Origin of the sequence: Caulobacter sp. BK020 (assembly GCF_004342605.1) — a bacterium.
GTDB lineage: Bacteria > Pseudomonadota > Alphaproteobacteria > Caulobacterales > Caulobacteraceae > Caulobacter.
Map to the genome: position 1 here is coordinate 1 of NZ_SLZL01000026.1, position 49,352 is coordinate 49,352.

The 49,352-nt window shown below is 68.4% G+C and carries 61 protein-coding genes and 1 pseudogene; 52 read left to right on the forward strand and 10 right to left on the reverse strand.

All coding sequences use genetic code 11. The annotated features are described in order from the left end of the window. Nucleotides 1-99: hypothetical protein (locus EV278_RS21720; RefSeq protein WP_132095986.1), on the forward strand; the 99-nt coding region annotated here is incomplete at its 5' end. 201 nt (nucleotides 100-300) lie between these two features. Here the strand turns inward: EV278_RS21720 and EV278_RS21725 are convergent. Beyond that, complete coding sequence (locus EV278_RS21725; protein WP_132095988.1) at nucleotides 301-1,662, reverse strand: serine hydrolase; 1,362 nt, start codon at nucleotides 1,660-1,662, stop codon at nucleotides 301-303. Nucleotides 1,663-1,756: 94 nt separating this feature from the next. Next, nucleotides 1,757-3,424: a cyclic nucleotide-binding domain-containing thioredoxin-disulfide reductase gene (locus tag EV278_RS21730; RefSeq protein ID WP_132095990.1), complete on the reverse strand. Its 1,668-nt coding sequence runs from the start codon at nucleotides 3,422-3,424 to the stop codon at nucleotides 1,757-1,759. Nucleotides 3,425-3,556: 132 nt separating this feature from the next. On the opposite strand from EV278_RS21730, the gene fdhD reads away from it, so the two are divergent. The 4 genes from fdhD to EV278_RS24125 all read left to right on the forward strand — a co-directional run bounded on the left by fdhD (nucleotide 3,557) and on the right by EV278_RS24125 (nucleotide 8,763). Beyond that, nucleotides 3,557-4,372 (forward strand): formate dehydrogenase accessory sulfurtransferase FdhD, encoded by an 816-nt coding sequence (gene fdhD / locus EV278_RS21735; protein ID WP_132095992.1) that lies wholly within the window; start codon nucleotides 3,557-3,559, stop codon nucleotides 4,370-4,372. Then, nucleotides 4,372-6,666 (forward strand): FdhF/YdeP family oxidoreductase, encoded by a 2,295-nt coding sequence (locus EV278_RS21740; RefSeq protein WP_132095994.1) that lies wholly within the window; start codon nucleotides 4,372-4,374, stop codon nucleotides 6,664-6,666. The genes fdhD and EV278_RS21740 overlap by 1 nt, the downstream gene beginning before the upstream one ends. A 130-nt stretch (nucleotides 6,667-6,796) precedes the next feature. Next, nucleotides 6,797-7,636, forward strand: a complete 840-nt coding sequence (locus EV278_RS21745) for a DUF2807 domain-containing protein (protein ID WP_132095996.1) — start codon at nucleotides 6,797-6,799, stop codon at nucleotides 7,634-7,636. Between the two features lie 125 nt (nucleotides 7,637-7,761). Continuing rightward, on the forward strand, nucleotides 7,762-8,763 hold the full coding sequence (locus EV278_RS24125) for a glycoside hydrolase family 43 (RefSeq protein ID WP_165916741.1): 1,002 nt from the start codon (nucleotides 7,762-7,764) through the stop codon (nucleotides 8,761-8,763). Nucleotides 8,764-8,879: 116 nt separating this feature from the next. On the opposite strand, the gene EV278_RS21755 is transcribed toward EV278_RS24125, so the two are convergent. Beyond that, nucleotides 8,880-9,644: a P22 phage major capsid protein family protein gene (locus EV278_RS21755; protein WP_132095998.1), complete on the reverse strand. Its 765-nt coding sequence runs from the start codon at nucleotides 9,642-9,644 to the stop codon at nucleotides 8,880-8,882. Between the two features lie 560 nt (nucleotides 9,645-10,204). On the opposite strand from EV278_RS21755, the pseudogene EV278_RS24550 reads away from it, so the two are divergent. From EV278_RS24550 to EV278_RS21895, 29 genes and pseudogenes are all read left to right on the forward strand, one after another. After that, nucleotides 10,205-10,297, forward strand: a pseudogene (locus EV278_RS24550) (hypothetical protein); the annotation flags it as partial. Nucleotides 10,298-10,310: 13 nt separating this feature from the next. Then, nucleotides 10,311-10,619, forward strand: coding sequence for a 30S ribosomal protein S10 (gene rpsJ / locus EV278_RS21760; RefSeq protein WP_004616952.1), 309 nt, complete (start codon nucleotides 10,311-10,313; stop codon nucleotides 10,617-10,619). 14 nt (nucleotides 10,620-10,633) lie between these two features. After that, entirely contained in the window at nucleotides 10,634-11,401 is a 768-nt protein-coding gene (gene rplC, locus EV278_RS21765) for a 50S ribosomal protein L3 (RefSeq protein ID WP_132096000.1), read from the forward strand. Continuing rightward, the gene (gene rplD, locus EV278_RS21770; RefSeq protein ID WP_089928421.1) at nucleotides 11,401-12,039 is read left to right on the forward strand and encodes a 50S ribosomal protein L4; all 639 of its coding nucleotides are present in this window, start codon (nucleotides 11,401-11,403) and stop codon (nucleotides 12,037-12,039) included. The genes rplC and rplD overlap by 1 nt, the downstream gene beginning before the upstream one ends. Next, nucleotides 12,039-12,335, forward strand: a complete 297-nt coding sequence (locus tag EV278_RS21775) for a 50S ribosomal protein L23 (protein WP_132096002.1) — start codon at nucleotides 12,039-12,041, stop codon at nucleotides 12,333-12,335. Before rplD ends, EV278_RS21775 begins: the two co-directional genes overlap by 1 nt. 3 nt (nucleotides 12,336-12,338) lie before the next feature. Further along, nucleotides 12,339-13,175, forward strand: coding sequence for a 50S ribosomal protein L2 (gene rplB, locus EV278_RS21780; protein WP_132096004.1), 837 nt, complete (start codon nucleotides 12,339-12,341; stop codon nucleotides 13,173-13,175). Nucleotides 13,176-13,178: 3 nt separating this feature from the next. Beyond that, entirely contained in the window at nucleotides 13,179-13,457 is a 279-nt protein-coding gene (rpsS, locus tag EV278_RS21785; protein ID WP_012285669.1) for a 30S ribosomal protein S19, read from the forward strand. Nucleotides 13,458-13,460: 3 nt separating this feature from the next. Further along, complete coding sequence (gene rplV, locus EV278_RS21790) at nucleotides 13,461-13,841, forward strand: 50S ribosomal protein L22 (RefSeq protein WP_012285670.1); 381 nt, start codon at nucleotides 13,461-13,463, stop codon at nucleotides 13,839-13,841. Continuing rightward, nucleotides 13,841-14,590 carry a 30S ribosomal protein S3 gene (gene rpsC / locus EV278_RS21795; RefSeq protein WP_028041108.1) on the forward strand — a complete coding sequence of 250 codons (750 nt, stop codon included), beginning with the start codon at nucleotides 13,841-13,843 and terminating at the stop codon, nucleotides 14,588-14,590. Before rplV ends, rpsC begins: the two co-directional genes overlap by 1 nt. Before the next feature lie 12 nt (nucleotides 14,591-14,602). Then, complete coding sequence (rplP, locus tag EV278_RS21800) at nucleotides 14,603-15,043, forward strand: 50S ribosomal protein L16 (protein ID WP_012285672.1); 441 nt, start codon at nucleotides 14,603-14,605, stop codon at nucleotides 15,041-15,043. Next, complete coding sequence (gene rpmC / locus EV278_RS21805; protein WP_029912302.1) at nucleotides 15,040-15,234, forward strand: 50S ribosomal protein L29; 195 nt, start codon at nucleotides 15,040-15,042, stop codon at nucleotides 15,232-15,234. Before rplP ends, rpmC begins: the two co-directional genes overlap by 4 nt. 10 nt (nucleotides 15,235-15,244) lie before the next feature. Then, on the forward strand, nucleotides 15,245-15,484 hold the full coding sequence (gene rpsQ, locus EV278_RS21810; protein WP_035080025.1) for a 30S ribosomal protein S17: 240 nt from the start codon (nucleotides 15,245-15,247) through the stop codon (nucleotides 15,482-15,484). A 17-nt stretch (nucleotides 15,485-15,501) separates the two neighbouring features. Then, nucleotides 15,502-15,870: a 50S ribosomal protein L14 gene (gene rplN, locus EV278_RS21815; protein ID WP_007662742.1), complete on the forward strand. Its 369-nt coding sequence runs from the start codon at nucleotides 15,502-15,504 to the stop codon at nucleotides 15,868-15,870. Continuing rightward, on the forward strand, nucleotides 15,870-16,184 hold the full coding sequence (gene rplX, locus EV278_RS21820) for a 50S ribosomal protein L24 (RefSeq protein WP_132096006.1): 315 nt from the start codon (nucleotides 15,870-15,872) through the stop codon (nucleotides 16,182-16,184). The genes rplN and rplX overlap by 1 nt, the downstream gene beginning before the upstream one ends. Beyond that, nucleotides 16,177-16,734, forward strand: a complete 558-nt coding sequence (gene rplE, locus EV278_RS21825; protein ID WP_132096008.1) for a 50S ribosomal protein L5 — start codon at nucleotides 16,177-16,179, stop codon at nucleotides 16,732-16,734. Before rplX ends, rplE begins: the two co-directional genes overlap by 8 nt. A 21-nt stretch (nucleotides 16,735-16,755) precedes the next feature. Continuing rightward, nucleotides 16,756-17,061 (forward strand): 30S ribosomal protein S14, encoded by a 306-nt coding sequence (rpsN, locus tag EV278_RS21830; protein ID WP_132096010.1) that lies wholly within the window; start codon nucleotides 16,756-16,758, stop codon nucleotides 17,059-17,061. A gap of 10 nt (nucleotides 17,062-17,071) precedes the next feature. Further along, nucleotides 17,072-17,470, forward strand: coding sequence for a 30S ribosomal protein S8 (gene rpsH / locus EV278_RS21835; protein WP_007662733.1), 399 nt, complete (start codon nucleotides 17,072-17,074; stop codon nucleotides 17,468-17,470). Between the two features lie 18 nt (nucleotides 17,471-17,488). Continuing rightward, complete coding sequence (gene rplF, locus EV278_RS21840; RefSeq protein WP_132096012.1) at nucleotides 17,489-18,022, forward strand: 50S ribosomal protein L6; 534 nt, start codon at nucleotides 17,489-17,491, stop codon at nucleotides 18,020-18,022. A 3-nt stretch (nucleotides 18,023-18,025) separates the two neighbouring features. Beyond that, a complete protein-coding gene (gene rplR, locus EV278_RS21845) occupies nucleotides 18,026-18,382 on the forward strand; it encodes a 50S ribosomal protein L18 (RefSeq protein WP_132096014.1) in 357 nt (118 codons plus the stop codon). Nucleotides 18,383-18,392: 10 nt separating this feature from the next. Further along, complete coding sequence (gene rpsE / locus EV278_RS21850) at nucleotides 18,393-18,998, forward strand: 30S ribosomal protein S5 (RefSeq protein ID WP_018113050.1); 606 nt, start codon at nucleotides 18,393-18,395, stop codon at nucleotides 18,996-18,998. Between the two features lie 3 nt (nucleotides 18,999-19,001). Next, nucleotides 19,002-19,196: a 50S ribosomal protein L30 gene (rpmD, locus tag EV278_RS21855; RefSeq protein ID WP_018061055.1), complete on the forward strand. Its 195-nt coding sequence runs from the start codon at nucleotides 19,002-19,004 to the stop codon at nucleotides 19,194-19,196. A 125-nt stretch (nucleotides 19,197-19,321) separates the two neighbouring features. Then, a complete protein-coding gene (gene rplO / locus EV278_RS21860) occupies nucleotides 19,322-19,807 on the forward strand; it encodes a 50S ribosomal protein L15 (RefSeq protein ID WP_132096016.1) in 486 nt (161 codons plus the stop codon). 272 nt (nucleotides 19,808-20,079) lie between these two features. After that, nucleotides 20,080-21,438 (forward strand): preprotein translocase subunit SecY, encoded by a 1,359-nt coding sequence (gene secY, locus EV278_RS21865; RefSeq protein WP_132096018.1) that lies wholly within the window; start codon nucleotides 20,080-20,082, stop codon nucleotides 21,436-21,438. Nucleotides 21,439-21,570: 132 nt separating this feature from the next. Further along, nucleotides 21,571-22,140 carry an adenylate kinase gene (locus EV278_RS21870; protein ID WP_132096020.1) on the forward strand — a complete coding sequence of 190 codons (570 nt, stop codon included), beginning with the start codon at nucleotides 21,571-21,573 and terminating at the stop codon, nucleotides 22,138-22,140. 173 nt (nucleotides 22,141-22,313) lie between these two features. Beyond that, nucleotides 22,314-22,682: a 30S ribosomal protein S13 gene (rpsM, locus tag EV278_RS21875; protein ID WP_012285684.1), complete on the forward strand. Its 369-nt coding sequence runs from the start codon at nucleotides 22,314-22,316 to the stop codon at nucleotides 22,680-22,682. Nucleotides 22,683-22,694: 12 nt separating this feature from the next. Continuing rightward, nucleotides 22,695-23,084, forward strand: a complete 390-nt coding sequence (rpsK, locus tag EV278_RS21880; protein ID WP_018112960.1) for a 30S ribosomal protein S11 — start codon at nucleotides 22,695-22,697, stop codon at nucleotides 23,082-23,084. Between the two features lie 75 nt (nucleotides 23,085-23,159). Continuing rightward, nucleotides 23,160-24,176 (forward strand): DNA-directed RNA polymerase subunit alpha, encoded by a 1,017-nt coding sequence (locus EV278_RS21885; protein ID WP_056759332.1) that lies wholly within the window; start codon nucleotides 23,160-23,162, stop codon nucleotides 24,174-24,176. Between the two features lie 206 nt (nucleotides 24,177-24,382). Then, complete coding sequence (gene rplQ / locus EV278_RS21890; protein WP_026176397.1) at nucleotides 24,383-24,796, forward strand: 50S ribosomal protein L17; 414 nt, start codon at nucleotides 24,383-24,385, stop codon at nucleotides 24,794-24,796. Nucleotides 24,797-24,966: 170 nt separating this feature from the next. Continuing rightward, complete coding sequence (locus tag EV278_RS21895) at nucleotides 24,967-26,769, forward strand: HAMP domain-containing methyl-accepting chemotaxis protein (RefSeq protein ID WP_132096022.1); 1,803 nt, start codon at nucleotides 24,967-24,969, stop codon at nucleotides 26,767-26,769. 10 nt (nucleotides 26,770-26,779) lie between these two features. Here EV278_RS21895 and EV278_RS21900 read toward each other — a convergent pair whose 3' ends face one another. Both EV278_RS21900 and EV278_RS21905 read right to left on the reverse strand, forming a co-directional pair. Next, the gene (locus tag EV278_RS21900) at nucleotides 26,780-27,595 is read right to left on the reverse strand and encodes an ABC transporter permease (protein ID WP_132096024.1); all 816 of its coding nucleotides are present in this window, start codon (nucleotides 27,593-27,595) and stop codon (nucleotides 26,780-26,782) included. Beyond that, nucleotides 27,585-28,490, reverse strand: a complete 906-nt coding sequence (locus EV278_RS21905) for an ABC transporter ATP-binding protein (protein ID WP_132096026.1) — start codon at nucleotides 28,488-28,490, stop codon at nucleotides 27,585-27,587. Before EV278_RS21905 ends, EV278_RS21900 begins: the two co-directional genes overlap by 11 nt. Nucleotides 28,491-28,649: 159 nt before the next feature. Between EV278_RS21905 and EV278_RS21910 the strand changes: the two genes are divergently transcribed. After that, complete coding sequence (locus EV278_RS21910) at nucleotides 28,650-29,900, forward strand: ectonucleotide pyrophosphatase/phosphodiesterase (RefSeq protein ID WP_132096028.1); 1,251 nt, start codon at nucleotides 28,650-28,652, stop codon at nucleotides 29,898-29,900. A gap of 2 nt (nucleotides 29,901-29,902) precedes the next feature. Here the strand turns inward: EV278_RS21910 and EV278_RS21915 are convergent, their stop codons facing one another. Next, on the reverse strand, nucleotides 29,903-30,325 hold the full coding sequence (locus EV278_RS21915) for a hypothetical protein (protein ID WP_132096030.1): 423 nt from the start codon (nucleotides 30,323-30,325) through the stop codon (nucleotides 29,903-29,905). A gap of 121 nt (nucleotides 30,326-30,446) precedes the next feature. Between EV278_RS21915 and EV278_RS21920 the strand changes: the two genes are divergently transcribed. From EV278_RS21920 to EV278_RS21950, 7 genes are all read left to right on the forward strand, one after another. Beyond that, nucleotides 30,447-30,899: a VOC family protein gene (locus tag EV278_RS21920; RefSeq protein WP_132096032.1), complete on the forward strand. Its 453-nt coding sequence runs from the start codon at nucleotides 30,447-30,449 to the stop codon at nucleotides 30,897-30,899. Then, complete coding sequence (locus tag EV278_RS21925; RefSeq protein WP_243692295.1) at nucleotides 30,896-31,267, forward strand: MmcQ/YjbR family DNA-binding protein; 372 nt, start codon at nucleotides 30,896-30,898, stop codon at nucleotides 31,265-31,267. Before EV278_RS21920 ends, EV278_RS21925 begins: the two co-directional genes overlap by 4 nt. Continuing rightward, on the forward strand, nucleotides 31,264-31,593 hold the full coding sequence (locus EV278_RS21930) for a metalloregulator ArsR/SmtB family transcription factor (RefSeq protein ID WP_132096034.1): 330 nt from the start codon (nucleotides 31,264-31,266) through the stop codon (nucleotides 31,591-31,593). Before EV278_RS21925 ends, EV278_RS21930 begins: the two co-directional genes overlap by 4 nt. After that, complete coding sequence (locus tag EV278_RS21935; RefSeq protein ID WP_132096036.1) at nucleotides 31,590-32,096, forward strand: SRPBCC domain-containing protein; 507 nt, start codon at nucleotides 31,590-31,592, stop codon at nucleotides 32,094-32,096. The genes EV278_RS21930 and EV278_RS21935 overlap by 4 nt, the downstream gene beginning before the upstream one ends. Continuing rightward, on the forward strand, nucleotides 32,093-33,340 hold the full coding sequence (locus EV278_RS21940; RefSeq protein ID WP_132096038.1) for a TCR/Tet family MFS transporter: 1,248 nt from the start codon (nucleotides 32,093-32,095) through the stop codon (nucleotides 33,338-33,340). The genes EV278_RS21935 and EV278_RS21940 overlap by 4 nt, the downstream gene beginning before the upstream one ends. Before the next feature lie 59 nt (nucleotides 33,341-33,399). Beyond that, complete coding sequence (locus EV278_RS21945; protein WP_207905545.1) at nucleotides 33,400-34,881, forward strand: DegQ family serine endoprotease; 1,482 nt, start codon at nucleotides 33,400-33,402, stop codon at nucleotides 34,879-34,881. Nucleotides 34,882-34,963: 82 nt separating this feature from the next. Further along, nucleotides 34,964-35,386, forward strand: coding sequence for a GFA family protein (locus EV278_RS21950; RefSeq protein ID WP_132096042.1), 423 nt, complete (start codon nucleotides 34,964-34,966; stop codon nucleotides 35,384-35,386). Nucleotides 35,387-35,418: 32 nt separating this feature from the next. Here the strand turns inward: EV278_RS21950 and EV278_RS21955 are convergent, their stop codons facing one another. Next, the gene (locus EV278_RS21955) at nucleotides 35,419-35,835 is read right to left on the reverse strand and encodes a VOC family protein (protein WP_132096044.1); all 417 of its coding nucleotides are present in this window, start codon (nucleotides 35,833-35,835) and stop codon (nucleotides 35,419-35,421) included. A 34-nt stretch (nucleotides 35,836-35,869) separates the two neighbouring features. Between EV278_RS21955 and EV278_RS21960 the strand changes: the two genes are divergently transcribed. The 4 genes from EV278_RS21960 to EV278_RS21975 are packed head-to-tail and all read left to right on the forward strand — an operon-like array spanning nucleotide 35,870 to nucleotide 39,304. Then, a complete protein-coding gene (locus EV278_RS21960) occupies nucleotides 35,870-37,171 on the forward strand; it encodes a replication-associated recombination protein A (protein ID WP_132096046.1) in 1,302 nt (433 codons plus the stop codon). Continuing rightward, nucleotides 37,168-37,941, forward strand: a complete 774-nt coding sequence (locus EV278_RS21965; protein WP_132096048.1) for a hypothetical protein — start codon at nucleotides 37,168-37,170, stop codon at nucleotides 37,939-37,941. The genes EV278_RS21960 and EV278_RS21965 overlap by 4 nt, the downstream gene beginning before the upstream one ends. Then, complete coding sequence (locus EV278_RS21970; protein WP_132096050.1) at nucleotides 37,938-38,771, forward strand: RluA family pseudouridine synthase; 834 nt, start codon at nucleotides 37,938-37,940, stop codon at nucleotides 38,769-38,771. Before EV278_RS21965 ends, EV278_RS21970 begins: the two co-directional genes overlap by 4 nt. A gap of 20 nt (nucleotides 38,772-38,791) precedes the next feature. After that, on the forward strand, nucleotides 38,792-39,304 hold the full coding sequence (locus EV278_RS21975; protein WP_132096052.1) for a hypothetical protein: 513 nt from the start codon (nucleotides 38,792-38,794) through the stop codon (nucleotides 39,302-39,304). Here the strand turns inward: EV278_RS21975 and EV278_RS21980 are convergent. Beyond that, nucleotides 39,301-40,542 (reverse strand): hypothetical protein, encoded by a 1,242-nt coding sequence (locus EV278_RS21980; protein WP_132096053.1) that lies wholly within the window; start codon nucleotides 40,540-40,542, stop codon nucleotides 39,301-39,303. The genes EV278_RS21975 and EV278_RS21980 overlap by 4 nt on opposite strands. Nucleotides 40,543-40,818: 276 nt before the next feature. On the opposite strand from EV278_RS21980, the gene crcB reads away from it, so the two are divergent. From crcB to EV278_RS22000, 4 genes are all read left to right on the forward strand, one after another. Further along, nucleotides 40,819-41,205, forward strand: a complete 387-nt coding sequence (crcB, locus tag EV278_RS21985) for a fluoride efflux transporter CrcB (RefSeq protein WP_132096055.1) — start codon at nucleotides 40,819-40,821, stop codon at nucleotides 41,203-41,205. After that, nucleotides 41,202-42,191, forward strand: a complete 990-nt coding sequence (locus EV278_RS21990; RefSeq protein ID WP_132096057.1) for an RluA family pseudouridine synthase — start codon at nucleotides 41,202-41,204, stop codon at nucleotides 42,189-42,191. The genes crcB and EV278_RS21990 overlap by 4 nt, the downstream gene beginning before the upstream one ends. Nucleotides 42,192-42,263: 72 nt before the next feature. After that, nucleotides 42,264-42,470, forward strand: coding sequence for a hypothetical protein (locus EV278_RS21995; RefSeq protein ID WP_132096059.1), 207 nt, complete (start codon nucleotides 42,264-42,266; stop codon nucleotides 42,468-42,470). 105 nt (nucleotides 42,471-42,575) lie between these two features. Beyond that, nucleotides 42,576-44,684 (forward strand): EAL domain-containing protein, encoded by a 2,109-nt coding sequence (locus tag EV278_RS22000; RefSeq protein WP_132096061.1) that lies wholly within the window; start codon nucleotides 42,576-42,578, stop codon nucleotides 44,682-44,684. On the opposite strand, the gene EV278_RS22005 is transcribed toward EV278_RS22000, so the two are convergent. Continuing rightward, a complete protein-coding gene (locus EV278_RS22005; RefSeq protein ID WP_132096063.1) occupies nucleotides 44,681-45,970 on the reverse strand; it encodes a DUF1501 domain-containing protein in 1,290 nt (429 codons plus the stop codon). The genes EV278_RS22000 and EV278_RS22005 overlap by 4 nt on opposite strands. Then, nucleotides 45,967-47,364, reverse strand: coding sequence for a DUF1800 family protein (locus EV278_RS22010; protein WP_165916742.1), 1,398 nt, complete (start codon nucleotides 47,362-47,364; stop codon nucleotides 45,967-45,969). The genes EV278_RS22005 and EV278_RS22010 overlap by 4 nt, the downstream gene beginning before the upstream one ends. Before the next feature lie 105 nt (nucleotides 47,365-47,469). Between EV278_RS22010 and EV278_RS22015 the strand changes: the two genes are divergently transcribed. Both EV278_RS22015 and EV278_RS22020 read left to right on the forward strand, forming a co-directional pair. Further along, entirely contained in the window at nucleotides 47,470-48,195 is a 726-nt protein-coding gene (locus EV278_RS22015) for an ATP12 family protein (RefSeq protein WP_132096067.1), read from the forward strand. 123 nt (nucleotides 48,196-48,318) lie between these two features. Continuing rightward, nucleotides 48,319-49,352 (forward strand): acyl-CoA carboxylase subunit beta (locus tag EV278_RS22020; RefSeq protein WP_132096069.1); only part of this gene is annotated, 1,034 nt, incomplete at its 3' end.

Below are 49,352 nucleotides of genomic sequence, written 5' to 3' on the forward strand. Positions count from 1 at the left end.
CTGATCACCCCGATCGCCATGGAAGAGAAGCTGCGCTTCGCCATCCGTGAAGGCGGCCGCACCGTCGGCGCCGGCGTCGTCGCGAAAATCGTCGAATAACCTCGACGGTCTAGCTTCGGCTGAGACAAGCGAAGGCCCCGGAGGAAACTCCGGGGCCTTTTGCTTTGGGGGTCACGCACTTGGCCCCACCTGCCCCCGTAGGGGGCGGAGCCGCACGGCGTCAACGACAAGGCTCTTCCCCCTCTGGGGGAAGACGGTCGCGAAGCGACCCGTAGGGGGCAAGCGGTCGTCGCCCGGGCGCTACTTGGCCGCCGCCCGCGGCGCCGTCCGGTCCTTGCCGCCCTGATGCAGCACCAGGGCCGAGGCTGGGGCGTCGCCGGCCTGGGTGAAGCTGATCCTGGCGTTGACGATCCGCGCGAAGAACTCGCCCGGGGCGCTGGGATAGATCGGGACCGGTCCCTGGTTCGTGCCCTGGCTGATCAACTGGTCGCCCTGGCGGCTGATGGTCAGGGTGAAGGTCGGCGACAGCACATAGTCGCCGACATAGCGGTCGAGGGTCGCCGTGGGCAGGGTGATCGCCTTGGGCGGCTGGTAGGTTCCCACGCACAGCCCCGCCAGATTGTCGGCCATGCCGTTGGACGGAGCGCCCATGTAATTGGCCAGCACGATGGCGACGACGCCGTCCTTCGGGTAGCGCGCGATGCCGGTCGAGAAGCCGTTGATCCCGCCGCCGTGGCCGACTCGGGCATGGCCGCCGTCGGTGTCGATCCGCCAGCCGAACCCGTATTCGTGGCCGTAGTCGGTGAACATCGCCTGGCGCGAAGCCGGGGTCAGGATCTTTCCGTCGGCCAAGGCGCGATCCCAGATCAGCAGGTCGCCGGTGGTCGAATAGAGCGAGCCGGCCGCGTAGGGCAGGGTCATGTCCAGGTAATCGGCGTTCTTCCAGCCGTCCTTGGAGGGCTGATAGCCGGAAGCGCGGTGGTGCAGGATCACACCGCTGACGTCGTAGCCGGTGTCCTTCATGCCCAGCGGCGCGAAGATGTGCTCGGTCACATAGTCGGCATAGGCCTGGCCCGAGACCTTCTCGATCACGTAGCCCAGCAGGATGTAGCCGGTGTTGTCGTAGGCGTATTTCGTGCCCGGCTCGAACTCCAGGGGCATGTCGCGGGTCAGCTTGATGATCCCGTCGGGGGTGAGCGGCTGCTTGGAGCTGGTCTCGAAGAACTTCGGCAGGCCCGTGTAGCTGGGAATGCCGGAGGTGTGGGTCAGCAGGTGCTTGAGGGTCACCTTGGCCCAGGTCGGCGGCGCGTCGGCGTAGTGTTTCGAGATCGGGTCGTCGACCGCCAGCTTGCCCTGCTCGGCCAGCTGCAGGATCGCCGTGGCGGTGAACTGCTTTGTGATCGAGCCGAGACGGAACTTGGTGTCGGCGGTGTTGGCCACGTCCCATTCGCGGTTGGCCGCGCCGAAGCTCTCGCGCCACACCGGCGCGCCGTCCTTGGCCACCAGGATCGATCCGCTGAAGCTCTCGGCTTCCAGATACGGCTTGATCAACTCGCGCGCCTGTCTGGCGTAGTCCGGCACGGCGCAAGCGGGCGCGGCGGCCAGGGCGGGCGGGGCGGCGGCCAGCAGGCTCGCCGCGCCGAGCACTATCTTCAACTTCATAAGATTGATCCCCTTGCTGGCCGGACGATCGCCGTCCGCGCGCCCAGCCGCAATTTAAGGATGCGTAATCTTGGCCTGTGAAGAAGGTTTTGGTTCAGGCCGTCGTCACCGGTTCGGCCAGATAGGCGTGGATCGCGGCCACCACCTGGGCGCCTTCGCCGACCGCCGCCGCCACCCGCTTGACCGAGCCGGCTCGCACGTCGCCGATCGCGAACACCCCGTGGCGACTGGTCTGCAGGGACGGATGGCCCGGGGCCAGATCCTGGCCCGTGCGGACGAAGCCGTGGTTGTCCAGCTCCACCCGGCACGTGTTCAGCCAGGCGGTGTTGGGCGCGGCCCCGATGAACAGGAACAGGTGGCTGATTTCGCAGCGGCTCTCCTCGCCGGTGTCGAGGTCGCGGTGCCGGATCGCGCGCAACTGGCCGTCCTCGCCTTCCAGCGCGACGATCTCGTTGCGGGTGACGAGCTCGATATTGGGCAGGCTCTCGATGCGGTCGATCAGGTAGCGCGACATGCTGGCGTCCAGGCTCCTGCCGCGGATCACCAGCCACACCTTCTTGACCTGGCTGGCCAGGTAGACCGCCGCCTGGCCGGCCGAGTTGCCCGCCCCGACCAGCGCCACCTCCTGACCCGCGCACAGCTTGGCCTCGAGCGGCGAAGCCCAGTAGTGGACGCTGCTGCCTTCGAACGCGTCGAGATTGGGTACGTCCAGGCGCCGGTAGCGGGCCCCGCTGGCGATGACCACGGTCCTGGCCTGGGTGGTCTCGCCGCTGACCAGCTTCAGGTGATAGCCGCCGAGGCCCCCGTCCTTTTCGGCGTCGCCGGCGCAGTCGAGCGTCGCCACCTCGTCGGGGATGGCCAGGTTGGCGCCGAACTTCTGGGCCTGGTTGTAGGCCCGGGCCATCAGGGCCATGCCGGACACGCCGGTGGGAAAGCCCAGATAGTTCTCGATCCGGGCCGAGGCTCCGGCCTGACCGCCGAACGCCCGCGTGTCGAGCACCAGCACCGACAGGCCCTCGGAAGCGGCGTAGACGGCGGTGGCCAGGCCTGCGGGGCCCGCGCCGACCACGGCCACGTCGTAGACACGGTCCGGATCCAGGTCGCCGACCATGCCGATGCAGCGGGCCAGTTCGGCGTTGGACGGATGGCGCAGCAGTTGGCCGCCAGGGCAGAGCACGATCGGCAGTTCGGCCTCGTCGACCGAGAACCGTTCGATCAGCACCTTGGCGCAATCGACCGTGTCGGGGTCCAGGTGCTGGTAGGGATGGCCGTTGCGGCCCAGGAAGCCGGACAGGCGGATGACTTCGCCGTCAGCGGCCCGGCCGATGATCACCGGGCCGCCCGCGCCCGTCTCCAGCAGTCCGACCCGGCGCAGGATCAGGGCCCGCATGATCCGCTCGCCCAGCTCGGCCTCGGCGATCAGCACCGCGCGCAGCCGCTCGGGCTTGATCCGCAGCACCTCCAGGTCGGTCAAGGCGTGGACGTCGACCAGCGACGGGCGGCCCGACAGCTGGGCCAGTTCGCCGATGAAGGCGCCGGGGCCGTGCTCGACGATCAGGTGGGTTTCCTCCAGCGCGTCGCGGCGGGTGACCCGGGCGCTGCCCTCGAGCACCACCATGACCCCGGGCGAGACCTCGCCGGCCTTGGCCAGCACGGCGCCGGCCTTGGCGTGGGCCAGGGCGCCGAACCGGCGAAGGCGGTCGATCTCCTCCGGCTGGAGGATGGGAAACATCTGGTCGCGGCGAGTGTCGATGATGGCCATGGCCCTAGAGTGCGTCAGGATCGCCGCCGGGTCATCCGTCCTGCGCGACGGAATTTGAACGTTCCTGTCGTCTTGAACGGAGCGAGGGCTTCAGGCTTGGAGATGCGGGCGGCGAGGCGGTAGACTCCGATCATGTCGAAAGCCGCCGCCCAACGCCGCTCCGCCCTTCAGTGGCGGGTCGCGACCGGATCCCAGCCCATCGCCCGCGCCACACCCCAGGAGGTCGCCGTGGGCCTGTCGTTCGACGGCCGGCCGCACACGGTCTTGATGGCCACGCCGGACGATGTCGAAGACCTGGCCCGGGGCTTTACCTTGACCGAGGCGGTGGCTCGGGCCGAGGACATCGTGGACATTGAGGTCAGCGAGACCGACCTGGGGATCCTGGCGGACGTCCGGCTCAAGCCCGGGACGATCCAGCGCAAGGCCCGGCCGCGCACCCTGGAAGGGCGGTCCAGCTGCGGGCTATGCGGCGTGCAGCGCCTGGCCGACGCGGTGCGGCCGTTGCCGCGCCTGGAGGGCGGGGCGAAGGTTTCGCACCAGGCGGTGCAGCGGGCCGTCGACGCCCTGGACGAGGTCCAGGCCTTGGGCCGCCTGACCCGCGCCACCCATGCGGCGGCGTTCGCAGACGGCGAGGGCGCGCTGGTCTTGGTCCGCGAGGATGTGGGCCGTCACAACGCGCTGGACAAGCTGGCCGGAGCGATGGCTCGCCAGGGCCGCGACCCGTCGGGCGGCTTCGTGCTGGTCACCAGCCGCTGCTCCTTCGAGATGGTCGAGAAGACCGTGCGCATGGGCTGCTCGATCCTGGTGGCGGTCTCGGCGCCCACCGACCTGGCGATCCGCCGGGCCGAGGAGGCCGGCTTGACCCTGGCGGCCCTGGCCCGCGCCGACGGCCACGCCGTCTTCACCCATGCCGAGCGCCTGCTCGACACTGCGCCGGAGTACGCGTGATGGCCGACCGTAGACCCAATGCCGGCGTTCCCGGCATCCATCGCTACGACAAGGCCGCCGGCGGCTGGGGCGCGCTGAAGGCGGTGGCCGGGGCCCTGACCGACCAGGAGACGGTGATCGAGGGCGGCAAGACCCTGCTGCGCGCCAATCAGCCGGAGGGTTTCGACTGCCCCGGTTGCGCCTGGCCCGATCCCAAGCACACATCGTCGTTCGAGTTCTGCGAGAACGGGGCCAAGGCCGTGGCCTGGGAGGCGACGTCCAAACGCGCCACGCCCGAGGCGTTCGCCGGCCACACCGTCACCGAACTGCTGACCTGGAGCGACCACGCCCTGGAGGATCTGGGCCGGCTGACCCATCCCATGGCCTATGATCGGGCGACGGATCGCTACGTTCCCATCACGTGGGACGAGGCGTTCGCGCGCGCCGCCGACGCCTTGCGCGGGCTGGAGCATCCGAACCAGGCCGAGTTCTACGCCTCGGGTCGGGCCTCGAACGAGGCGGCGTTTCTGTTCCAGCTGCTGGGCCGGCGGGTGGGAACCAACAATTTCCCCGACTGCTCGAACATGTGCCACGAGCCGACCAGCGTCGGCCTGCCGGACTCCATCGGCATGGGCAAGGGCTCGGTGACGCTGGAGGACTTCGACCACGCCGACCTGATCCTCAGCTTCGGCCACAATCCCGGCACCAACCATCCGCGGATGATGACCACCCTGCGCGACGCCTCGCGGCGCGGGGCGACCATCCTGGCCTTCAATCCGCTGAGGGAGCGAGCGCTGGAAAAGTTCGCCGCGCCGCAGGACCCGGTCGAGATGGCGACCCTGTCCTCGACCCCGATCGCCTCGGCCTATTACCAGGTGGCGATCGGCGGCGACGCCCTGGCGGTGCAGGGGATCATGAAGGCGGTGCTGGCCCTGGACGCCGAGAGTCAGGGAACCGTGCTGGATCGCGCCTTCATCGCCGAGCACACCGAGGGCTTCGAGGCGGTGAAGGCCGTGGTCGAGGGCCTGACCTGGGACGAGATCGAGGCCGGCTCGGGGCTGTCGCGGAGCCAGATCGAGGAGGCGGCCCGGGCCTATGCCGGCGCCAAGGCCACCATCCTCTGCTACGGCATGGGCCTGACCCAGCATCGGAACTCGTCCAGCACCGTGCAGCAGCTGGTCAACCTGCTGCTGCTGAAGGGCAATATCGGCCGGCCTGGGGCGGGGATCTGTCCGCTGCGGGGCCATTCCAACGTCCAGGGCGACCGGACGGTCGGCATCTGGGAGAAGCCCTCGGCGGCGTTCCTGGACGCCATGGACCGGGTCTTCGCCTTCAAGTCGCCGCGCGAGCACGGCCACACGGTGGTCGAGACCATCGCCGCCATGGAGGCCGGTGAAACGCGGGTGTTCTTCGGCCTGGGCGGCAATTTCGCCGTCGCCGCGCCGGACCCGACCCGGACCTTCGCGGCGATGCGCAAGGTCGGGCTGGCCGTCCACGTGGCCACCAAGCTGAACCGCACGCACCTGCTGCACGGCGCCGAGAGCCTGCTCCTGCCCTGTCTAGGCCGCACCGAAATCGACGTGCAGGCCGGGGGCCGTCAGGCGGTGACGGTCGAGGACTCCATGTCGATGGTCCATGCCTCGCGCGGCCTGAACGCCCCGGCCTCGGACCAGCTGAAGTCGGAGCCGGCCATCATCGCCGGTATCGGGGCGGCGCTGTTCGGCCCGGACGACATCATCGACTGGCTGGGGCTGGCCGCTGACTACGACAGGATCCGCGACCTGATCGAGGCCGTCTTTCCCGAGGCCTTCGCCAACTATAATGAGCGCGTGCGCCAGCCGGGCGGGTTCCGCCTGCCGGTCCCGCCGTCCGACCGGGTCTGGAAGACTCCCAGCGGCAAGGCTCAGTTCCTGGCCCACCGCCGCGACGGCCAGGACGTCCGGCGGGGCCAGGCCGACGTCCTGCTGCTGACCACCCTGCGCAGCCACGACCAGTACAACACCACCATCTATGGCCAGAACGACCGCTATCGCGGCGTGTTCGGCCGGCGCGACGTGGTGTTCGCCCATCCCGACGACATCGCCGCCAGGGGCCTGAAGGCGGGCGACCGCATCGACCTGACGGCCGCCTTCGACGACACGGGGCGACGGGCGGTGCGCGGCTTCACCCTGGTCGAGCGGGACATCCCGCGCGGCTGCCTGGCGGCCTACTATCCGGAGGCCAACGTGCTGGTGGCGCTGGAGGACCACGACCGTCGCAGCGGCACGCCGGCCTACAAGTCGGTCCCGGTGCGGCTGGCGGCGCACGCGGGCTGAAGTCGAACGTGGCGCCGCTTCGATTGCGGCCCAATCATGACAACCGGGTCATGACCTCGAATTAAGTCGTTTCTCGATAAGGGCGCGGCTAGCTTTCCCGCAACAAACGCCTTGTTTCGAGGGAACACCGATGCGCGCTTTTCTGCTCCTGGCCACCGCCGCCGCCGCCCTGGGCTTCGCCGGGGTCGCCGCCGCCGACCCGTCCGTCAAGATCAAGGACGCCGTGGCCCGGGTGGTCGTGGTGCCGGAGGCGCGCGGCGACGTGAAGGTGGAATTTCTCACCACCAACAAGAGCCTGCCGCTGGACATCCGCCGGAACGGCTCGGACGTGACGGTCGACGGCGGCCTGCGCCGGCATCGGATCAACGGTTGCAACACGGTGATGGGCAAGACCGTGGTCCATGTGCGCGGCGTCGGCGACGTGAAGTGGGATGACATCCCGCAGATCGTGGTCCGCGTGCCGATGGACGCCGAGGTCGCGGCCGCCGGCGCGGTGTTCGGCAGCGTCGGCCGCACCGACCATCTGGAGCTCTCCAACGCCGGTTGCGGCGACTGGACCGTGGCCAACGTCAAGGGCAAGTTCGAACTGAACCAGGCCGGCTCGGGCGACACCAAGGCCGGCAGCGCCGCTTCGGCCGAGATCAACATCGCCGGCTCGGGCGACGTGAAGACCCAGGAGATCGGCGGCGACCTGGAGGTCAACATCGCCGGCTCGGGCGGCGTCACGACCGCCAGCGTCAACGGCAAGCTCGAGGCCAACATCGCCGGCTCCGGCGACGTGACCATTAATCGCGGCCGTTCGCGCTCGGTCGAGGTCAGCATCATGGGCTCGGGCGACGTCGATTTCGGCGGCGAGGCCGACGCGGTCGAAGCCCACATCGCCGGTTCGGGCGACGTGCGCATCGCCAAGGTCAACGGCCCGATCGAAAAGTCGGTCGCCGGCTCGGGCCAGGTGATCGTCGGCCGCTAGGACCCCAGCAGGCGGGCCCCGAGATCCCGGACAGCCTCTGCGAGGCTTCCGGGATGACAATAGTCTGAGTTAATGCTCTTTCTGCTCGTTCGCGGTGAGGCCGTGTTCGGATCGGGGGAAGCGGCATGAAACTGCAGGTGTTGGCCCTGGCTTGCGCTCTGGCGCTGCCCGTCGTTTCGCAGGCGGCGGCGCCCAAGCCGCTCTATCGCGATCCCGTCACCGATGGCGCGGCCGACGTGTCGATCGTGTTCGACAAGGCCCATCGCGAGTGGGTGATGTTCTACACCAACCGCCGGGCGACGATGAAAAGCCCTGATCCGCAGGACGTGGCCTGGGTTCACGCCACGCCGATCGGCATGGCGACGTCCAGGGACGGCCTAGCCTGGCGTTACAAGGGCGTGGCCAAGATCCCCGCCGCCTGCACCGGCCAGACCCTGTGGGCGCCGGAACTGTACGCCGAGGGCGGCGTCTATCACATGTGGCTGACCGTGGTGCCGGGGGTCTTCCATCGCTGGAACCAGCCGGGCGCCACGGCGCGGATCGTCCACCTCACCAGCAAGGATCTCAAGACCTGGACTTGCGGCAAGACCCTGGACCTGGGCTCGGACCGGGTGATCGACGCCAGTGTGGCCAAGGTCGGCGACCGCTATCGCCTCTGGTACAAGGACGAGCGCAAGGGCGCGCGGATCGTGGCGGTGGAAAGCCCCGACCTCGTCCACTGGAAACCGGCCGGCGACAAGCCGGTGGTCGACATGGCCGCCGAGGGCCCCAAGGTGTTCCGCTGGAAGGACGCCTGGTGGATGGTCGCCGACGCCTGGAAGGGCCTGATCGTCTTGCGCTCGGACGACGCCGAGACCTGGACCTTGCAGCCGACCCGCCTGCTGGAGCAGCCGGGAACCCAGACCACCGACACCGCCAAGGGTCAGCACCCCGACGTGGTGGTCAGCGGGGGGAGGGCCTTCCTCTACTACTTCGTCCACCAGTCCAACGAGCCGCAGGCCAAGGCCGACCCCTATTACGGCCAGCGAACCGTCATCCAGGTGGCGGAACTGAAGGAGAGGGACGGGGCGCTGTCGGCGGACCGCGAGGCGCCGGTGGAGCAGGGGCTGGTCGCGCCCGGGCGCTAAGGTTCGGCGAACCGCGCTCGCGCGACGCACACATATATCACATATATAAAGTGAAACGCCCCGGAGCCGAAGCTCCGGGGCGTTCCGCTGTCCGCTGATCGCGAACGGCGTGCGGTTTAGCGGACGCCGAAGCCGAACAGGGTGTCGGCGTCGATCAGGTCGGCGCCCGAACGGTCGCGGGTCTTCAGGCTGCCGCCGAAGGTGTAGCGGAAGCCGACCTTCACGGCCTCGGCGTTCAGGTTCGCCAGGTCGTCCGACTCGGTGTGGGTGTACTTGGCGAAGGTCGACCAGCCGGTGTTGGCGAACTTGTATTCGCCGCCGACATTGACGTCCCAGATGTCGGCGCTCGAGACGCCCTTCGGGTCCAGGTTCGAGTAGCCGGCGCCGGCGTCCAGACGGAAGTCGTCCGAGACGAAGTAGCGGGCTTCGCCGCGGACGGCCCAGAGGTCGGCGTCCAGGTCGTTCGACTGGCCGTAGGCGGCCAGGCCGGTCAGGGTGACCTTGTCGAAGTACTTGCTGGCTTCGCCGCCGACGGCCCACAGGGTGTCGTTCGACGGACGCGACAGGGCGGCGAAGCCGCCGACGCGCACGGTGTCGCCGGCGACCAGGGTCGTGGCGTGAGCGGCGGTCGAGGCGACGGTTTCGTCGCTGATGTCGTTGTCGTTGACCGAGACGTTGCCGTTCACGGTGACGGTCCAGGCGCCGGTCGGGATGGCGACGTTGCCATCGACCTTCACGGAGGTGCCGTCGGCGTCGACGCCGGTGGCCTTGATGTCGCTGTAGTTCACGGCGGCGCCGATCGAGCCGACGTTCTGGGCGAAGGCGGGAGCCGAGACGGCCAGCGCCAGGACGGCGGCGGCGGCGAAGAGTTGGGTCTTCATAGTGGGTAATCCCCTTACTGTGTGGCCTCGATCGGCGCGCGGTCGTTTGGGGAGGGCCGCCCGTCCGTCGAGGAGCGGCGGATCTATGGAGCTTCGCCCGGGGCGGCAAGACTGTCTGGAGCGGTCAACAGAGAATTGATGCAGTTTTATGACACTTGCGAAGGCGAGTTAACGTCCCTATCGCATGCGCTCTCGCGTTCATGCTCATGCGCCGTCTTCCGAGCATGCTTCGCATGACGGCGTTATATTGACGCTGACCTGTCCCAAGTCTGAGGCCTCGGGACGGAAGCCGAGGCCTGATCCTTCGTCCCGGGCGCGATCCGCACCAGAGCCAGGTCCCTGGCCCTCCGGAATGTCCGGGAAGGCGGAACGGCGAGGGGAGGCGAACGCCTCTTCGAAACCCGTCCCGAACTGCTTGACGAAACCGATTCCCGCACGTAAAAGCCCCCCTCTGTTGGACCGGCTGTGAGCTTTCGGGCTTAGACGCGGTTCGCGAACGACTGCCGATCGCGCCTTTTGGGGCGCAGTTTTCAGTCACAGGCCCTCTCGGGAGACCGGGCGGGCCAATTTGTTTTGCGGACGCTGCGTTCGGACCCCTCGCGGGGACCGAGTTGGTCTTTGAAATGGTTCGAGACGCGGGCGCAGCCCACTAGGAAACCGAGCGATATGGATCGTCAGAACATCCGCATCCGGCTCAAGGCCTTCGATCACCGCGTGTTGGATCATTCCACGCGCGAGATCGTCAATACGGCCAAGCGCACGGGTGCGACGGTACGGGGCCCGATCCCCCTGCCCACGCTTATCGAGAAATTCACCGTCAACCGCTCGCCGCACGTCGACAAGAAGTCGCGCGAGCAGTTCGAGATCCGTACGCACAAGCGCGTCCTCGACATCGTTGATCCGACTCCGCAGACCGTGGACGCGCTGATGAAGCTCGACCTGTCGGCCGGCGTCGACGTCGAAATCAAGCTGTAAGGAGGGCCGAACAGATGACTCTCCCCGCTAATCGTACTGGCGTGATCGCCAAGAAGCTGGGCATGACCCGCTTCTTCGATGAAACCGGACAGCACGTCCCGGTCACCGTCCTGTCGCTGGACGGTTGCCAGGTCACGGGCCAGCGCACGGTCGAGAAGGACGGTTACACCGCCCTGCAACTCGGCGCCGGCGCCAAGAAGCCCAAGAACACCTCCAAGGCCCTGCGCGGCCACTTCGCCAAGAACTCGGTCGAGCCCAAGCGGGTTGTCGCCGAATTCCGCGTCGAAGAGTCGGCCCTGATTGAAGTGGGCGCGGAATTCACCGCCGACCACTACGTCGCCGGCCAGAAGGTGGACATCCAAGGCATCACCGTCGGTAAGGGTTTCGCCGGCGCCATGAAGCGCTGGAACTTCGGTGGTCTGCGCGCCACCCACGGCGTTTCGGTCTCGCACCGTTCGCACGGCTCGACCGGCAACCGCCAGGATCCGGGCCGCACGTTCCCGGGCAAGAAGATGGCCGGTCACCTGGGTCAGGAAACCGTCACCACCCTGAACGTCACGATCTGGAAGGTCGACGTTGAGCGCGGCCTGATCCTGGTCAAGGGCGCCGTCCCTGGCTCGGAAGGCTCGTACGTCAAGGTTCGCGACGCGATCAAGAAGGCCGCTCCGGCCGACCTGCCGCGTCCGGGCGCCTTCCGCAAGGCTGGCGAGGCTCCGGCCGCCGCCGCTGAAACCCCCGCTGAGGAAGCCCCCGCGGCGACGACCGAAGAGGGCGAAGGCTAATGAAACTCGACGTCATCAAACTGGACGGCGGCAAGGCCGGTTCCGTTGATCTCGACGACGCCATCTTTGGCATCGCCGACATCCGCGGCGACATCCTGCAGCGCGTCGTGACCTGGCAGCTGGCCAAGCGCCGCTCCGGGAACCACAAGATTCAGGTTCGTAACGAGGTCTCTCGTACGAGCAAGAAGATGTACAAGCAAAAGGGCACCGGCTCGGCCCGTCACGGTTCGCGCCGGGCGGCCCAGTTCGTCGGCGGCGCCAAGGCCCACGGCCCGGTCGTCCGCAGCCACGCGTTTGATCTTCCCAAGAAGATCCGCGCGATGGCCCTGCGCCACGCCCTGTCGTCGAAGGCCAAGGCCGGCGCGCTGGTCGTGCTGGACAGCGCCGTTCTGACCGATCCGAAGACGGCCGCCCTGCGCGCCAACTTTGACAAGATCGGCCTGAAGAACGCCCTGGTCATCGCCGGTCCGGAAGTGGACGCGAACTTCAAGCTCGCCGCCCGCAACATTCCGAACGTGGACGTGCTGCCGAACGCCGGCCTGAACGTCTACGACGTGCTGCGTCGCCAGACCCTCGTCCTGACCAAGGACGCGATCGAGGCGATCTCGGCCCGTTTCGCTGAGAAGGAAGCCGCGTAATGGCCGCTACCGCCCGCCACTACGACACGATCCTGTCGCCGGTGATCACCGAGAAGGCCACCCTGCTCAGCGAGCAGAACAAGGTCGTCTTCCGCGTGGCCGCCGATGCGTCGAAGGACGAAATCGCCGCCGCAGTCGAAGAGCTGTTCAAGGTCAAGGTCACCAAGGTCAACACCCTGGTCACCAAGGGCAAGACCAAGCGCTTCCGTGGCATCGTCGGACGCCGTTCCGACGTCAAAAAAGCCATCGTGACCCTGGCCGAGGGCCAGTCGATCGACATCACGACGGGGCTCTAAGACATGGCCTTGAAGCACTTTAACCCGACCAGCCCTGGCCAGCGCGGCCTGGTGCTGATCGACCGCAGCGAGCTCCACAAGGGCCGCCCGGAAAAGAAGCTGGTCGAAGGTCTGACCAAGTCGGGCGGTCGCGGCGGCAACGGCCGCGTCGCGGTCCGCTTCCGCGGCGGCGGCGCCAAGCGTCTGTACCGCCTGGTCGACTTCAAGCGTCGCAAGCAAGGCACGGCCACGGTCGTCCGCCTTGAGTACGACCCCAACCGCACCGCCTTCATCGCCCTGATCAAGTATCAGGACGGCGAACTGGCCTACATCCTGGCCCCGCAACGCCTGAAGGCCGGCGACGAAGTCGTCACCGCCGACAAGGTCGACGTGAAGCCGGGCAACGCCTCGCCGCTGCGCACCCTGCCGATCGGCACGATCATCCACAACGTCGAACTGAAGCCCGCCAAGGGCGGTCAGATCGCGCGTTCGGCGGGCGCTTACGCCCAGCTGGTGGGGCGTGACGCCGGCTATGCCCAGATCCGCCTGAACTCGGGCGAACTGCGCATGGTGCTGGACAGCTGCATGGCCACCGTCGGCGCCGTGTCGAACCCGGACCACATGAACGAAAACCTCGGCAAGGCCGGGCGCGTTCGTCACATGGGCCGTCGTCCTCACGTCCGCGGCGTCGCCATGAACCCGGTCGACCACCCGCACGGCGGTGGTGAAGGCCGTACCTCGGGCGGCCGTCACCCGGTGACCCCGGCTGGTAAGCCGACCAAGGGCGCCAAGACCCGCGTCAACAAGGCCACGGATAAGTTCATCATCCGTTCGCGCCACAAAGCGAAAAAGGGCCGCTAAGCCATGACCCGCTCCGTCTGGAAAGGCCCGTTCGTCGACGGGTACCTCCTGAAGAAGGCCGACGCCGCTCTCGCGTCGGGCCGCAAGGACGTCATCAAGACCTGGTCGCGCCGCTCGACCATCATGCCGCAGTTCGTCGGCCTGGTGTTCGGCGTGCACAACGGTCAGAAGCACGTTCCCGTCTCCGTGTCGGAAGACATGGTCGGCATGAAGTTCGGTGAGTTCGCGCCCACCCGCAACTTCCCCGGTCACGCCGCCGACAAGAAGGCGAAGAGGAAGTAGGCCATGAGCCAAGCTAAACAACCTCGCCGCCTGCCGGCCAATGAAGCGATGTGCAAGGTCCGCACCCTGCGCACCAGCGCCCGCAAGCTGAACCTGGTCGCTCAGTCCATCCGTGGCCTGAACGTCCAGCGCGCTCTGAACGAGCTCGAGTTCAGCCACAAGCGTATCGCTCAGGACGTCCGCAAGGCGCTGTACTCGGCCATCTCCAACGCCGAGAACAACCACAACCTCGACATCGACTCGCTGGTCGTCGCCGAGGCCTATGTGGGCAAGAACCTGGTGATGAAGCGCTTCTCGCCGCGTGCGCGCGGTCGGGCCACGCGCGTTGAAAAGCCGTTCTCCGAGATCACCATCGTGGTCCGCGAACTGGGTGAGGCCGCCTGATGGGTCAGAAAGTCAATCCGGTCGGGCTGCGGCTCGGCGTCAACCGTACCTGGGACAGCCGCTGGTTCGCCGACGGCGAGCAGTACGGCAAGCTCCTGCACCAGGACCTGGCGGTCCGTGCGATGCTCAAGAAGCGCCTGTATCAAGCCGGCGTCTCGCGCATCATCATCGAGCGTCCCCACAAGAAGTGCCGCGTGACCATCTATGCGGCGCGTCCGGGCGTGATCATCGGCAAGAAGGGCGCCGACATCGACAAGCTCCGCAAGGACCTGTCGGTGATGACCGAAGGCGAGGTTCACCTGAACATCGTCGAGATCCGCAAGCCCGAAACCGACGCCCAGCTGGTGGCCGAGTCCATCGCCCAGCAGCTGGAGCGCCGGATCGCCTTCCGTCGCGCCATGAAGCGGTCGATCCAATCGGCTGTCCGCCTTGGCGCCAAGGGTATCCGCATCAACGTGTCGGGCCGCCTCGGCGGCGCGGAAATCGCGCGGATGGAATGGTATCGCGAAGGTCGCGTGCCGCTCCACACCCTGCGCGCCGACATCGACTACGGCTTCGCGGAAGCCAAGACCACCTACGGCATCATCGGCGTGAAGACCTGGATCTTCAAAGGCGAAGTGCTGGAGCATGACCCGATGGCGCTCGACAAGCGTCTGGCCACCGAATCCGGCCCGGCCGGCGAGGGCGGCGGACGCGAGCGCGGCGATCGTCCCGACCGGGGCGACCGCGGCCGTCGCGATCGGGGCTAAGGATAGAGCGCTATGCTGTCACCGAAAAAAACCAAGTATCGCAAGCAGTTCAAGGGCCGCATCCACGGCACCTCGAAGGGCGGCACCCTGCTGAACTTCGGTTCGTATGGCCTGAAGGCCGTCGAGCCGGAGCGCATCACGGCTCGCCAGATCGAAGCTGCTCGTCGCGCCATCACCCGCCAGATGAAGCGTCAAGGCCGCGTCTGGATCCGTATCTTCCCGGACGTGCCGGTCACCGGCAAGCCGGCGGAAGTCCGGATGGGTAAGGGCAAGGGCGCCGTGGACCACTGGGCCGCTCGCGTGGCTCCGGGCCGCATCATGTTCGAAATCGACGGCGTGCCGGACGATATCGCGCGCGAAGCCCTGCGCCTCGGCGCGGCCAAGCTGCCGATCCGCACCCGCGTCGTCACCCGCATCGACGCCGGTGCGGCTCTGGAGGCCGAAGCGGCATGACCAAGATTGCTGACATCCGGGGCATGACCCCCGACCAGCTCGCCGAGCAGCTGCTCAACCTGAAGAAGGAGCAGTTCAACCTGCGCTTCCAGGCGGCGACCGGTCAGGTGGAGAAGACCCACCGCGTCGGCGAGATCCGCAAGGAGATCGCCCGCATCAAGACCGTGCTGCGCGCCAAGGCCGCGGCTTAAGGAGAACGATATGCCCAAGCGTATCCTCGAAGGGGTTGTCGTCTCCGATAAGGGCGACAAGACCGTAGTGGTCAAGGTTGAACGGACCATCGTTCACCCGCTGCTGAAGAAGATCGTGCGTCGGTCCAAGAAGTACCACGCGCACGATGAGAGCAATGCGTACAAGGCGGGCGAAGTTGCCCGTATCATCGAGTGCGCTCCGAAGTCCAAGCTGAAGACCTGGGAAGTCCTTCCCAAGGCTTCCGCTTAATCTGGAAGGTTTGAACCATGATCCAGATGCAAACTAACCTGGAAGTCGCCGATAACTCCGGCGCCCGCCGGGTCATGTGCATCAAGGTGCTGGGTGGCGCGGGTCGTCGCTACGCCAGCGTCGGTGACGTGATCGTCGTGTCCGTTAAGGAAGCCATTCCGCGCGGCCGCGTGAAGAAGGGCGACGTGCTCCGCGCCGTCGTCGTTCGCGTGAACCAAGGCATGAAGCGTAAGGACGGGTCGCTGATCCGTTTCGACAAGAACGCCGCGGTCATCGTCAACAAGCAGAGCGAGCCGGTCGGCACGCGGATCTTCGGCCCGGTTCCCCGCGAACTGCGCGCCAAGAACCACATGAAGATCATCTCCCTCGCCCCCGAGGTGCTGTAATGGCTGCCAAGATTAAGAAGGGCGACCGCGTTGTCGTCCTGGCCGGCAAGGACAAGGGCAAGCAAGGCGCTGTGACCCAGGTTCTCCCCAAGGAAAACCGTGTCCTGGTGCAAGGCGTGAACCTGGTTCAACGCCACACCAAGCCGACCCAAGCCGAACCGCAAGGCGGCATCAAGACCAAGGAAGCGGCGCTGCACGTCTCGAACGTCGCGCTCGTTGACTCCAACGGCAAGGCCACCCGCGTCGGCTTCAAGATCGAAGGCGACAAGAAGGTGCGCGTCGCCAAGACGACGGGCGAGGTGATCAATGGCTGATCAAGCTTACGAGCCGCGGCTGAAGTCCGAATATCGCTCGCGCATCCGCGCCGCGATGAAGGAACAGTTCGCGTACACCAACGAAATGCAGATCCCCAAGCTGGACAAGATCGTCCTGAACATGGGCATCGGCGAGGCCGTGGCCGACTCCAAGAAGGCCCAGACCGCGCTGAAGGATCTGATGGCTATCGCCGGCCAGAAGCCGGTCGCCACGAAGGCCCGCAAGTCGATCGCCGGCTTCAAGCTGCGCGAAGGCATGGTGGTCGGCGCCAAGGTGACCCTCCGCAAGGACCGGATGTACGAATTCCTCGACCGCCTGGTCACGATCGCGCTGCCGCGCGTGAAGGACTTCCGCGGCTTGAACGGCAAGAGCTTCGACGGCCGTGGCAACTACGCCATGGGCCTGAAGGAGCACCTGGTGTTCCCGGAAATCAACTATGACCAGATCGAACAGATCTGGGGCATGGACATCATCGTCTGCACCACTGCGAAGACCGACCAGGAAGCCAAGGCTCTCCTGAAGGAATTCCAGTTCCCGTTCACCAATTAAGAGCGGGCAGGGAAACACACCATGGCCAAGAAAAGCGCCGTTAACCGTAATCTCGCGGTCAAGGCCCTCGTCAAGCAATACGCCGACAAGCGCGCTGCGCTGAAGGCGATCGCCAACGACGAAAGCCTGCCGCTGGAAGAACGCTTCGAAGCCCGCCTGAAGCTCGCGAAGCTTCCGCGCAGCTCGTCGGCTGTTCGCATTCGCAACCGCTGCGAAGTGACCGGCCGCCCGCGCGCCTACTATCGCAAGCTGAAGATGAGCCGGGTTGCTCTGCGCGAACTGGGTTCGCAGGGGCAGATCCCCGGCCTCGTCAAGTCGAGCTGGTGAGGACGATCAGATGTCGATGAACGATCCCCTGAGCGATATGATCGCTCGCATCAAGAACGCCGCCACGCGCAAGCGCGCCAAGGTCGCGACGCCGGCTTCCAAGCTGCGCGCCCGCGTCCTGGACGTGCTGGCCGACGAAGGCTACATCCGCGGCTACTCGCTGGTCGAGAAGCCCGGCGCGTTCCCCGAATTCGAGATCGAGCTCAAGTATTTTGACGGTGAGCCCGTGATCGCCGAGATCAGCCGCGTGTCCAAGCCTGGCCGTCGCGTCTATTCGTCGATCAAGGACCTGAAGCCGATCAAGAACGGCCTGGGCATCTCGATCCTTTCGACGCCGAAGGGCGTCATGTCGGACTCCGCCGCACGCGACGCTAACGTCGGTGGCGAAGTCCTCTGCCGCGTCTACTAGGCGCGGGAGGGAAAGAGCATGTCACGTATCGGTAAGAAGGCCGTCTCGATCCCCAAGGGCGTCAACCTGACGCTCGAAGGCCAGACGGTGACGGTGAAGGGGCCCAAGGGCCAACTCTCCTGGACGGTTCCGGAAGAAATCGAGATCAAGCAGGACGGCGATGAGCTGGCCCTGGTCCCGCGGAACGAGTCCTCGCGCGCCAAGTCGATGTGGGGCCTGTCCCGCACGCTGGTCGCCAACATGGTGCACGGCGTCACCACGGGCTTCGAGGAAACCCTCGAGCTGGTGGGCGTCGGTTACCGCGCCGCGATGAAGGGCACCGCGCTCTCCATCCAGCTCGGTTTCTCCCACGACGTGGACGTCGAGGCTCCGGCCGGCGTCACCTTCGCGGTGCCCAAGCAGACCGAAATCAAGATCGCCGGCGCTGACAAGCAGGCGGTCGGCGAGATTGCCGCGAAGATCCGCCGCATTCGTCCGCCGGAGCCCTACAAGGGCAAGGGCGTGCGCTATGCCGGCGAGAAGGTTCGCCGCAAGGAAGGCAAGAAGAAGTAAGCCATGGCGCTCTCTCCTCGTGAATCCGCTGCTCGTCGCGCCCAGCGCACGCGCACCCGCCTCAAGGCTCTGTCCAACGGTCGCCCGCGCCTGTCGGTCTTCCGTTCGTCCAAGAACATCTACGCCCAGATCATCGACGATGAACGCGGCGTGACCCTGGCCTCGGCCTCCACCCTCGAGGGTGAAGGCTCGGCCAAGGGCGCGGACAAGGACGCGGCCGCCCTGGTCGGCAAGCTCGTCGCCGAGCGCGCCATCGAAAAGGGCGTCAAGGACGTCGTCTTCGATCGCGGCGGCTACATCTTCCACGGACGGGTGAAAGCCCTGGCCGACGCCGCGCGCGAAGCCGGCCTGAACTTCTAAGGGAAACATCATGGCTCGTGGTGACCAACAGCGCGGTGAAGGCGGCCAACGCCGGGACCGTCGCGACCGCAACGCCCCCGAGGAGCGGGTCGACAGCGACATCGTCGAAAAGCTCGTCCACATCAACCGCGTCGCCGCCACCGTTAAGGGCGGCCGTCGCTTCAGCTTCGCCGCTCTGATGGTCGTCGGCGACCAGAAGGGCCGCGTCGGCTACGGTCATGGCAAGGCGCGTGAAGTGCCGGAAGCCATCCGCAAGGCGACCGAAGAAGCCAAGAAGACCATGGTCCGCGTCCCGCTCCGCGAGTCGCGCACCCTGCACCACGACGGCTATGGCCGTTGGGGCGCTGGCAAGGTCATGATGCGCGCCGCCCCTCCCGGCACGGGCGTCATCGCCGGTGGTCCGATGCGCGCGGTTCTCGAAACCCTGGGCGTCCAGGACGTCGTGGCCAAGTCGACGGGTTCCAGCAACCCGTACAACATGGTCCGCGCCACGTTCGAAGCCCTGAAGGTTCAATCGTCGCCCCGCCAGATCGCCGCCAAGCGCGGCAAGAAGGTTGGCGACATTCTCGGCCGCCGCGCCGACGGAGCCTCGGCTCCGGACGCCATCGAGGGCTAAGACATGGCTACCGCTAAGCAAGCTAAGACCGTGAAGGTTCGCCAGACCGGCAGCCCGATCCGTCGCAACGCCATCCAGCGCGCGACGCTGGCCGGCCTGGGTCTCAACAAGCTGGGCCGCGAGTCCGAGCTGGAAGACACCCCGGCGGTCCGCGGCATGATCCGCAAGGTTCAGCACCTGCTGGAAATCGTCGAGTAGGTCTGCTACGAGACGTCGAAATCGCCACCCCGGTGAAAGCCGGGGTGGTTTTCGTTTGAGTTTCTTTGTTTCCAAAAGCCGAGTCTGGCCGCTGGCCAGGCGCAGATCTCCAGGGAGAGGCACACATGACCAAGCTGAATGAACTGACTCCGGCTCCCGGCTCGACCAAGGGCCGCATGCGCATCGGCCGCGGCCCGGGTTCGGGCAAGGGCAAGACCGGCGGTCGCGGCGTGAAGGGCCAGAAGGCGCGCTCGGGCGTAGCCATCGCCGGCTTCGAAGGCGGCCAGATGCCGCTGCACATGCGCATGCCCAAGCGCGGCTTCAACAACCCCTTCCGCCTGGCGTTCGCCGAGGTGAATCTGTGGCGCCTGGAGCAGGCCGTGGCCGCCGGCAAGCTGAAGGCCGGCGCCGAGCTGGCCGCCGCTGACCTGGTCGCCGCCGGCGTGATCCGTCGCGAACTGGACGGCGTGAAGCTGCTGGGCAAGGGCGAGATCAAGACCGCCCTGAAGCTGACCGTCTATTCGGCGACCGAAGCGGCCATCAAGGCCGTGGAAGCCGCCGGCGGTTCGGTGACCGTGACCAAGAAGGCCAAGGCGCAAGCCGAAGCCTAAGGCCATAATGTCATCCCGGACGCGTCGCCTGACGTCATTGCCGGGATCGCGGACAGGGCAGGGGAGGCCCCGCCAGGTCCGCCGTTTCCCGCCGGGATGACAGAATAACGAGGCTCGCCGTGACATCGCGGCGAGCCTCACCTATGTACGGCTCCGTACTCGGGCTTGATCCGGCCCCGGCGATTCACCGCCATCCGGATCCGGCTCGGATTTATGCTTGGAGCGCGACCAAGGCCGCGGACGCGGCGCGCGCTCTCGACGTGGGGATTTGAATGGCCTCGGCCGCCGAACAACTCGCAGCCAACATGAACTTCGGGTCCTTCCAGAAGGCCACCGAACTTCACAAGCGCATCTGGTTCACGCTCATCGCCCTGATCGTCTACCGGCTCGGCACCTATGTGCCGATCCCGGGGATCAATCCGGAAGCCTTCGCCGCCGCGTTCTCGCAGCAGTCGAAGGGCATCCTGGGGATGTTCAACATGTTCTCGGGCGGCGCCGTGCAGCGCATGGCCGTGTTCTCGCTGAACGTGATGCCCTATATCAGCGCCTCGATCATCGTGCAGCTGATGGGCTCGGTGTATCCGCCGTGGGAGAAGCTGAAGAAGGAAGGCGGCGAAGCCGGCCGCAAGACCCTTAATCAGTACACCCGCTACCTGGCGGTCATCCTGGCCATCGTGCAGTCGTTCTCGATCGCCGTGGGCCTGCAGAGCCAGCCCAACATGATCGTCGGCGGCATCGCCCCGGCCTTCTTCATCGTCTCGACGGTGGTGGCCCTGACCGGCGGCACCCTGTTCCTGATGTGGCTGGGCGAGCAGATCACCAGCCGGGGCGTCGGCAACGGCGTGTCGCTGATCATCTTCGCCGGCATCGTGGCCGCCCTGCCGCTGGGCGTGGTGCAGATGTTCACCCAGGTGCAGACTGGCGCGATGTCGGGCTTCGCCCTGTTCGCCGTGGCCGTGCTGGCCGTGGCCGTGATCTTCTTCATCGTCTTCATCGAGCGCTCGCAGCGCCGGTTGCTGGTGCACTATCCCAAGCGCCAGCAGGGCAACCGGATGATCGGCGGCGACACCTCGTTCATCCCGCTGAAGCTGAACACCGCGGGCGTCATCCCGCCGATCTTCGCCTCCAGCCTGCTGCTGCTGCCGACTACCGCCATGGGCTTCCTGGCCACGGCCAACCTGCCCAACTGGCTGCAATGGCTGCCGACCGTGGTCGGCGCTCTGCAGCACGGCCAGCCGTTGTTCATGGTGCTCTACGCGGCCCTGATCATCTTTTTCTCGTTCTTCTACACCTCGGTCGTGTTCAATCCCGACGAGACGGCCGAGAACCTGCGCAAGTACGGCGGCTTCATGCCGGGCATCCGACCGGGCAAGCGGACAGCGGAATATCTGGACTATGTCCTGACCCGCCTGACCGTGATCGGCGCGGCCTACATCACCGCCGTCTGCATCCTGCCTGAACTGCTGATGAGCAGCATGGGGCCGACCAAGTTCGCCCTGGGCGGCACCTCGATCCTAATCGTGGTGACGGTGACCATGGATACGGTCGCCCAGATCCAGTCCCACCTGCTGGCGCACCAGTACGAGGGCCTGATCAAGAAGTCGAAGCTGCGCGGCGGCAAGGGGCGCTAAACCCCTCCGGCGCGACGGAAGGCCAGACGCGGAAGCCGGTTTGTCATAAACCGGCTTCCGTTTTTATCGAACCCACTCTAGGTCTGAGCGGGGCGCGGGCGTCAGACTCGCGGAAACGCAGGAAGCGCATTGATGAACTTGATCCTGTTCGGTCCGCCCGGAGCGGGGAAGGGCACCCAGGCCAAGCGTTTGGTCGAGCAGCGGGGCATGGTCCAGCTGTCGACTGGCGACATGCTCCGCGCCGCCATCGCCTCGGGCTCCGAGCTCGGCCAGAAGGTGAAGGGCGTGCTGGATCGGGGCGACCTGGTCACCGACGAGATCGTCATCGCCCTGATCGAGGATCGCCTGACCGAGGCCGAGACGGCCGGCGGCGCCATCTTCGACGGCTTCCCGCGCACGGTCGCCCAGGCCCAGGCCCTGGACTCCATGCTGGCCAAGCGGGGTCAGAAGATCGACTCCGTCCTCCGACTCAAGGTAGACGAGCCCGCCCTGATCGAACGGATCACCAAGCGGTACGCCGAGCAGGGGCGGTCGGACGACAATCCCGAAACCTTCGTGAACCGCCTGGATCGCTACAACGCCGACACCGCGCCGCTGCTGCCGTACTACCGGGAGCAAGGCAAGCTGTCGGAGGTCGACGGCATGGGAACCGTGGACGCGGTGGCCAGCGCCATCGACGCCGCGCTTTCGGTCGTGGCTTAAGACTTCGTTGGAATCCTCTCTATGAGCGGATTCCGCCATTGACGGACGCGCAACTATCCCTATAACGGGGCGCTTCCGCGAAAGGGCGCGATCTGTGCGCGCCGGACTGGGCCGAAAGGCCGGGCCGGGCGCGCCGTTCGCGTCTTTAGTGCGTGACTAGGAGAACATTAGACGTGGCCCGTATCGCAGGCGTCAACATCCCGACGAACAAGCGCGTTTTGATCGCGCTTCAGTACATTCATGGCATCGGCCAGAAGTCCGCTCGTGACATCGTCACCAAGGTGGGCATCGATGACGCCCGCCGGGTCAACCAGCTGACCGACGCCGAAGTGCTCGCGATCCGTGAAACGATCGACAAGGACTTCACCGTCGAGGGCGACCTGCGCCGCGAAAACTCGATGAACATCAAGCGCCTGATGGACCTGGCCTGCTATCGCGGCCTGCGTCACCGCAAGGGCCTGCCGGTCCGTGGTCAGCGCACGCACACGAATGCTCGTACCCGCAAGGGTCCGGCCAAGCCGATCGCCGGCAAGAAGAAATAAGGTAGCCTGACGATGGCCAAGGAACCGGCTCGCGTTAAAAAGCGCGAACGCAAGAACATCACCTCGGGCGTGGCGCACGTGAACGCCTCGTTCAACAACACCATGATCACCATCACCGACGCCCAGGGGAACACCATCTCCTGGTCGAGCGCCGGCATGATGGGCTTCAAGGGTTCGCGCAAGTCGACCCCGTACGCCGCTCAGATGGCTGCGGAAGACGCGGGCAAGAAGGCCGCCGAGCACGGTGTGAAGACCCTTGAGGTCAACGTGTCGGGTCCGGGTTCGGGCCGTGAGTCGGCCCTGCGCGCCCTCCAGGCCGCCGGCATGACCATCACGACGATCCGCGACGTGACGCCGATCCCGCACAACGGTTGCCGTCCGCCCAAGCGTCGTCGCGTCTAGTACTTTTTAGACCCAATTCTCCTTCGCCGGCTGCGCAAAACGCGGCCGGCGAGCCGCGTTCAAGGGATCGACCACGTGATCGAAAGAAACTGGAACGAGCTGATCCGTCCTGAGAAGCCGCAGATCGAGACTGGCGCCGACGCGACCCGCAAGGCTCGCATCGTGGCTGAGCCGCTCGAACGCGGCTTCGGTGTGACGCTCGGCAACGCTCTCCGCCGCGTCCTGCTCTCCTCGCTTCAGGGCGCCGCCGTCACCGCCATCCAGATCGATGGCGTCGTACACGAATTCTCCTCGCTCGAAGGCGTCCGCGAAGACGTCGTCGACATCGTTCTGAACATCAAGCAACTGGCCGTGCGCATGCACGCCGAAGGCCCCAAGCGCATGACCCTGCGCGCCACGGGCCCCGGCCCGGTCACCGCGGGTCAGATCGAAACCCCGGCCGACATCGAGATCCTGAACCCCGACCACGTGCTGTGCACGCTGGACGACGGCGCCTCGGTGCGGATGGAGTTCACGGTCAACACCGGCAAGGGCTATGTCCCGGCCGACCGCAACCGTCCGGAAGACGCGCCGATCGGCCTGATCTCGGTCGACGCCCTGTACTCGCCGGTCAAGCGCGTGGCCTATCGCGTCGAGCCGACCCGCCAGGGCCAGTCGCTGGACTATGACAAGCTGATCCTGGAAGTGGAAACCAACGGCGCGGTCACGCCGGTGGACGCGGTGGCCTACGCCGCCCGCATCCTGCAAGACCAGCTGCAGATCTTCATCACCTTCGAAGAGCCCAAGGCCAAGACCGCCGACGAGGCCAAGCCGGAACTGCCGTTCAACCCGGCCCTGCTGAAGAAGGTGGACGAACTGGAACTGTCGGTTCGCTCGGCCAACTGCCTGAAGAACGACAACATCGTCTATATCGGCGACCTGATCCAGAAGACCGAAGCCGAGATGCTGCGCACCCCGAACTTCGGCCGCAAGTCCTTGAACGAAATCAAGGAAGTGCTGGCCGGCATGGGTCTGCACCTGGGCATGGACGTGCCGAACTGGCCGCCCGAAAACATCGAAGACCTGGCCAAGAAGTTCGAAGACCAGATCTAAGGCCAGATCTGAGGTACGCGTATCGCGCCTAATCCGGGCCGTCTTCCAGTCTTCGGACCTGGAAGGCGGCCTGGGCCTTTTGAAGCCGCACCAGCGGTGGAGGGCCCCGGCGCTTCGTTCTGAACCCGGCCGGGACGCCGCCGGGATTGGTGACAATCAGCGCACCTTTTCGCGCGACAGCGGGCCAAGGCCCAGGAGAGACCACAATGCGTCACGGTAAAGCTCACCGTAAACTGGGCCGTACTTCCGCTCACCGCACCGCCATGTTCGCCAACATGTCGGCCTCGCTGATCAAGCACGAGCAGATCGTCACCACCCTGCCCAAGGCCAAGGAACTGCGTCCGTTCGTCGAAAAGCTGGTCACCCTGGCCAAGCGCGGCGACCTGCACGCCCGCCGTCAGGCCATCTCGACCGTCCGCGACGTCGAGCAAGTCGGCAAGCTGTTCGCCACCATCGGTCCTCGCTACAAGGACCGCCAGGGCGGCTACATCCGCGTCCTGAAAGCCGGCTTCCGCTACGGCGACAACGCCCCGCTGGCCGTCATCGAGTTCGTCGACCGCGACGTCTCGGCCAAGGGCAAGGACTCCGGCCCGGTGTTCACCGCCGACTCGGAAGACTAAGCATTTTCAGCCTCGGCTGACGACGAGGGCTCCGGAGCGATCCGGGGCCCTTTTTGCGTCCGGGGCGGCCTGCGACACGATGAAGCGGGCCAGACCCATCATGGTAGAGGTTTATTCACCTCAACGCCCGCATGCTTCGTCCCCATAAAACCCGGGGAGGGGGGATGGAGATGAAGATCTCCGGCGTCATGCGCGCCTTTGGCGGCGCGCTGGCCGTGGGCGTGGTCCTGGCCGGCGGCCTGGCCCTGTTCGCGATCGAAGGGCTGCGAGTGGGCGGGCCGTTGTTCCGCCAGATCGTCGACAACAAGGACATCGTCGCCGACATCCTGCCGCCGCCGCTCTACGTGGTCGAGGCCGACCTCGTGGCCACCAAGCTGGTGGCTCATCCTGAAACAGTGGACGCCGCCGCCGACAAGCTGGCGGCCCTGCGCAAGGACTACGACACCCGCCGCGCCTACTGGACCACCGCGCCGATCGATCCGGCCATGCGGGCGGTCCTGGTCGACCAGTCGGCGGCTCCGGCCATGGAATTCTGGCGCGAGATCGACCAGGAGATCGTGCCCGCCGTGCGGTCCGGCGACCTGGAGCGGGCCCGGCGGGGCCTGGCCCGGGCCGACATCGCCTACGAGGCCCATCGCGCCGTCATCGACAAGGTCGTGGTCATGGCCAACCGCGACGCCGCCGCGGTGGAGGCGCGGGCCGTGGCCCAGACCCGCCTGGCCTTCGTCCTGCTGGCCGGGGCGGGCGCGCTGGTGCTGCTGGTGGTGGGCGGCGGGATCGTCCTGATCAGCCGCCGCGTCGTTCGGCCGATCCAGGCCATGACCAGCTTCATGGGCCGGCTGGCGGCCGGCGACTACGACCGGGCCGTGCCGTTCGCGGGGCGCGGCGATGAGATCGGCGAGATGGCCAATTCGGTGGCGGTGTTCCGAGAGGCGATCGTCGCGCGTCAGGCCGCCGAGGATCGCATCGCGGCCGAGCGCGGCGAGACCGAGGCCGCCAAGGCCCGGCACGACGCCGAACGGCGGGCCGAGGAGGCGGGGCGGTTGCAGGTGGTCGAGGCCCTGAGCGCGGCCGTGGCCCGGCTGAAGGCCGGCGACCTGACCGCGCGCCTGGAGACTGCCTTCCCGGCCGCCTATGAAGGGTTGCGCGGCGACTTCAACCGGGCGATCGCCGGGCTGGAGGCGGCCCTGCTCGAGGTCGCCCAAGGCGCGGGCGGCCTGCGGGCCGGGGTCGGCGAGATCAACGGCGCGATCGAGGACCTCTCGACCCGCACCGAGCGACAGGCCGCCAACCTGGTCAGGACGGCCGCCGCCCTGGGCCAGGTCAGCGCCAGTGTCCGGCGCACGGCCGAGGGGGCCGACGAGGCCAACGCCGCGGTGATCGACAGCCGCGCGGTCGCCGACCGCTCCAGCCAGGTCGTCGGTCGCGCCGCCCAGGCCATGAGCCAGATCGAAAGCTCGTCGAGCAAGGTCTCTCAGATCCTCGGCGTCATCGACGAGATCGCCTTCCAGACCAATCTGCTGGCCCTCAACGCCGGTGTGGAAGCGGCCCGGGCCGGAGACGCCGGCCGCGGTTTCGCCGTCGTGGCGCAGGAGGTGCGGGCCCTGGCCCAGCGCTCGGCCGAGGCGGCCAAGGAGATCAAGGGGCTGATCTCGGAGTCGTCCGACCATGTCCGCTCGGGCGTGACCCTGGTCGGCGAGGCCGGTACGGCTCTGGGTGACATCGTCGAGCGGGTAGGGCTGATCGGCGGCCTGATGGAGCAGATCGCCCAGTCAAGCCGCGAGCAGGCCGCGGGCCTGGCCGAGGTCGATCAGGCGGTCCGCCAGATGGACCAGGTCATCCAGCAGAACGCCGCCATGGCCGAACAGGCCACCGCCGCCAGCCGCGGCCTGGCCGACGACGCCGTGCGCCTGGAGGCCCAGGTCGAGCACTTCCAGGTGTCGAGCGACCCGCCGACCTGGGCGGCGGCCTAGGGCGCTGCCGCTATTCCTTCGTCAGGTCCTGGCGCCGGAACAGCGCCACCGCGCCGCCGGCCAGCACGACCAGCCAGGCCAGCAGCAGCAGCAGCCCCAGGCCGGCGGGACCCGCCTCGGGCCGCATCTCGTCGGGGGCGGCGACGAAGGCCTTGAGAATGCGGCCGGCATAGGCTGGGATCGCCAGCGACTTCCAGGTGGTGGCCTGCATCGTCGCGGCCAGGGTCGATTGCACGAAGACCACGACCAGGCCGGCGATCACCGCCCCCATCGTCGACCGGGTGACGACGCCGACCAGACCGGCCAGGGCCCCGACCAGCATCACCTCCAGCCAGGTGATCACGAAGACCCCGGCGAAATGGCCCATGACGACCGAGCCGCCGGGCGGCGCCACCAGGCGGGCGTGGTTGACTAGGCTGCTGAACAGCCCCGCCAGCGCCGCGGTGACGGCGGTCAGCAGCAGGCTCCAGGCCGCGACCTCGGCGAAGACGATCAGCTTGGCGACCAGCAGGTTGACGCGGCTGTTGCGGGGGGTGAGCAGGCGCCAGGTCTCCCAGCGATAGTCGCCGGCGAAGATCGCCGCCGCGCCGATCAGCAGGAACAGGGCGGTGAACGGGCCTGAGGCTCCCGCCACCGCGCCCATGGCCCGGTTGGCCAGGTCGGTCGTCTCGCCGGGAATGGTCCGATGCAGGACCGCGCGGGTGAACAGGTCGATCGCCATGCTGAACAGCATGGCGACCAGCGGCGCGAAGCCGAAGCCCCAGAACAGAGCGGTCCGGTCGCGGGAGAGGCGGAAGCGCTCGGCGGCGATGGCGTCAGCGAGCATCGACCAGATCCTTGGGTTCGAGGGCGCCGAGATAGGCGCTTTCCAGGTCGGCCTCGCGCCAGCGGGCCTCGGTGATCTCGACCCCGGCCTCGACCAGGGCCCTGATGAGGGCGGGCGTTTCGGCGCGCAGCACGTCGGCCAGCACCGCGTTGGGGCCGTCCGGCTGGCCCTTGGCGCCCAGCACCGCCAGGGCCTTGTCGGCCGGCGAGACGGTCAGGCGCAGGCGGGGCTTGCCGCCGGTCAGGGCCTCGACGTCGCCCTCGGCCGCCAGCTTGCCCTTGGAGAAGATCGCCACCCGGTCGCAGACCCGGCGGACCTCGTCCAGCTGGTGGCTGGCCAGGATGATCGTCACGCCTTCCTTGTCGGCCAGGTCGCGGATCAGGGCGCGGATCTCCTGGATGCCGGCCGGGTCCATGCCGCTGGTCGGCTCGTCCAGGATCACCAGCTCCGGCCGGGTGAAGAAGGCGGCGGCCAGGCCCAGGCGCTGCTTCATGCCCACAGAGAAGGTCCCGGCCTTGCGGTCGGCCGCACCGCCCAGGCCGACGCGCTCGAGCCAGTAGTCGATGTCGGCGGAGCCGACCGCGCCGCTCTCCATGGCCAGCATCTTCAGCACGTCGCGGGCGGTCAGATAGGGCGGATAGCGCGGGGTCTCGATCATCGCTCCGGCTCGCCGCAGAGACGAGGCCTGGCCGGCTGGGGCGCCAAACAGCCGCGCTGTCCCGCTGGTGGGCCTCACCAGCCCCAGGGCGATGCGGAACAGGGTGCTCTTGCCCGCCCCGTTTGGGCCCAGCACGCCGAACACCCCGCCGGCCGGGATGCGCAGCGACAGGCCGTCCAGCGCGCGCACCGCGCCATAGGTCTTGACGAGGCTCTCGGTCTCCAGGGCGAAGCTCATGCGGAGCAGGTTCCGGCGGCGGTCATGCGAGGCGACTCCCTGAAAGATGCGGCGACTATGGCCGGGCGGCCCGCCGTCGCCAAGTTAAGTCGCCGACAGACATGGCGAGCCGTCACAAGACTGGGCTATAGGCCGGGCGTTGCGAGTGCGAGGTGCGTGATGGTCGTTCTACGTCGCTGGACCGCCCTGGTCCTGGCCCTGATCGCGGGCGTCCTGGCCACGACCACGCCGACGCGGGCCGCCAAGCCGCCCGCGAAGCCGCCGCTGACCATCCTGATCTCCCTGGACGGCTTCCGGCCCGACTACCTCGACCGCGGAAACACCCCGAGCCTGAGCGCCCTGGCCGCCGGCGGCGCGCGCGGGGCCATGCGGCCGTCGTTCCCGTCCCTGACCTATCCCAACCACTACACCCTGGTGACCGGCAAGCGGCCCGACCACCACGGCATGGTCAACAACACGCTGGAGGACGAGGCCATTCCCGGCGTCAGCTTCAGCATGTCCAACCCCGAGGCGGTCGGCGACGGCCGCTGGTGGGAGCAGGCCAAGCCGATCTGGGTCAGCGCCGAGCAGCAGGGCGTGCACGCCGGCATCCTGTTCTGGCCGGGCTCGGAGGCGCGGATCGACGGCGTGCGACCCGGCCGCTGGAAGGTGTTCGACATGAAGATGTCGTCCAACGACCGGGTCGACACCCTGCTGGCCTGGATCGACGCCAAGGACCCGCCGCTGGGCCTGGCCACCCTCTATTTCGACCGCACCGACACCGAGGGTCACCACTACGGGCCGGACTCGCCGGAGGTGAACGCGGCCGCCGCCGAGGTGGACGCCGCCATCGGCCGGTTGGTCCAGGGGCTGAAGGCGAGGGGACTCTACGCGACCACCAATATCGTCGTCGTCGCCGACCACGGCATGGCGCCCCAGCCCCTGAGCGGCCTGGTCGATGTGGCGACCCTGGTCGACCCGGCCAAGGTCAGGTTCGTCAGCACCGGCTCGGTCGTCGGCGCGCGCGCCCTGCCGGGTTTCGAGGCGGAGGTGGCGGCGGCGATGCTCAAGGCCCATCCGCACCTGACCTGCTGGAAGAAGGAGAAGGCCCCGGCCCGCTACGGCTACGGGACCAATCCACGCGTGCCGCCGATCGTCTGCCTGGCCGACCGGGGCTGGTACTTCGCCACCGCCAGCGCGATCAAGAAGCGCTGGGCCGAGCATCCGCGCGACGGCGGGGCCCACGGCTACGACCCCTTCGACCCTGCCATGAGGGCGGTGTTCGTCGCCCACGGCCCGGCCTTCCGGTCGGGCGTCGTGCTGCCGGTGTTCGACAATGTCGACGTCTATCCGCTGCTGACCCGCCTGATCGGCGTGAAGGGCGACAAGGGCGACGGCAAGCTGGGGCCGGTGAAGGCGGCGCTGCGTTAGCATCACCAGTGTTGCGAGGAAGGTTCTCCGCCCAAGATGGTCGGCTCCGTGTCGTGGGCCAGAGACGCCAGCGCTTGGGTCAAGGCGTCACAGATCGAAATGTCGTCCATGATGATCTTGTGGAACGCCAGCAGGGGTATGCCTGCATAGTTCATCCGGTCGTAGACGAGAACGTGGCGATGATAGCCGCGTCCGCCGTGCTCGTAGATCACCACATCCAGGACCGGATTGCCTGCGGCGGCGACGAACCGTCGCTTGGGGCCATCGCCCACGTCGGTGGCTTCGAAGGGGCCGCCGGCGGGCGAGAGGCCGCCGGTCTTCATCTTCAGGTCCACCTGGATCGCAGGGGGCAGGGAGTCGAGGGAGGTGAAGGCGGTGAGGTCCGACGGAATCGGGCAAACCGCGGCCGGCGGGACGTCGAACATGGTGCTTCCCCTTTTCGCCGGCAGCTTTGGACGGAAGCCGGGCGGATTTGTGTCGGCTCAGCTTGCCTAAATAGTTTCGATATGCGTTAAATATTGCCGATATTGGAAACGGAGCTTGGCCATGAACCGCGCGGCCCTGACCTCGGCCCTCTGCTATCGCGATCCGAAGGCCGCGCTGAAATTCCTGGAAGCGGCCTTCGGCTTCGAGCTGGTGATGCTGATCGAGGACAACGAGGGGAATCTGGCCCACTCGGAGATGAGTTTCGGCGACAGCGTGGTGATGATCGGCAGCGAGTGGAGCGTCCAGCACAAGAGCCCGGCCTCGATCGACGGGTTCAACACCCAGAGCGTCCACATCCATCTCGAAGGCGACATCGACGCCCATTGCCAACGGGCGCGGGCGGCCGGGGCCGAGATCCTGATGGAGCCGGCCGACCAGTTCTATGGCGATCGCACCTATCGCTGCCGCGATCTGGAGGGTCATTTCTGGACGGTGGGCGCGCCGGTGCGCGACGTCGGCGTCGAGGAGGCCGAGGCGACGTCCGGCCTGAAGGTGGTCAAGGGCTGGGCGTGACCGCGCCGATGACGCCCGACGACTTCCGCCGCCTGGCCCTGGCCCTGCCCGGGGCCGTCGAGAGCTCGCACATGGGCACGGCCGACTTCCGGGTGGGGCGGATCTTCGCCACCCTGGGCTATCCCGACGCAGCGTTCGGCATGGTGTCGCTGACGCGGGACCAGCAGGAGATGGTGACAGGCGCCGAGCCCCGGGTGTTCCGGCTCGTGCCGGGCGCCTGGGGGCTGAAGGGCGCGACCCTGGTCGTGCTGGCCGAGGCCGACGAGCTGACCCTGAGCGGGGCTCTGGAGGCGGCCTGGCGGCTGAAGGCCAACAAGCGGCAGATCGCCTTGCTGGAAGCCGGTCGAGCCCCGGCGGCGACGCCGTGACCGCTTCGCTCGACGTCACCCTGGCGGCCCTGGCCGACCCGCATCGGCGCGCCACCGTCGATCTGCTGCGCCGGGGACCGCGCCGGGCGGGCGAGCTGGCCCAGGCCGCCGGCCTGTCGGCTCCGGCCATGAGCCGCCACCTGCGCGCCCTGCGCCTGGCCGGCCTGGTGGAGGAGACCCACCCGCCGTTCGACGCCCGGGTGCGGATCTACGCCCTGCGCGCCGCGCCGATGGCCGAACTCAAGGCCTGGGCCGAGGCGGCCGAGGGCTTGTGGAGCGACCAACTCCTGGCGCTGAAGGCGCATGTCGAGGACGACAGCGCATGAGTTCCAAGGTGTTGGTCGCCCTGCGGATCAAGGCTCCGCCGCTACGGGTGTTCGAGGTGTTCACCGCCGACATCGGCGCGTGGTGGAGGCCCAACGCCCTGTTCTCATTCACCCCGCGCTCGCCGGGCGTCCTGGCCTTCGAGGGGACCGGTCAGGGCGCCCGCCTGGTCGAGCGCCTGCCGTCGGGCAGGGTGTTCGAGATCGGCTCCGTCCGCGTCTGGGATCCCGGCCAGCGGCTGGTGTTCGGCTGGCGCCAGGCCAGCTTTGCGCCCGGCATGGACACCGAGGTCGAGGTCCGCTTCGAGCCGGTGGGAGACGAGACCCGGGTCACGGTCGAGCATCGCGGCTGGGACATCGTCCCGTCCGAGCACGTAGCGCGGCATCGCTTCCCGGAGGCCGTCTTCCTGCAGCGCCATGCGGAGTGGTGGCGTGCGCTGCTGACAAGTCTCGCCAGCCGGGCGGCTATGGACGTAAAAGAACGCGCCAGGGAGGGCGACGCATGACCAAAACCGCCAGCAAGAACCACCGACAGGCCGCGCTGGGCTTCATCTTCATCACCGCCTGCCTGGACGTGCTGTCGCTGGGGGTGATGATCCCCGTGCTGCCGGAGCTCATGAAGCGCTTCAACGGCGGCGACACCGCCTCGACCGCCCTGTGGGTGGTACTGTTCGCCACCACCTGGGGCGTGATGCAGTTCTTCTGCTCGCCGATCCTGGGCCTGATGTCGGACCGCTGGGGGCGGCGGCCGGTGATCCTGACCTCGATCTTCGGGCTGGGCGTCGATTTCCTGTTCATGGCCTTCGCCCCGACCATCTGGTGGCTGTTCGTCGGCCGGGTGTTCAACGGCATGACGGCGGCCAGCTTCTCGACCGCCGGGGCCTATGTCGCCGACGTCACCAAGCCGGAGGAGCGGGCCAAGGGCTTTGGCCTGATGGGCGCGGCGTTCGGGGTGGGCTTCACCTTCGGCCCGGCCCTGGGCGGCTGGCTGTGGCAGTTCGACCACCGGCTGCCGTTCCTGGTCTGCGCTGGCCTGGCCCTGTGCAACTGGCTGTACGGCTTCTTCGTGCTGCCGGAATCGCTGCCACCCGAGAAACGCGTCCACCGCTTTGACTGGAGCAAGGCCAATCCGCTGGGCTCGCTGAACCTGCTCAAGAGCAAGCCCGACTTGCTGGGCCTGGCGGGCGTGGGCTTCCTGTTCCAGCTGTCGCACAACGTGCTGCCCAGCGTCTTTGTGCTGTACATGGGCTTCCGCTACCACTGGTCGACGGCGGTGATCGGCCTGACCCTGATGGGCAGCGGCGTCGCCGGCATCCTGCTGCAGAGCTTCGTGGTCGGGCCGGTGGTCAAGCGGGTGGGCGAGCGCGGGGCGCTGCTGATCGGCCTGTTCTCGGGCTGCGTCGGCTTCATGATCTACGGCCTGGCGCCGACGGGGTGGCTGTATCTGTGCGGCCTGCCGATCTTCGCCTTCACGGGCCTGATCCAGCCGGGGCTGCAAGGGCTGATGACCCGCCGGGTCCAGCCGTGGGAGCAGGGCCAGCTGCAGGGGGCGAACTCCGCCATGATGGGCGTCACCGCCATCGTCGGGCCGTCGCTGTACCTGCTGCCGTTCTCGTGGGCGGTGCGTCACGACGCGACCCTGCACCTGCCCGGCTTGCCGGCCCTGATCGCCGCCGCCCTGCTGGCGGCCGCCACCGTATTGGCGATCCGCGTGGCGCGCCCCGCCGCGGTGGAACCGAGCGTCGCCTGACGGTCTTTGAACAGCGGCGGCCGGGCTTCACCCGAAATCCCGAACCTTGGCCGCCATCAATGCGCCCGAAAGCTCGGCTGATCTCGCGGGCTGGATTTTCACGGAGTCGCCGAACAACCATGCGATCCTATCGCGTCGTGCTTCCCGCCCTGGCCCTGCTGGCCGCCTGTTCGCCCCAGGGGCCTTCCAAGGCCCAATCGATCCCCGACCTGGCCCAGCCGACCCGTCGCGCGCCTACCGATCCGGGGTCGCTGAAGGCCTCGTTCTCGCCGGTGGTCAAGAAGACCGCCCCGGCCATCGTCAACGTCGCCAGTCGCCGGGTGGTGCGCCAGCGCGTCGACCCGTTCTGGGACTTCTTCATGGGCGGCGGCGACGGCACGCCGCGCGAGCAGGTGCAGGGCTCGCTCGGCTCCGGCGCCATCGTCCGCGCCGACGGGGTGATCATCACCAACCACCACAATATCGAGGGCATGAGCGACGTCACCGTCCAGCTGGCCGACCGCCGGGAGTTCCCGGCCAAGGTGCTTCTGGACGACCCGCGTTCGGACCTGGCGGTGCTGAAGATCGACACCAAGGGCGAGCGCCTGCCGGTGATCGCCATCGACGACCAGGAGCAGCTGGAGGTCGGCGACCTGGTCCTGGCCATGGGCAACCCGTTCGGCGTCGGCCAGACCGTGACCAACGGCATCGTCTCGGCCCTGGCCCGCACCGACGTCGGGGCCGCAGAGTTCGGCAGCTACATCCAGACCGACGCGGCGATCAATCCCGGCAATTCCGGCGGTCCGCTGGTCGACATGGACGGCGACCTGATCGGCATCAACACCTTCATCATCTCGCGTTCGGGCTCCTCGGCCGGCGTCGGCTTCGCCATTCCGGCCGCCGTGGTGCGCCAGGTGGTCAACACCGCCCTGGGCGGCGGCCACAGCGTGGTGCGGCCCTGGCTGGGCGTGAAGGGCCAGCCGGTCACCGGCGATATCGCCCGCAGCCTGGGCCTGACCGCGCCGCGGGGCGTGGTGATCTCCGACGTCTATCCGGGCGGCTCGGCCGACCGGGCGGGCATTCGCGACGGCGACGTGATCCTGTCGATCGACGGCCAGGCGGTGAACGACGAGGGCGGCGGCGCCTTCGCCATCGGCACCCATAAGGTCGGCGACCGGGTCGCGGTGCTGATCAACCGCAACGGCAAGGAACAGACCCTGACCCTGCGGGCCGAGGCCGCCCCGGAAAGCCCTGCCCGCGACGAACGGGTGCTGAAGGGCCGCAACCCGTTCGACGGCGCCACCGTGGTCAATCTGTCGCCGGCCGTGGCCCAGGATCTGAGCGTCGATCCGTTCGCCGGCCGGGGCGTGCTGGTCACCAAGATCGGTCAGGGCTTTGCGCTGAACGCCGGCCTGCGCCCGGGCGACTTCATCCGCGAGGTCAACGGCCGGGCCATCAACACCACCGCCGACTTGGCGGCGGCCTCGAACGCGCCGGCCTCGGTCTGGACGGTGACGATCGAGCGCAACGGCCAGCGGATCACGGCGCGGCTGCGGGCGTAAGGGCGACCGGCGGCGGCGCTTGTTGCGGTGCCGCGGAAGCAGTACCGTCGGGTTGCTGGTCACGCGAACCCAGGAACGTGTCATGACCCATGTCGGAAGCTGCTTTTGCGGCGCGGTCCAGTTGGAGGTCGTCGGCGAACCGGAAGGCATGGGCTATTGCCACTGCCGCTCGTGCCGCGCCTGGTCGGGCGGGCCGGTCAACGCCTTCAGCCTTTGGAAGCCCGAGGTCGTGCGGGTCACTTCGGGGGCCGACGAGCTGGCGACCTACCAAAAGACCGCGTTCAGCCAGCGGCAGTATTGCGCCAAGTGCGGCGGCCATCTGATGACCCTTCATCCGACCCTGGGCCTGGTCGACGTGTTCGCCGCCACACTCCCGACCCTGGCCTTCGCGCCGGGCGTGCACATTAACTATGCCGAGACCGTGCTGCCGATGCGCGACGGCCTGCCGAAGCTGAAGGACTTTCCGGCCGAGTTCGGCGGGTCCGGCGAGACGATGGCGGAGTAAAACGCCCTTCTAGCCGGCCCTGGCAAACGGCCCTAACCCCTGATCTTCGACGCCACCGACCAGGTGTGGCCGAACGGATCGACGAGCTGGCCGTAGCGGTCGCCCCAGAACTGGTCGGCCAGGGGGAAGCGAACGGTCGCTCCGGCCTCGATCGCACGGTTCCACCAGGCGTCGGCGTCATCGACCTGCAGGTGAAGGGTCACGGCGGCCGGCGGTTTGTAATCGCCGTGGGCCATCTCGCTGAAATGGTCCGACAGCATCACCCAGTCGCCATTGATGATCAGCCGGGAATGCAGCAGCCGCTCACCGTCGTCGGCGGTGTTGCGGAACACCTCCTCGGCCCCGAACGCGCGCTTGTAGAAGTCCACGGCCGCCTTGCCGCCGACGACGGAAAGATAGGGGATGACGCCGGTCGTCGGACCCCGGGTCGGATCGCCTTCGTTGGTCATGGTGGTTCCCTCCGTGATTAAGTAAACCTAGCCCATGTCCGATCTTTTCCAAGCCGCCGGCCTGACGCCCCACGCGCCGTCGCCGCTGGCCGACCGCCTGCGTCCCCAGAGCCTCGAGGAGGTGGTGGGCCAGGAGCACCTGCTGGGTCCCGAGGGCCCGATCGGCCGCATGGCGGCGGCCCGACGCCTGGCCTCGATGATCCTGTGGGGCCCGCCCGGCACCGGCAAGACCACCATCGCCCGCCTGCTGGCCAAGGCCGGGGGCTACGAGTTCATGCAGATCTCGGCGGTGTTCTCGGGCGTGGCCGACCTGAAGAAGGCCTTCGAGCAGGCCCGGGTGCGGCGCTCGGCCGGCCAGAGCACCCTTCTGTTCGTCGACGAGATCCACCGCTTCAACCGCGCCCAGCAGGACGGCTTCCTGCCGTTCGTGGAGGAGGGAATCGTCACCCTGGTGGGCGCCACCACCGAGAACCCGTCGTTCGAGCTGAACGGCGCTCTGCTGTCGCGCTGCCAGGTGTTCGTGCTCAAGCGGCTGGACGAGGACGCGCTGGAGGCCCTGCTGGTCAAGGCCGAGACGGCCGAGACCCGCAAGCTGCCGCTGGACGACGACGCGCGCGCGACCCTGATCGCCATGGCTGATGGCGACGGCCGCTACCTGCTGACCCTGACCGAGACCCTGCTGGCCATCGGCACGGACACGCCGCTCAATCCCGCCCAGCTGACCCAGTTCCTGCAGAAGCGCCGCCCGGCCTACGACAAGAACCGCGAGGAGCACTACAACCTGATCTCGGCCCTGCACAAATCGGTGCGCGGCAGCGATCCGGACGCGGCGCTCTACTGGCTGGCCCGGATGCTGGAGGGCGGGGAGGATCCGCTGTTCATCGCCCGCCGCCTGGTGCGCATGGCGTCCGAGGACATCGGCGCGGCCGATCCCCTGAGCCTGCTGCTGACTACGGCCGCCAAGGACGCCTACGACTTCCTGGGCAGCCCCGAGGGCGAACTGGCCCTGGCCCAGGCGGTGGTGCACATGGCCAGCGCGCCCAAGTCCAACGCCGTCTACAACGCCTACAAGGCCGCCCGCCGGCTGGCCAAGGAGACCGGCAGTCTCATGCCGCCGGCCCACATCCTCAACGCCCCGACCAAGCTGATGAAATCGCTGGGCTATGGCGAGGGCTACGCCTACGATCACGACGTCGAGGGCGGGGTGTCGGGCCAGAACTACTTCCCGGACGGCCTGGAACGGCCCAGCCTCTATGAGCCCAAGCCCGTCGGAGCCGAGGCCAAGGTCAAGGAGCGCCTCGACGCCTGGAACCGCCTGCGGAGAGACGGCAAGTGAAGCTTACCCCTGCGGTCCGCGTGACCGCCGCGATCGCCCTGGTCCTGCTGCTGGCCGGCGCGGCGCTGCTGTGGCTGGCCGCCGCCACGCCCTGGCACACCGACTCCAGCGCCTATTTCGCCGAGCTTCGGAAGCTGCGCGCCACGCTCTATTTCGGCCAGCCCGACGCCGACGCCTTCAAGGCCGCCACCGCCAGATTCGCCGCCTTGCAGGCCCAGTACGCCACCCGCAAGTGGCTGTACGCCGACCTCGCCTACGCCTGTTTCGGCCTGGGCGTCTGCGCTGTCGCGGTCACGGGTTTGGCGATGCGGTTCGGGGGGCGGCTGCTACGAACGCAGAAGAGCGCGTGGGTCGTCCTGACCGTCACCTTGCTGGCCCTGGTCGCCACCCTGGCCGGACTGGCCGCTGACCCGCTGCACCGGTTCTATCGCGAGCAGCTGCCCGAATGGTCCGACACCCTGGAGATCCCGCTGGCCGGGGCGCTGGTGGCGATGATCCCGATCGCGACGATCACCCTGCTGCTGGTCTTGCCGCCGTTGATCTTCCGCCGGCGGGCCAGCGGGCCGCTGCTGGTGTTCACCCGGCCGCCGCACTGGCCGTCGATCGTGGCCAACGCCATCTACGCCCTGCCGGTGGCCTTCGCGGTCTTCCTGCTGACCAGCTTCGCCTCGCGCGGCGGCTGGGCGCTGGCCCCGGCGGGGCTGATGCTGCTGTGGCTGTTCCTGAACGGCCGGGCCCTGTGGATCGCGCCCAAGGGAGACGCCGCATGAGCCGTCCACCGCCCGGCAAGCCGGGCCGGCGCCCGCCCGGCGTCGCCAAGCCCAAGGCCTCGGACACGCCGATCGCCCTGACCCCTGAAGAGATCGCCTTCACCCGGTCGCTGGTGATCCACGAGGATGACAGCGTCTTCGTCCTGAACAAACCGGCGGGTCTGTCCAGCCAAGGCGGGCGCATCCAGGCCCATACGCTGGACGACCTGCTTTGGGCCCTCGCCCGGCGCGACCGGCCGCGGCCGCGCCTGATCCATCGCCTGGACCGCGACACCTCGGGCGTGATCCTGACCGCGCGCACCAAGCCGGCCGCGACTTTCCTGGGCAAGGCCTTGATGGGCAAGCGGTTCCGCAAGACCTACCTGGCCATCGTCACGCCCGGCGCGCCCGAGCCGCGCGGCGGCCAGATCGACGCGGCCCTACGCCGCGAGTCGATCGGACGCGAGGCCTATATGCGGGTCTGCGCCGCTGACCACCCTGACGCCGAGACTGCGCGCAGCCGCTACCGCACCCTGGCGGCGGTGGACGGCGCGGCCCTGGTCGAGCTGAGCCCCGACACGGGCCGCATGCACCAGCTGCGGGTCCACATGGCCTCGATCGGCCGCCCGATCGCCGGCGACAGCCGCTACGGCGGGGCGCTGATGCTGGGCGGGGCGCCCGCGCCGCGGCTGATGCTGCACGCCGTCCAGCTGGTCTTCCCGCATCCCGAAGGCGGCGAGCGGCGGGTCAGCGCGCCGATCCCCGACGACATGCGCGCGGTTTTGGATAAGCTGGGCCTTCAACTTCCCGAGCGGAGCCCCCCGGAACAGGGGCGGCAGGGAAACCGTTAAGCCTGGCAGGAGATTTCGCCATGAAGCGTCAGAATACGAAAGGTCTGATCGCGCTCGCCTTTTCCGCCGCCCTGCTGACCGCCTGCGCCACTTCGCCGACGCTGTACGGGCCGCAGACCGGGCCGCGCGGGGCCGGCTATTCGGAGTACCGCCTGGAGGCCGGCCGCTATCGGGTGACCTTCCAGGGCAATCCCGGCGCGCCGGTCAACCAGGTCTCGGACTACGCGTTGCTGCGCTCGGCCGAACTGGCCCTGCGCGACGGCTATGACTGGTTCCGGGTGGCCGACCGCATGACCCAGCAGACGGGCTCCGGCCGGGGCTCCAGCCTGTCGATCGGCGGCGGCTCGGGCAGCTATGGCCGGCGCAGCGGGGTCGGACTGGGCGTTGGCACCAGCTTCAACCTCGGCCCTGGGCCGGCGATCAGCAGTTCGATGGAGGTGGTGTTCGGCAAGGGCCAGCCGCCGCGCGACGCCGACGTCTACGATGCCCGCGCCATCGTCCGCACCGTGGGGCAGGGGCGGGCGGCCGTTTAGCCCGCCGCCTTCTTCGTCCCAGTCGCCGCGACCGGATAGGCCGCGCGCAGGGCCGCGTGGGTCAGGCCGGCGGTCTCGGCGGCGGCGAAATAGCCCTCGGCCGGCAGGCCTTGCAGGGCGACCATCGGAGCCAGGCCCCGCGCTTCGCGTCCGAAGGCCATGATGTCGGCGGCGATTTTCTCGGCCGGGCCGCTCAGGTCGCTGGCGTCCAGGGTCAGGCCCTGCAGGCGGGCGTCGCGCAGCACGCGCAGCGCTTCCTTCTCGGGCGGCACGCGGGCGATGACGCCGCGCGTCAGGGCCTTGAGCAGCCCGACCACTTCCAGCAGGCGTCCGGCGGGCGTGCCGCGCGTGACATCGACCAGCTCCATCATTACCCCGCCGCGGAGCAGGGCCAGGGACAGGCCTGAGGTGCCGGTCAACATGTCGCGCCCGCGCTGGGTGCCCAGGGTGCGGAACGAGGCCGGCACGATCAGGTCGGGCCGGTCGTGGCCCTGCGAGGCGCGGGCGAACACGGCGGCGTACTTCAGGGCCGCCTCGTCGATGAAGGCCGCGTCGCGGTCGGGCAGGCGCGAGACGGCGCGGGCGCTGATCTGCTTGCCTGTGCCCAGGTGGGTGACCACCGGCTCGATGCGCACCGCCGTGGCGATGTTGCGCTTGAGGCTGATCACGTGCTCCAGCGTGAAGTCGACGCGCAGAGCCGCCCCGCCGGCGGTGGTGAAGGCCACGGGCGTGCGCCGGGTCTCTTCCAGCGGATCGATGTCGAAGCGGATGGGCGAGCGGGTAGAGTCGCGGCGCGCCCGGGCGGCCAGGATGACCGACGCGTCGACCGGGCGGCAGACCAGGCCGCCGGCTTCGACGCCGATCACGGCGCGCACGCCCAGATCGGTGGGCTCGGCCGCGCCCAGCAGGTGGGTCAGCACGTCTTCCAGGATGCGCACGCTGGTGGCCTGGGCCGCCAGGCCCTGGTCGTTGTTCATGGCGATCAGGAAGTCTTCCTCGCCGATCCGGGCGCGCAGGTCGCTGCGGTCCAGGTGCTCGGCCAGCTTGCGCTCGACATAGGTCCAGACGTCGACGCGCTTCTTGTCCCACCAGTCACCGGCCCAGCGGCGGATGGCCTTGACGCTGATGACGTTGACCGAGCCACGAGTAACCAGCTCCGACCCCGCCAGGCGCTGGAGTACGGGGCCGCTGAGAGCCAGGTGCTCGGTCCGGTCGTTATGCATCGAATCGAAGGGCATGGTCGCCTTGGCGCGGGAGGAGCCCATAAGATGCCTTTTACAGCCTTAACGGTCGGTGCAGGAACACGGTTTGCAAACGAGGTTACCGTAACGCACCCAAACGTTAAGATGCCCATTTTCCGGGCCTTTTGACGTGAAACGGAGGCGGCTTTAAGGCTCCTGGCGAGCAGCGGAACCGCGAAAACCGCGTCGCCGCGTTAACCTTCGGCGACACGGCTTTTGAGGCGAATTCAGGCGCGGCTTGGCGTTTGCGGCCGCGCGGCGCATAAGGGCGCGATGACCAAGCTCCTCCTTGTCGCCGTCGGGGGCGCCCTGGGCTCCGTCGCTCGCTACCTGGTGGGGATCCAAGCCCTGCGCCTGTTCGGGGCGAACTGGCCGTACGGCACCTTCATCGTCAACCTGGCGGGCGGGCTGCTGATGGGCCTGCTGGCCGCCTGGCTGGCCCTGCGGGGCGGTGCGCAGCAGGAGCACTGGCGCGTCCTGCTCGGGGTCGGCGTCATGGGGGGCTTCACCACCTTTTCGGCCTTTTCGCTGGAGACCGCGCTGATGATCGAGAAGCGCGCCTACGCCCAGGCCTTCACCTATACGACCGCCAGCGTGATCCTGTCCGTGGCGGCCATCTTCGCGGGCCTCTTGATCGCCCGAAGGATCTTTTCGGCATGAAAGAAGTCCGCACGCTCTATGTGGACGCGGGTGAAGACGGCGTCCGCCTGGACCGCTGGTTCAAGCGCCGCTGGCCGCACCTGAACCATATCCAGCTCAACAAGCTGTTCCGCTCCGGCCAGGTGCGGGTCGACGGCTCGCGCGCCAAGGCCGACACCAAGCTGGCGGCCGGCAGCCAGATCCGCGTGCCGCCGCTGCCCGACGCCCCCGACCCGTCCGAAAGGGGCAAGCTGTCGCCGCGCGACATCGCCTTCGCCAAGTCGCTGGTGCTGTATGAGGACGAGGAGGTTCTGGCCCTGAACAAGCCGGCCGGCCTGGCGGTGCAGGGCGGCACCAAGACCACGCACCATATCGACAAGCTGCTCAGCGCCTGGGGCGAGGGCGTGGACCGGCCCAAGCTGGTCCACCGCCTAGACCGCGACACCTCCGGCGTCCTGCTGCTGGGCAAGACCCCGGCGGCTGCGGCTCGTCTATCCGGCGCCTTCGCCAAGCGCCGGGCCCAGAAGACCTACTGGGCCATCGTCGCGGGCAATCCGCACCCGACCGAAGGCGTGATCGAGCTGCATCTGGCCAAACGCGGCGTGGGCGATCGCGAACTGGTGGTGCCCGCCGAGCCAAAGGATCTGGACGCCCAGCCGGCCGAGACTGAGTTCGTCTCGATCAGCCGGGCCGGTCCGCGCGTCACCTGGATGGCCCTGCGCCCGCACACCGGCCGCACCCATCAGCTGCGCGCCCACATGAAGGCCATCGGCCACCCTATCCTGGGCGACCCGAAGTACAGCGACGACAAGTCCGCGCCGTTGTCGGAGGGGCTGAAGCTGCAGCTGCACGCCCGCTCGATCATCCTGCCGCATCCCACGGTGGGAACCCTGGCCATCGAGGCGCCGCTGAGCCCGGAGATGAGAGCGGGCTTCGCCAAGTTCGGCTTTTCGGAGGACGAGGCCGAGTACGATCCGTTCGTGCGGCGGCAGACCAAGCGTCGGTAGCCCCCTGCGGCGAAGGCTTGAGCGCTCTCGTGGGCTGTGACAAGGTTTTTCCTCAACCCTGAGGATTGGGTCATGGCCTTCGTGAGCTTCACGCGTCCGGACGACTCGCCGGTGTCGATCAACACGGCCGAGGTGTTGAGCTTCGCGCCCGTACCGACCGATGGACCCCTGGCGGGCCCGCTGAGGGCCGGCACGCGGATCGCCTTCAGGAACGGCAGGCACCAGGACGTCAAGGAACTGGTCGAGGTGGTCGAGCGCAAGCTGAACGCGGCGGGGTAGCCGCCGGCCTGCGACGTTGCACCACAGGCGGGCGGGGTCTTTCGTCATCAACTTATTAGCGACGTTCGCCGACCCTGCCGTCGTGGGCAGACAAGGGTGTTCGTCATGAGTTCGCAGGTCATCGCGCTGGATCTTCTGGAGCGCCGATCGGCCGCTCTATCCGCAGCTGAAAGGGCGCTACGGATCACGTTGAGCGGCTCGCCGACTCCCATCGTGCTGCTCGACCTGGATCTGAGACCTGTGTTGTTCAGCCAGGGCTGGCTGGACCAGGCCGTGACCCCCCGGACCGCGCAATCTCCGAACGCCGAACCGCTGGCGCCGAACGCTGAGTTCACGGCCGCCGCCGGACGCTGTCTCGAAACCGGCGCGGTGGAGACCTGCCGGGTCGAAATCCCCACGGACGCCGAAGGGGGCGCGCGCTGGTACAGTTTCGAGCTCAGCCCCTGGCCGCGCGGGTCCGCCTACAGCCGGTTCGTCGTCGTCGGGCGCGAGGTGACCGAGGCGGTCTTGGCGGCGCGTGAGGCCGAGCTGGCCGGTCAGCGCCTGGCCGAGCAGAACGCGCGCTTCGACGCGGCCTTGAGCAACATGCCCCACGGGCTCTGCATGTTCGACGCCGAGAAGCGGTTGATCCTGTGCAACACCGCCTATCGCCGGCTCTACGACCTGCCGGACGCGCTGGGCGTTCCCGGGACGCCGCTGGACGACATCCTGGAGCATCGCTGCTCGATCGGCAAAGGTCCCCGCAGCTTCGCGACCTTCTACGCCGCCACCGTCGAGGCGGCCCTGAGGGGCGCGGCGGCGACGCGCGACGTGGAACTGACCGACGGGCGCACCATCCGCATCACCCACAATCCCACCGCGGACGGCGGCTATGTGGCGACCCACGAGGACGTCACCGAGTCGATCAGCGCCGCCGCCCAGATCGAGTTTCTGGCCTTCCGCGATCCCTTGACGGGCCTGCCCAACCGCGCCGCCTTCCAGCGGGCCTATGACGACGCCGTGGCCGCCGCCGAGCAGGGCGAGATGTTCGGCCTGATCATGCTCGACGTCGACCACTTCAAGGACGTCAACGACACCTTGGGCCACGACGCCGGCGACGCCCTGCTGAAGGCGCTGGCCGGCCAGCTCAAGCGGGCCTTCCGGCGCAACGACACCGTGGCCCGGCTGGGCGGCGACGAGTTCGCCATCGTGCTGCGCGACCTCAAGAGCGAGGCCGACATGACCCGCCCGATCGAGGTGCTGCAGGGCCTGCTGCGGACGCCGATCGAACACGCCGGCCAGAGCTTCACCATCTGCGCCAGCATCGGCGCGGCGGTTCACGGCGACCCGGACGCCGATCCCACCCACCTGCTCAAGAACGCCGACGTCGCGCTGTATCAAGCCAAGTACGACGGCCGCAACCGCAGCGTCGTCTTCCGGCCGGCCATGCGGACGGAGGTCGAGCAGCGTGTCGAGTTGCTGCGCGAGGTCCGCCTGGCGATCAGCCAGGGTGAGTTCGACCTGTTCTACCAGCCTGTCGTCGACCTGGCCGGCAACACCGTGGCCGGCTTCGAGGCGCTGATGCGCTGGAACCATCCCGAGCAGGGGGTCCTGCCGCCGGCCGCCTTCATGGCCGCGTTCGAGGACAACGACCTGTCGCTGCAGCTGGGCGAGGTGGCCTTCGAGCGCGCCCTGGGCCAGATGCGCGCCTGGCTCGACCAGGGCGTGGAGTTCGGCCGCGTGGCGATCAACATCTCGGCGGCCCAGTTCCGCACCGGACGCCTGGCCGCCGAGATCGCCGCCAAGCTGGCCCGCTGGAACGTGCCCGCGGATCGCCTGACCATCGAGGTCACCGAGAACGTCTATATGGGCTGGGGCGCCGAGGTGGTCAGCGACACGGTCAGGCAGCTGCACGACACCGGCGTGCTGATCGCCCTGGACGACTTCGGCACCGGCTACGCCTCGCTGGCCAACCTGCGGCAGTTCCCGATCGACCGCCTGAAGATCGACAAGTCCTTCGTCCAGAACAGCCAGGACGACGCCATCGTCCGAGCGGTGATCAATCTGGGCTCCAGCATGGGCATGAAGGTGGTGGCCGAAGGGGTCGAGCGGCCTGACCAGGTGGCGACCCTGACCCAGTACGGCTGCGACCAGGTCCAGGGCTATCATTTCGCCCGGCCGATGCCCGCCACCGAGGTGGCCGGCTTCATCGAGGCCTTCTCGACGCGAGCCTAGACCAGGTCCGTCACCGGCTTGGCGTCGGCGCTGTCGGGAAAGACCGTGGCGTCCAGGGCCGCGCGGTCGACGCCCAGGTGGTCGGCCAGCACGCCCTTGAACAGCCCGCGCATGTCGAGGGTGGGGCGCACGTCGCGGTTCTCGAACAGAGCTTCCTGTTTCAGGCTGGGCCAGTCGCCGATGATGCCGCCGGCCTTGAGCCTGCCGCCCAGCACCAGGGCGGTCGAGCCGGTTCCGTGGTCGGTGCCGCCGGTGCCGTTGACCCGGGCGGTGCGGCCGAACTCGGTGGCGGCGACCACGACGGTGTTGCGCCACTCGTCGCCCAGGCCGGTGTTCAGGCCGTCGAGCACGGCGTCCAGATAGGACAGGCGGGTGTTCAGCTGGCCGACCTGGCCGGCATGGGTGTCCCAGCCGTCCAGCGAGATGGCGGCGATGCGCGGCCCGCCGTCCTGCACCATGAAGCCCGCCAGGGTCGCGCCCAGCTTGCGGGCGGCCTCGCGGCCCTGGCGCTGGCCGGCGATGGCCCGGGCGTCCTGGGCCATGGGCGGCGACGCGGCGACCTGGGGCGCCATCCCGGAACCGTTCATCGCCGTCGTGTCCGTCGAGACGGGGACGGGCGCGGGGTTGAGCGCGGTCATCGCCGCCTGGGCCATGGCCTCGGTCTCCAGACCGCGGGCGAAGGCCGGACCCATCAGCGGGTCGGCCTTGTAGAGGTCCTGCAGCAGGGTGGGCAGGCGGGCGGTCTCGTCGACCCCCTTGCCCGGCGACCAGCTGGCGGCCTGGACCTTGCCGCGCAGGATCAGCGGCGCGGTGGCTCCCACCGACAGGCCCTCGACCCGCGACGGCCCCATCACCTCCAGCGTGCGGTTCAGCCAGCCGGTGCTGACGCCGTAGACCTGCGCCGCGCCGGTCTCCAGCACGTCCTGGGCCTCGAAGTGCGAGCGGGCGCGGTCGGGGCTGGCGATGGCCGGGGCGATGCGGGCCTGGCCCTTCAGCGCCAGGGCGTGCACTGATTGCAGGGCGGGGTGCAGGCCGAAGGTCCCGTCCAGCTTCAAGGCCTGGTCGGGCGCCACCGCCACCGCCCCGCGCAGGGCCGCGTAGTCGGGATCGCCGACCGGCGGGCTGACGGTCAGGCCGTCCATGCCGCCCCGGCAGATCACCACGACCAGCTTGCGACGGGCCATCGCGCCGTCGGCGGCGAAGGCCGAGCCGCCCAGGAAGCTGACGGAAACGCCCAGGCCGGCGACCTGCAGCAGCAGCGAGCGGCGGGAAAGCGGCGCGGTCATCGGCGTTGGAACTCCGGGCTCATCAGCAGCAGGGCCATGGCTTCGCGGCGGGTCTCGGCCCGGGCCACGGCCTTGGCGACCGGCGGGGTCAGGCGCGCGCCTAGGGCCGTCTGGGCCAGCAGGCTGGGATCGAGGCGATCGGCGACCACGGCGGCGAAGCCTTCGCTGAACCGCAGGCGCTTGATCAGGGCGTCGGGCGCGCACCAGACCTGGGCCTCGTCGGCCCAGCCCTTGGGGGAGGGGGCCGAGAACGGCTTCTGGCCCAACCCCGTCAGCACCGGCGCCAGCTTGTCGATCCCTGACGGCTGGGCGTCGACGGACCGCCAGGTCGAGATCGCGAACTCGTAGGGGGTCTTGAACTTGGCGGCGACGGGATCCCAGGCCTCGGGCGCGGCGACCAGGGCGCGGGCCACCTCGTCCAGCCGTCCGTCGCTGTCGAGATAGGCCTTGCGCAGCCGGGCGACGAGGGCGGGCGGCGGCGTGTCGCTGACGAAGTGGACCGCCAGCTTGGTCGCCAGGTGATAGGCGGTGTGCGGGCTGGCCGCCAGGGCGCGCATCACCGCCAGGGCCTGGGCCTGGCCTTCCTGGGCGTAGCGCCGGCCCATCACTGTCCGCGCGCCGGGCTCGTGGGCGTTGTCGCGGAACAGGAACCGGTGCGGGCTGGGATCCTTCGGCCGGCCGATGCTGAACCCGGTCATGGCCCGGGCGAACTCGGTGACGTCGGCCTGGTGGTAGCCCGCGTCGACGCCGACCGTGTGCAGTTCCAGGATCTCGCGGGCCAGGTTCTCGTTCAGCCCGCCGGCCGTCTTGCCGGCCTTGCGCTGATATTGCGCCGCCCGGCTGTTGGGGCCCACCGACTGGGCCTGGTCCAGATACAGCAGCATGGCCGGATGGGTGGAGGAGGCGACCAGCAGGTCCTCGAACCGGCCGAACACGTGCGGCCGGATGGCCTCCCGCTCGAACGGTCCCGCCACCGCTCCGACGGCCAGGCTGGTGGCCGAGACGGTGAAGTGGTTGGCCCAGAACAGCGCCCAGCGCTCGCGGAACGCCGCGTCGGTGGTGGCCCCCAGCCGGGCGCGGGCCAGGAAGTCGTCGCCGGCCTGATCCCTCAGGTCCTTCTGGAGGTCCTTGACCGGCGCGCTCTTGGCGTCGCCCCCCATGTCCTTCTGGGCCGCCTTGGCGTCGCGCTTCTGCATCTGGTAGTCGCTGACCTCGGCCAGGCGCTGGGCCGAGTCTTCGCCGCCTTGCGGCTGGTCGGCGCCTTCGGGTCGGATCTGGGCCGCCAGGAAGCCGCGCGGATCGTCGCGGGCCGCGTCGATCTCGCCGGGCCGCGCGCCCAGGCCGAAGCGGGTCGCGGCGATGGCCGCCATGAGGTCGTTGGAAGGCAGGCTCACGCCGTTCGTCTCCCTTGCGTCGCCGGTCTTGCCTTGGGCGCGTTGTTTGCCCATTCAACGGCTTGAAACCGCTGTTTTGATGTCTGGACTGAAAAGAAGTTCGCCTTGGCCGACAAGCCCGACCTGCTGCAACGTCCCCGCCGCTTCTACAAGGCCGCCACGGCCGGCCCCGTGGACGGTGGTTTCGCCGTGCTGCTGGACGGCCGCACGCCCAAGTCACCGGCCCGGTCGCCGCTGGTCCTGCCGACCCTGGCCCTGGCCCAGCTGGTCGCCGCCGAGTGGGAGGCCCAGGTCGAGGTGATCGACTCCACCGCCATGCCCGCCACCCGCCTGGCCTTCACCGCCATCGACCGCATCCGCGAGACCCGGGCCGAGGTGGCCGGCGAGGTCGCGGCCTACGCCGGCTCGGACCTGCTGTGCTATTGGGCCGACCATCCCACGCCTTTGGTCGAGCGCCAGAAGCGCGACTGGGGCGCTCTGCTGGACTGGGTCAGGGCCGAGCTGGGCGTGCACCTGACCCCCGCGTCCGGCGTGATCCACACCGCCCAGTCGCCGGCCGCCCTGGCCAGCGTCGAGGCCCTGGCCCTGACCCTGGACGACTTCAGCCTGGCGGGCGTGGCCTATGGCGCGGGCCTGTTCGGCTCGACGGTGCTGACCCTGGCCCTGCGCGCGGGCACGGTGACCGGCCGCAAGGCCCTGGACCTGTCGCGGCTGGAGGAGATCTTCCAGGCCGAGACCTGGGGCCAGGACGCCGAGGCCGTCGCCCGGGCCGAGGCCCTGGCGGTCGAGGCGCAAGTGCTGGAGCGCTGGTTCGCGGCCCTGCGGCGCTGAGGGGAACGGCGCTCGCCGCCTGCCTGCCCCAGGGTGCGCCTTGCCACGGAAAGCTCGCGCCATTAGGCCTCGGCCCATAAGGTGGGAAAACCGCCCAGGTAAAAGAGCAGGGAGCCTATCCGCGTGCAGCACATACTGGAGGAACTGGATCGCCGTCGCGAGCAGGCGCGGGCCGGGGGCGGCGAGGCGCGGGTGGCGGCCCAGCACGCCAAGGGCAAGCTGACGGCGCGGGAAAGGATCGACCTGCTGCTGGACGAGGGTTCGTTCGAGGAGTTCGACATGTTCGTCGAGCACCGGGGGACCGAGTTCGGCATGGCCGAGCAGAAGGTGCCGGGCGACGGGGTGGTGACCGGCTGGGGCACGATCAACGGCAAGGTCGTCTATGTGTTCTCCAAGGATTTCACGGTGTTCGGCGGCTCGCTGAGCGGGGCGCACGCGGCCAAGATCGTCAAGGTCCAGCGCCAGGCCATGAAGGTGGGCGCGCCGATCATCGGCCTGTTCGACGCAGGCGGGGCGCGCATCCAGGAGGGCGTGGACAGCCTGGCCGGCTACGCCGACATCTTCCTGGAGAACGTCATGGCCTCGGGCGTGGTGCCGCAGATCAGCGTGATCATGGGCCCGTGCGCCGGCGGCGACGTCTACAGCCCGGCGATGACCGACTTCATCTTCATGGTCAGGGACACCAGCTACATGTTCGTGACCGGGCCGGACGTGGTCAAGACCGTGACCAACGAGGTGGTCACCGCCGAGGAGCTGGGCGGGGCGCGGGTGCATGCGGCCAAGTCGGGCGTGGCCGAAGGCGCGTTCGAGAACGACCTGGAGGCCCTGACCCAGGTACGCCGCTTGGTCGACTTCTTGCCCTCAAGCAACCGCCAGGCCGCCCCTGAGCGTGAAAGCTTCGACGACCCTCATCGCGCCGAGCCCAGCCTTGACAGCCTGATCCCCGCCGACCCGGGCAAGCCCTACGACATCAAGGAGCTGATCCTGAAGATCGTCGACGAGGCCGACTTCTTCGAGATCTCCAGCGAGTGGGCCAAGAACATCGTCTGCGGCTTTGCGCGGATGGACGGGGAAAGCGTCGGCATCGTCGCCAACCAGCCGCAGGTGCTGGCCGGGGTGCTGGACATCGACAGCTCGCGCAAGGCCGCCCGCTTCGT

Bases quoted from the DNA above. Each gene is read 5' to 3' on its own strand.
- EV278_RS21725 (WP_132095988.1), bottom strand. From the start codon at position 1,662: ATGAAGTTGAAGATAGTGCTCGGCGCGGCGAGCCTGCTGGCCGCCGCC.
- EV278_RS21730 (WP_132095990.1), bottom strand. From the start codon at position 3,424: ATGGCCATCATCGACACTCGCCGCGACCAGATGTTTCCCATCCTCCAG.
- fdhD (WP_132095992.1), top strand. From the start codon at position 3,557: ATGTCGAAAGCCGCCGCCCAACGCCGCTCCGCCCTTCAGTGGCGGGTC.
- EV278_RS21740 (WP_132095994.1), top strand. From the start codon at position 4,372: ATGGCCGACCGTAGACCCAATGCCGGCGTTCCCGGCATCCATCGCTAC.
- EV278_RS21745 (WP_132095996.1), top strand. From the start codon at position 6,797: ATGCGCGCTTTTCTGCTCCTGGCCACCGCCGCCGCCGCCCTGGGCTTC.
- EV278_RS24125 (WP_165916741.1), top strand. From the start codon at position 7,762: ATGAAACTGCAGGTGTTGGCCCTGGCTTGCGCTCTGGCGCTGCCCGTC.
- EV278_RS21755 (WP_132095998.1), bottom strand. From the start codon at position 9,644: ATGAAGACCCAACTCTTCGCCGCCGCCGCCGTCCTGGCGCTGGCCGTC.
- rpsJ (WP_004616952.1), top strand. From the start codon at position 10,311: ATGGATCGTCAGAACATCCGCATCCGGCTCAAGGCCTTCGATCACCGC.
- rplC (WP_132096000.1), top strand. From the start codon at position 10,634: ATGACTCTCCCCGCTAATCGTACTGGCGTGATCGCCAAGAAGCTGGGC.
- rplD (WP_089928421.1), top strand. From the start codon at position 11,401: ATGAAACTCGACGTCATCAAACTGGACGGCGGCAAGGCCGGTTCCGTT.
- EV278_RS21775 (WP_132096002.1), top strand. From the start codon at position 12,039: ATGGCCGCTACCGCCCGCCACTACGACACGATCCTGTCGCCGGTGATC.
- rplB (WP_132096004.1), top strand. From the start codon at position 12,339: ATGGCCTTGAAGCACTTTAACCCGACCAGCCCTGGCCAGCGCGGCCTG.
- rpsS (WP_012285669.1), top strand. From the start codon at position 13,179: ATGACCCGCTCCGTCTGGAAAGGCCCGTTCGTCGACGGGTACCTCCTG.
- rplV (WP_012285670.1), top strand. From the start codon at position 13,461: ATGAGCCAAGCTAAACAACCTCGCCGCCTGCCGGCCAATGAAGCGATG.
- rpsC (WP_028041108.1), top strand. From the start codon at position 13,841: ATGGGTCAGAAAGTCAATCCGGTCGGGCTGCGGCTCGGCGTCAACCGT.
- rplP (WP_012285672.1), top strand. From the start codon at position 14,603: ATGCTGTCACCGAAAAAAACCAAGTATCGCAAGCAGTTCAAGGGCCGC.
- rpmC (WP_029912302.1), top strand. From the start codon at position 15,040: ATGACCAAGATTGCTGACATCCGGGGCATGACCCCCGACCAGCTCGCC.
- rpsQ (WP_035080025.1), top strand. From the start codon at position 15,245: ATGCCCAAGCGTATCCTCGAAGGGGTTGTCGTCTCCGATAAGGGCGAC.
- rplN (WP_007662742.1), top strand. From the start codon at position 15,502: ATGATCCAGATGCAAACTAACCTGGAAGTCGCCGATAACTCCGGCGCC.
- rplX (WP_132096006.1), top strand. From the start codon at position 15,870: ATGGCTGCCAAGATTAAGAAGGGCGACCGCGTTGTCGTCCTGGCCGGC.
- rplE (WP_132096008.1), top strand. From the start codon at position 16,177: ATGGCTGATCAAGCTTACGAGCCGCGGCTGAAGTCCGAATATCGCTCG.
- rpsN (WP_132096010.1), top strand. From the start codon at position 16,756: ATGGCCAAGAAAAGCGCCGTTAACCGTAATCTCGCGGTCAAGGCCCTC.
- rpsH (WP_007662733.1), top strand. From the start codon at position 17,072: ATGTCGATGAACGATCCCCTGAGCGATATGATCGCTCGCATCAAGAAC.
- rplF (WP_132096012.1), top strand. From the start codon at position 17,489: ATGTCACGTATCGGTAAGAAGGCCGTCTCGATCCCCAAGGGCGTCAAC.
- rplR (WP_132096014.1), top strand. From the start codon at position 18,026: ATGGCGCTCTCTCCTCGTGAATCCGCTGCTCGTCGCGCCCAGCGCACG.
- rpsE (WP_018113050.1), top strand. From the start codon at position 18,393: ATGGCTCGTGGTGACCAACAGCGCGGTGAAGGCGGCCAACGCCGGGAC.
- rpmD (WP_018061055.1), top strand. From the start codon at position 19,002: ATGGCTACCGCTAAGCAAGCTAAGACCGTGAAGGTTCGCCAGACCGGC.
- rplO (WP_132096016.1), top strand. From the start codon at position 19,322: ATGACCAAGCTGAATGAACTGACTCCGGCTCCCGGCTCGACCAAGGGC.
- secY (WP_132096018.1), top strand. From the start codon at position 20,080: ATGGCCTCGGCCGCCGAACAACTCGCAGCCAACATGAACTTCGGGTCC.
- EV278_RS21870 (WP_132096020.1), top strand. From the start codon at position 21,571: ATGAACTTGATCCTGTTCGGTCCGCCCGGAGCGGGGAAGGGCACCCAG.
- rpsK (WP_018112960.1), top strand. From the start codon at position 22,695: ATGGCCAAGGAACCGGCTCGCGTTAAAAAGCGCGAACGCAAGAACATC.
- rplQ (WP_026176397.1), top strand. From the start codon at position 24,383: ATGCGTCACGGTAAAGCTCACCGTAAACTGGGCCGTACTTCCGCTCAC.
- EV278_RS21895 (WP_132096022.1), top strand. From the start codon at position 24,967: ATGAAGATCTCCGGCGTCATGCGCGCCTTTGGCGGCGCGCTGGCCGTG.
- EV278_RS21900 (WP_132096024.1), bottom strand. From the start codon at position 27,595: ATGCTCGCTGACGCCATCGCCGCCGAGCGCTTCCGCCTCTCCCGCGAC.
- EV278_RS21905 (WP_132096026.1), bottom strand. From the start codon at position 28,490: ATGAGCTTCGCCCTGGAGACCGAGAGCCTCGTCAAGACCTATGGCGCG.
- EV278_RS21910 (WP_132096028.1), top strand. From the start codon at position 28,650: ATGGTCGTTCTACGTCGCTGGACCGCCCTGGTCCTGGCCCTGATCGCG.
- EV278_RS21915 (WP_132096030.1), bottom strand. From the start codon at position 30,325: ATGTTCGACGTCCCGCCGGCCGCGGTTTGCCCGATTCCGTCGGACCTC.
- EV278_RS21920 (WP_132096032.1), top strand. From the start codon at position 30,447: ATGAACCGCGCGGCCCTGACCTCGGCCCTCTGCTATCGCGATCCGAAG.
- EV278_RS21935 (WP_132096036.1), top strand. From the start codon at position 31,590: ATGAGTTCCAAGGTGTTGGTCGCCCTGCGGATCAAGGCTCCGCCGCTA.
- EV278_RS21940 (WP_132096038.1), top strand. From the start codon at position 32,093: ATGACCAAAACCGCCAGCAAGAACCACCGACAGGCCGCGCTGGGCTTC.
- EV278_RS21945 (WP_207905545.1), top strand. From the start codon at position 33,400: ATGCGCCCGAAAGCTCGGCTGATCTCGCGGGCTGGATTTTCACGGAGT.
- EV278_RS21950 (WP_132096042.1), top strand. From the start codon at position 34,964: ATGACCCATGTCGGAAGCTGCTTTTGCGGCGCGGTCCAGTTGGAGGTC.
- EV278_RS21955 (WP_132096044.1), bottom strand. From the start codon at position 35,835: ATGACCAACGAAGGCGATCCGACCCGGGGTCCGACGACCGGCGTCATC.
- EV278_RS21960 (WP_132096046.1), top strand. From the start codon at position 35,870: ATGTCCGATCTTTTCCAAGCCGCCGGCCTGACGCCCCACGCGCCGTCG.
- EV278_RS21970 (WP_132096050.1), top strand. From the start codon at position 37,938: ATGAGCCGTCCACCGCCCGGCAAGCCGGGCCGGCGCCCGCCCGGCGTC.
- EV278_RS21975 (WP_132096052.1), top strand. From the start codon at position 38,792: ATGAAGCGTCAGAATACGAAAGGTCTGATCGCGCTCGCCTTTTCCGCC.
- EV278_RS21980 (WP_132096053.1), bottom strand. From the start codon at position 40,542: ATGCCCTTCGATTCGATGCATAACGACCGGACCGAGCACCTGGCTCTC.
- crcB (WP_132096055.1), top strand. From the start codon at position 40,819: ATGACCAAGCTCCTCCTTGTCGCCGTCGGGGGCGCCCTGGGCTCCGTC.
- EV278_RS21990 (WP_132096057.1), top strand. From the start codon at position 41,202: ATGAAAGAAGTCCGCACGCTCTATGTGGACGCGGGTGAAGACGGCGTC.
- EV278_RS21995 (WP_132096059.1), top strand. From the start codon at position 42,264: ATGGCCTTCGTGAGCTTCACGCGTCCGGACGACTCGCCGGTGTCGATC.
- EV278_RS22000 (WP_132096061.1), top strand. From the start codon at position 42,576: ATGAGTTCGCAGGTCATCGCGCTGGATCTTCTGGAGCGCCGATCGGCC.
- EV278_RS22005 (WP_132096063.1), bottom strand. From the start codon at position 45,970: ATGACCGCGCCGCTTTCCCGCCGCTCGCTGCTGCTGCAGGTCGCCGGC.